Source organism: Paenibacillus kribbensis (genome assembly GCF_002240415.1).
Lineage (GTDB): Bacteria > Bacillota > Bacilli > Paenibacillales > Paenibacillaceae > Paenibacillus > Paenibacillus kribbensis.
In genome coordinates this window covers 620001-677015 of sequence record NZ_CP020028.1, presented here as the reverse complement: position 1 = coordinate 677015, position 57015 = coordinate 620001, and the positions used below count along the sequence as shown (strand labels likewise).

The window sequence follows — 57015 nt, the reverse complement described above, 5'->3', positions numbered from 1 at the left end:
GCCTGCTTGACCAGAGATACCACCGCCATGAGCGATAACGAGTACGTCATAGCTACCAATTGTTTCTGTCAGGTTCAATGGTTGTTTAACGATCAGTTTGAGTGTTTCCAAACCGAAATATTCATTAATATCACGTTTGTTGATGACAATGCGTCCTTCACCCGGTACGAGACGAACACGAGCTACCGAATGTTTACGACGACCTGTCCCATAGTATTGTACTTGTGCCATGAAACTGTCCTCCTTTTAATTATCCGCGAAGTTCGTAAACTTCAGGTTTTTGTGCTGCATGTGGATGCTCAGTGCCTCTGTAAGCTTTCAATCTCAGCTTCATTTTTTCGCCTTGACGAGTTTTAGGAAGCATACCGTGAACAGCCAATTCCAACATACGTTCAGGTTTGTTTTTAACCATGTCTTGTGCAACTGTTACTTTCAAACCACCTGGGTGCATGGAGTGACGGTAGTATTTCTTGTTCTCCATTTTTTTACCAGTCAATACGATCTTCTCTGCATTGATTACAACAACGAAATCACCTGTGTCCACATGTGGTGTAAATTGTGGCTTGTGTTTACCGCGAATCAACGCAGCCGCTTCGCTTGCCAGACGACCGAGCGTTTTACCTTCGGCATCAATGATGTGCCAGTTACGCTCAACTTCATTTGGCTTAGCCATATACGTAGTACGCATGAAAAGTTTCCTCCTTAAGTTCATTAACAGAAATCGTCATTTATCTTCGTTCGTTAACTTGCTACATTATTGATGGATTAGATGTTGCTTTAATGTGATCATCTTAATTGGGGCTGTGGGAAAGCCATTAAGAAAACACAACTTTTATATTACAGGATAAGCAGCAAATTCGCAAGGGAAAAATCAATGTTTTTTGATGTTTTCTTCATACTCCACACTCCAGAGAGTTAAAGCATGTCCTACTGCTGTAGGTCCTGCCTTTGAGCGATTTTTCGCCTCTAAAATAAATGGAATATCGTCGGCAGATTTCTTTCCTTCTCCCACTTCGAGCAGAGTTCCCATAATAATCCGAACCATGTGCTGCAAAAATCCGCTACCTGTAATATAAGTATGAATAATTCCCTGATCATCCGAGCCCGGACGTGAAAAGGAATGGTCTACCGTCATATAGGCTTCATAAATTGTGCGGACATGATTCGTCTTCTGGGAACGTCGGGATGCAAACGAAGTATAGTCAAAGGTCCCTATTAAATGTGCCAGTCCCTGCTCCATTGCTTGTACATCTAATTTTGTTGGGTGATGCGCCTGTGTACGACGGTGAAAGATGTCTGGAAATCGGTTAGCATTAATGCTGTACCGATAAGTCTTCCGCTTCGCCATGCGGCGCGCGTGGAAAGTCAACGGCACCTCTCTCGCATCCGTAACAATAATATCACGGGGCAACCACGCATTTAGGGCAAGGCACCAACGTTCAATAGGAATAGGCGACTCGGTATGAAAATTAAATACTTGCCCATATGCATGTACACCAGCGTCTGTGCGACCGGAACCTGTGATTTTAAGACGTTCACCTGTCAATGAGCATATAGCACTCTCCAGATAATCCTGAATCGTATTGCCATTGGGCTGAGTCTGAAAACCATCATACTCGGTTCCGTCGTAGTTCACTTTCATGCACAAGTTCCGCACATTTCTTCACACCTTTACAGGGTAATCTCTGGGCCTATGAGGATTAACCGAACATAGCAAAGGAGAAGTCCCTCCGGACTTCTCCAAGAGAAAAAAAGGGTTGTTCAGAATCAAACTGATTCTGTCCACCCTTCCCTCATCTTCGCCTGTCTACGCGCGGTCAACCAATTCCAGATATACCATTGGAGCAGCGTCGCCACGACGAGGTCCCAGTTTCAAGATACGAGTGTATCCACCTGGACGCTCATTGTAACGTGTAGCCAATTCGCTAAACAGTTTTTGGATTGCATCCTGCTCACCATCAACAGTTTCACGGCGAACGAACGCAGCCACTTGACGGCGTGCGTGCAGATCCCCTTTTTTCGCTTTGGTGATCAGTTTTTCAGCAATAGAACGAACTTCTTTTGCTTTAGCCTCAGTAGTTTGGATACGCTCGTACAAGAACAGATCGGTTACCAAATCACGAAACAAAGCTTTACGGGCACTAGAGTTACGACCCAATTTTTGGTATGCCATGTAATTTCCCCTCCTTCACAAAAACGTCGCTGTCTATTCTTCCGTACGAAGTCCTAAACCAAGTTCCTCAAGCTTCTCTTGTACTTCTTCCAAAGATTTGCGGCCCAAGTTGCGAACCTTCATCATATCTTCTTCAGATTTAGTCGTGAGTTCTTGTACCGTATTGATACCAGCGCGCTTAAGGCAGTTATAGGAACGGACGGAGAGATCCAGCTCTTCGATCGTCATTTCAAGAACTTTTTCTTTCTTATCTTCTTCTTTTTCGACCATAATTTCCGCATCTTTTGCTTCGTCCGTGAGACCCACGAACAACATTACATGCTCGGTCAAAATTTTGGCTCCAAGGCTCACTGCTTCCTCAGGTCGAATACTTCCGTCAGTCCAAACCTCAAGTGTCAGCTTGTCATAATTCGTAACCTGGCCGACACGCGTATTTTCTACGCCGTAGTTCACGCGTGCAATCGGAGTGTAGATGGAGTCGACGGGAATGACGCCGATCGGCTGGTCATCACGTTTATTCCGATCCTGCTTAACGTAACCGCGACCACGATTGGCAAAAATACGCATGTGAAGTCTCGAACCCGGTCCGAGAGTAGCAATGTGAAGATCCGGATTAAGAATTTCCACATCACTATCCGCACGGATATCTCCTGCCGTTACAACTCCTTCGCCTTCCGCATCGATTTCGAGTACCTTCTCTTCATCCGAGTGGATTTTAAGCGATAAAGCTTTCAAGTTCAGTATGATCTCCGTTACGTCTTCCTTCACACCGGGAACCGTTGCAAACTCGTGCAGAACCCCATCGATCTGAACCGATGTGACTGCTGCCCCCGGTAACGAGGATAACAGAATACGGCGAAGAGAGTTCCCCAGCGTCGTACCGTATCCGCGTTCCAGCGGTTCTACTACGAATTTTCCATAGGTGCCATCATCATTGACGTCAACCGTCTCAATTTTCGGCTTTTCGATTTCTATCACTGCAATATCCCTCCTTCAAAACGTCGCTCCTATATGAAACATTCACCTTATCCATAGTCAATCATGCAGTATACCTAAACATCCATTCTTGGCAATTTGTGCCGGATCTATACTACACGCAGAGGAGAAATCTCATTAGACGCGACGACGTTTTGGAGGACGGCATCCGTTATGAGGTACCGGAGTTACGTCTTTAATCAGGTTAACTTCCAGACCAGCAGCTTGCAAAGAGCGGATTGCTGCTTCGCGGCCAGCACCTGGTCCTTTAACCATAACTTCGACAGTTTTCATGCCGTGTTCCATTGCAGCTTTAGCAGCAGTTTCTGCGGCCATTTGCGCTGCAAATGGAGTAGATTTACGGGAACCGCGGAATCCCATACCGCCTGAGCTTGCCCAAGAGATTGCGTTACCGTGTGGATCTGTGATCGTAACGATCGTGTTGTTGAACGTGGAACGGATGTGTGCCACGCCACTCTCGATATTTTTACGGTCACGGCGTTTTGTACGTACAACTTTTTTCGGTTTAGCCATTGAATGTTATCCTCCCTTCTTATTTCTTTTTGTTCGCTACAGTCCGACGAGGACCTTTACGCGTACGAGCATTGGTTTTAGTACGTTGTCCGCGAACAGGCAATCCCCGACGGTGACGAACACCACGGTAGCAGCCAATCTCAGTCAGACGTTTAATATTCAAGGAAATTTCACGACGCAGATCGCCTTCTACTTTAACTTCTTTGTCGATCGTTTCACGTAATTTGCTCACTTCATCTTCAGTCAAATCACGAACACGCGTGTTTGCACTGATGCCTGTTTCCTTCAAAATTTTCTGAGAAGTCGTTTTACCGATTCCGAAAATGTAAGTCAAGGCGATCTCAACGCGTTTGTCACGTGGTAAATCCACACCAGCTATACGAGCCATTTTACGCTACACCCCCTTCTATTAACCTTGTTTTTGTTTGTGTTTCGGATTTTCGCAAATAACCATTACATTCCCTTTGCGGCGAATGACTTTGCATTTCTCGCAAATAGGTTTTACAGAAGGTCTTACCTTCATGTTGATTACCTCCTCCAAGCTTTACCCTGGTAAAACTCGCTTCGTGAACATTCACATCGTTTTGCCGAGCAAAACAAGTTTTTTTAAATGACGTACGTTTAATAAAAACCTGCATGAATTACTTGCGGTACGTTATACGGCCTTTCGTTAAATCGTAAGGCGATAACTGTACAACCACCTTGTCGCCTGTCAAAATACGGATAAAGTGCATCCGCAGCTTTCCGGAAACATGAGCAAGAATTTGATGACCGTTCTCTAGCTCTACCTTGAACGTAGCGTTCGGCAGGGGCTCGATTACCGTACCTTCAACCTCAATGACATCTTCTTTGGCCAAAGTCAGTCTCCTTTCTCTTCAGCTTGGTATTCGGACGAGTCCAGGAAAGTTTTCACTGCGTGACGCAGCTTTCCGTTCGTCACCCGACCGCTTTCGTTTAAACTGTTTACAATCTCGCTACTAATCTTAGACTGAGGCATCAAATGAAGAACATTTTTCTTCTTCGCTTGATCAAACTTTCGTTTATCCCCATCCGCAATATATACAAACCTGCTGTCCGCTATTGAAACGACAACCGCAATCTGTCCGGCACCTCTGCCTTTCAGAATCTTCACCAGCTGACCGATTTGCAGGCTTCCTTGCTGAATCATTCCAATCACCTACGCACTCAGTTTCGTGAAAATGTCCATGCCGTCCGTTGCGACCGTCTTCGTGTGCCCGTTATGAGCACAAGGAACCAAGCCCACCGTAACGACCATCCAGTTGTCTTCCAGCGTCCCTATATGGCGAGAACCTATTTGAATCAACGATTCAATAGCCAGCTCAATGCCGGTTTTCAGCCTCGGCCCCTGTTCGGGAATACCACGGTTTGGATTCTCAATATATTGCCGAATGGCATGCGACATTGTAAACTGGCGAGTTTTCGCGAGGATATCGCCTTTGTTTAACTTGCGTCTGCCGGGAAATCCGTGCACCAGTTGTTCGTTGACTGAAGCGCAAATGCTAGCAGGAAAACCGTTATAACCTTTAAAAGACGGCACAGCTCCCTGACTGCGAATATACCAATCAGCTAAATGATCAAGTTTACCGATCGTAAAACCGGGCTCGATGTGTCCTGCCAAGCAATGAATCGTTTCCTTCTCCATCCTCTTAGCTTTCCTCATAAAGCTTAATTCCGTTTCCGACTTGCAAATGATCATTACAGCTAACCCCGCAACAAGGACACGATATTTTGGGAAACCACATCAATATCCTGTTCTCCGTCAATATGACGCAGAAGATTCTGGTTCTCATAAAACGTGAGGAGTGGTGCTGTTTTATTACTATATTCGTCTAGTCGTGTTCTTACGCTATCTTCGTTATCGTCAGGGCGCTGATAGAGCTCCCCGCCGTCTTTATCACAGATGCCTTCAACCTTAGGAGGATTAAAGACAACATGATAGCTAGAACCACAACTTTTGCAAACCCGCCGTCCTGTGATTCGTGCCAATAAGTTGTCACGATCCACTTTCAGGTTGACAACATCATCAAGCTTCGTGTTCAAACGACCCAGAATTTGATCCAAGGCTTCAGCCTGAGCTAAAGTTCTTGGAAACCCGTCCAGCAAGAACCCTTTCTTGCAGTCCGACTGTTGCAGCCGTTCTTCAACGATACCGATTGTTACGTCATCTGGAACAAGTTCGCCCTTGTCGATATATTCTTTGGCTTTAATGCCAATAGGTGTTCCCTGTTTCATCGCCAGGCGAAATGCATCACCTGTCGAGATATGAGGAATGCCGAATTCCTTCACAATGACATCTGCTTGTGTACCTTTACCAGCCCCCGGAGGGCCCATGATCAAAATATTCACAACCTGTCACTCCTCAGACGACCCCTACACAAGAAACAGCACAAAAGGTGCCGGTAAGCATGCGAACATCCTAAGCCGGAACCTATTGCCTATTTGTTGATGAAGCCTTTGTAATGGCGTTTAATCAGTTGGCTTTCGATTTGCTTCATTGTATCCAATGCAACACCGATAATAATGAGCAGTGAAGTACCGCCAATTTGCACGGAACGAGGCAAGCCCGAAAGCGAACCAAAGAATACCGGCAATACGGATATGACTGCAAGGAACAAAGCCCCTGTCATTGTCAACCGTGACATTACTCGTGTCAGGTATTTTTCCGTAGCTTTACCCGGGCGAATTCCCGGAATATAACCGCCGTTTTTCTTCATGTTGTCGGCCATTTGCTGCGGATTCATCTGTACAAAGGTATAGAAGAATGTGAAACCGATAATCATTACGACATACAAAACCATGCCTAGTGGCTTGTCATAATACAAGTAAGTGGTAATCCACTTAGCCCACGCATGATCCGCCCAAAAACTCGCAATAATAGTCGGGAATTGCAGCAATGATACCGCAAAAATTACCGGAATAACGCCTGCCGCATTAATCTTCATCGGAATATGCGTATTCTGGCCACCGTACATTTTGTTACCAACTACACGTTTCGCATATTGTACTGGTATTTTCCGAATACCTTGCTGGATGTAGATAACACCAACAATAATCAGAATAACTACCAAGGCAATAATAATTGCTTTCAGAATATTCATGAACAGCTGATCTGCCTGAATAAACTGGGATTCTACAATCGTGCGAATATGTCTTGGAATACCTGCCGCAATCCCTGCAAAGATAACAATGGAGATACCATTGCCGATTCCTTTTTCAGTAATTTGCTCACCAAGCCACATAAGGAACGTAGTTCCTGCTGTAAGCACAATTGCAATTACCAAATAATCAGCAAAAGTCGCTCCAGGAATCATTGCTGCACCATACAGTCGGTTAAAGCCAATCGACGTTCCGAAAGCTTGAATCAAACCCAGTATTACCGTACCATACCGTGTAATTTGAGCCAACTTCTTTTTACCATGTTCTCCTTGTTTAGCCCATTCCGCAAGTTTCGGAATCACGTCCATCGACAGCAACTGTACAATGATAGACGCTGTAATATATGGCATAATCCCGAGGGCGAAGATCGAAAACTGATACAAAGCGCCCCCCGAGAAGGTATTAAGGAGTCCGAATAACTCGCTTCCTGCCTGATCCTGAGATGTAAAGACTTGCTTGTTCACGCCGGGAACCGGCACGAAGGAGCCAATACGGTATACCAAAAGTATAAACAGGGTGAACAGAATACGGGTTCTAAGATCCTCAACTCGCCATATATTTTTCAGGGTCTTGAACATTAGATCACCTCGGTTTTACCGCCGGCAGCTTCAATTTTCTCTACCGCAGATTGAGAGAACTTGTTCGCTTTAACTGTCAATTTCACAGTGATTTCACCGTTACCCAGAATTTTAATTCCGGACTTCGCGTCTTTCACAATGCCATTGTTCAGCAAAAACTCAGGACTTACTTCTGTACCTGCTGCAAAACTGTTTAAATCTTCGATATTCAAAACCGCATACTCTTTACGAGTAGGATTTACGAAACCGCGTTTAGGCAAGCGACGATACAGTGGATTTTGACCACCCTCGAAGCCCGGACGTACACCACCGCCGGAACGAGCGTTTTGACCCTTATGACCACGACCAGAAGTTTTACCCGTACCACTACTAGGACCACGACCCAAACGTTTACGTTCTTTGCGGGAACCTGGAGCTGGGGAAAGCTCATGTAACTTCATCGTTCGTTGCACCTCCTTGATTATTCTTAAAATGCTTTGTTTCTTAAGCCTCGATTTCTTTAACAGAAACCAAATGGCTAACTTTATTAATCATCCCACGAATTGCTGCATTGTCTGGTTGAACTACTTTATGGTTGATTTTACGCAAGCCGAGCGTCTTAACAGTCGTTCTCTGAGTACCAGGACGGCCGATCAACGAACGAACGAGGGTAATTTCTAATTTCGCCATGATATTCCCTCCTTAGCCCAGCAGCTCTTCGATGGATTTGCCACGCAATTTTGCAACTTCTTCAGCGCGTTTCAAGCGGGACAAACCTTCCAAAGTCGCATTGACCATATTCATGGAATTCGAAGAACCCAGAGATTTTGTCAAGATATCACCTACACCAGCAAGCTCCAGTACAGCACGCACTGGACCACCAGCGATAACCCCAGTACCTTCCGATGCCGGTTTCAACAGAACCCGGCCAGCACCGAACTTACCTGTAACAAGGTGAGGAATTGTTGTGCCTACGAGTGGAACGTGAATCAGGTTTTTCTTAGCATCTTCAATACCTTTGCGAATCGCATCAGGTACTTCGCCAGCTTTACCGATTCCAGCGCCTACCCAGCCGTTGCCGTCGCCCACTACTACCAGAGCACTGAAGCTGAAACGGCGTCCGCCTTTGACAACTTTAGCTACACGGTTAATATTTACTACTCTTTCAGTCAGTTCCAAAGTATTCGGATCTACACGCAAGTCGTTAACCTCCTTTTGAGAAATGTCTTAGAATTCAAGGCCTGCTTCGCGAGCTGCATCAGCCAAAGCTTGAATTCGTCCATGATACAAGTATCCACCACGGTCAAATACGATGTTAGCATGACCTTTTTCTTTTGCACGTTTAGCAACGAGTTCGCCAACCTTACGAGCTGCTTCAACACTACCACCGTTTTTGATTTCGCTGCTCAGTTCTTTATCCATAGTGGATGCAGATACCAATGTTACACCAGCTACATCATCAATCAGTTGCGCGTAGATATGCTTGGAAGAGCGGAACACGTTCAGACGAGGGCGTACAGCCGTACCTTCGATTTTTTTACGTACACGCAGATGTCTTCTGACACGTGCTTTATTTTTATCTTGTTTTGTAATCATCTCAAGTTTTCACTCCCTTCAGTTTGCCTTTTAAAGCTTTATACTAAGACGCACTGGGTAAAAAAGAAGTACAAAATCTTTCCTGCAGAAAGACCGCACAAAGTCGGTAAGAAACTTATTTCTTCTTACCGGCTTTACCTTCTTTACGGATGATGCGCTCGCCTTCGTATTTAATCCCTTTACCTTTGTACGGTTCAGGTTCACGAACGGAACGAATTTTAGCAGCGTAGGCACCTACACGCTCTTTATCAATTCCGCGAACGATGATTTTAGTGTTCGAAGGAACTTCGAATTCGATGCCCGCTTCCGGTGTGATTTCAACCGGGTGAGAGTATCCAACGTTCAGAACGATTTTATCTCCGGATTTGCTTGCACGATATCCGACCCCAACCAGCTCCAGAGATTTGGAAAAGCCTTCAGTTACACCACTTACCATGTTGTTAACAACGCTGCGGGTTGTTCCATGCAAAGAACGGTGAAGTTTGTTGTCCGAAGGACGAACTACATTAATTTCATTGTTTTCCACAGTAACGGACATGTCTTTGTGAAGCTCACGAGTCAATGTTCCTTTAGGACCTTTAACTGTGATCACTGTGTTATTCAAAGTTACGTCAACACCACTTGGTACTGTGATTGGTTTACGACCAATACGGGACATATCTGTTGCACCTCCTATCTTTTAAACGTTATCTTACCAAACGTAGCAAACCACTTCTCCGCCGGCTTTGGACTGACGTGCTTCTTTATCAGTCATGATACCTTTGGATGTTGAAATGATTGCGATCCCGAGTCCACCCAGAACGCGTGGAATCTCATTGCTCTTCGTGTAAACGCGAAGACCTGGTTTACTGATTCTTTTCAAGCCTGTAATAACACGCTCGTTGTTCGCACCGTATTTCAAGAAAATACGGATGATCCCTTGTTTGCTATCTTCAACAAATTCCGCATCACGAATGAATCCTTCACGTTTCAGGATGTCGGCGATTTGTTTTTTCATTGTAGATGCAGGCATTTCTACCGTTTCGTGACGAACAGTGTTCGCGTTACGAATACGAGTAAGCATATCTGCAATTGGATCAGACATAGTCATTGTGTATAAACCTCCTTCCCAAACAGGACTTTTTACCAGCTTGCTTTTTTCACGCCAGGAATCTGGCCTTTATAAGCTAATTCACGGAAGCAAATTCTGCAGATTTTAAACTTTTGCAGCACCGAATGTGGACGACCACAACGCTCACAACGAGTGTAAGCACGAACTTTAAACTTTGGTGCGCGTTGTTGTTTGACTTTCATTGAAGTTTTTGCCACTTAGCCTGACACCTCCTAAATAGTTTCGGAGAACAGGGGTCCTTTAAATCAGACGCCCAAAACGTTATGCCAACATTACTTTGCGAAAGGCATGCCCAGCTGAGTCAGAAGCTCACGGGACTCTTCGTCAGTTTTGGCAGTCGTTACGATAACGATGTCCATACCACGAACTTTATCAACTTGATCATACTCGATTTCCGGGAAGATCAACTGTTCTTTCAGACCAAGCGTGTAGTTACCACGTCCGTCAAAAGCTTTTGTTGATACACCATGGAAGTCACGCACGCGAGGAAGCGTAATGTTGAACAATTTGTCCAAGAAATAATACATACGCTCGCCACGAAGTGTTACCTTAACACCGATTGGCATGTTTTCACGCAATTTAAAACCTGCAATAGATTTTTTAGCGCGAGTGATAACTGGTTTTTGACCAGCAATCAGCTGCATGTCATTGAGAGCTGAATCAAGCACTTTGGAGTTTTGAACTGCGTCGCCAACACCCATGTTGATTACAACTTTCTCGATTTTAGGCACTTGCATCACTGTTGTATAGTTGAACTTCTGCATCAAAGCAGGAGTGATTTCTTTCAAGAAACGTTCTTTCATTCTTGTTGTTGCCATGAATCATAGTCCTCCTTTCTTCAAAAAAATAATTAGTCGATCACTTCGCCAGAACGTTTTGCAATACGCACTTTTTTTCCGTTGTCCAATACTTTGTAACCAATACGAGTTACTTTTCCGCTCTTCGGATCAATGTGCATAACGTTGGAAACGTGAATCGGAGCTTCTTTCTCGATGATGCCGCCTTGTGGATTCAGCTGATTAGGCTTCTGGTGTTTTTTAATCATGTTAACACCTTCCACAAGCACACGGTTTTGACGAGGGTAAGCAGCGATAACGCGACCTTTTTTACCTTTATCTTTACCTGTAATCACCAGAACAGTATCGTCCTTTTTGACGTGCAGCTTGTTGTTATGGGATTCCAGAACTTTTTTCACTTTTGGCATTTCGTACACCTCCTACGGGCACATTTTAAGGTGAATTTAGATCACTTCCGGAGCCAAGGAAACGATTTTCATGAAGTCCTTGTCACGAAGTTCGCGAGCAACTGGTCCGAAAATACGAGTACCGCGTGGGCTCTTGTCTTCTTTAACGACCACTGCTGCGTTCTCATCAAATCCGATGTAGGAACCGTCTTTACGGCGGATAGAACGTTTAGTACGAACGACAACCGCTCTTACTACATCACCCTTTTTGACAACGCCGCCTGGTGTTGCTTGTTTTACGGAACAAACGATCAGGTCACCAATTTGAGCTGTACGACGTCCCGTACCACCGAGCACACGGATACACATCAGTTCCTTCGCGCCGGAATTGTCAGCCACAGTCAAACGTGTAAATGGTTGAATCATTTATTTATCCTCCTTTCGGAAAAACTACGCTACATTAGATTATAACAGCTTTTTCAACGATTTCGACCAGTCTCCAGTTTTTGTCTTTGGACAAAGGACGAGTTTCCATGATTTTAACAGTATCACCGATTTGTGCAGTGTTGTTTTCATCATGAGCTTTGAATTTTTTAGTCACTTTAATGCGTTTATGGTAGAGATCATGCTTTTTGTAGGTTTCTACAGCAATCACAATCGTTTTATCCATTTTGTCGCTAACTACTTTACCGACTAATACTTTACGGGCATTACGTTCGCTCATTGTTGGCCTCCTTCCTAATTACAGGCGGATTTCCCACCCGGTCTAATATCTTAGCTAATCCCAAGTTCTCTTTCACGGATCACAGTTTTAGCACGAGCAATTTCCTTACGCACAGCGCCGATCCGAGTCGGGTTATCAAGCTGACCGGTAGCGAGTTGAAAACGAAGGTTAAAAAGTTCTTCTTTAAAACCAGAGATCTTTTGTTCGATTTCAGCAGTGGTTAGGTTGCGGAATTCACTAGCCTTCATTTGCTTCACCACCCAATTCTTCACGTTTCACAAACTTAGTTTTGATTGGCAGTTTGTGAGCGGCAAGACGCATTGCTTCACGAGCAATCTCTTCCGGTACACCAGCAAGTTCAAACATGATCTTACCTGGTTTCACTACTGCAACCCATTTTTCTACGTTACCTTTACCACTACCCATACGAACCTCAAGAGGCTTTTGAGTAATTGGTTTGTCAGGGAAAATTTTAATCCAAACCTTACCACCACGTTTGATGTAACGAGTCATCGCAATACGAGCAGCTTCGATTTGACGGTTAGTGATCCATGCTGGTTCAGTAGCTTGCAAACCGTACTCACCAAAATTCAGTGTAGTACCGCCTTTTGCACGACCCTTCATGTGACCACGTTGTTGTTTACGATGTTTTACGCGTTTAGGTACCAACATGATTAGTTGCCTCCTTCCTGAGGAGCTTGTTTCTTAGCTGGAGGAAGAACTTCTCCACGATAGATCCATACTTTTACGCCAAGACGGCCATAAGTAGTATGAGCCTCTGCTGTACCGTAGTCGATGTCAGCACGAAGCGTGTGCAGTGGAACAGTTCCTTCGCTGTACCCTTCGGAACGAGCGATTTCGGCACCGCCAAGACGTCCGCCTACTTGAGTTTTAATTCCTTTTGCTCCGGAACGCATAGTTCTTTGAATTGCTTGTTTCAATGCACGACGGAAAGAAACACGACGTTCCAATTGTTGTGCAATGCTTTCAGCAACCAGAATTGCATCCAGTTCAGGATTTTTAATTTCAGAGATATTGATGTGTACCTTTTTACCGCCTGCAATTTTAGTGATTTCATTACGCAGGTTTTCAACTTCGGAACCACCCTTACCGATAACCATACCTGGTTTCGCAGTGTGAATCGTTACGTTGACGCGGTTAGCTGCTCTCTCGATTTCAACACGGGATACAGCGGAGTCTTTCAATCTTTTCTTCAGATGCTCACGAATCTTAACGTCTTCCAGCAAAAGATCACCGAAATCTTTGCCTGCATACCATTTGGATTCCCAATCACGGATAATACCGATTCGGAGTCCGACGGGATTTACCTTTTGGCCCACACGTTTTCCCTCCTTATTTTTCAGATACCACCAGAGTAATATGACTGGTGCGTTTATTGATGCGGCTTGCGCGACCCATTGCACGCGGGCGGAACCGTTTCATTGTAGGACCTTGGTTTACGAAAACCTCAGATACTACCAATTTATTTACGTCCATAGAGTAGTTGTGATCTGCATTTGCGATTGCAGAATTCAACAATTTCTCAACGACTGGAGAAGCGGATTTCGGAGTGTGACGAAGAATTGCAATCGCCTCACCAACCTGCTTGCCACGAATCAAATCGATAACAAGTTTCACTTTGCGAGCGGAAATCCGCACGGATTTAGCATGTGCTTTTGCTTCCATTGAGTTACCTCCTCTCAAACACTACGCTGTGTTGATTATCTTCTTGTTTTCTTATCGTCATCCGTATGGCCTTTGTACGTACGCGTTGGAGCGAATTCGCCCAGTTTGTGTCCGACCATATCTTCCGTTACGTATACTGGTACATGTTTACGACCATCGTATACACCAAACGTATGTCCGATAAATTGCGGGAAAATCGTAGAGCGACGGGACCAAGTTTTGATCACGACTTTTTTGTCCGACTCGTTCAAAACCTCTACTTTTTTCAGCAAGTAACCATCAATGAATGGTCCTTTTTTGAGACTGCGACCCATTTATGAATCCTCCCTTCGTTAAAACGTTGTCGTTCCTTAAAATGTTAACGTGCGGCTTAAGCGCACGTTTCATTACTTAGTACGACGACGAACGATGTATTTATCAGATGCTTTACCTTTTTTACGCGTTTTGTAACCAAGGGTTGGTTTGCCCCATGGAGACATTGGAGATTTACGTCCGATTGGAGCGCGACCTTCACCACCACCGTGTGGGTGATCGTTAGGGTTCATAACAACACCACGAACTTCAGGACGTTGTCCCAACCAACGACTACGACCGGCTTTACCGATCTTAACAAGTTCGTGGTCTTCGTTACCAACAGAACCAATTGTAGCGCGGCAAACTTTCAGAATGCGACGAACTTCGCCAGAAGTCAAACGAATTGTTACATACTTCTCTTCTTTACCAAGAAGTTGGGCTTCCGTACCAGCAGCACGAACGAGTTGGCCACCTTTGCCCGGTTTCAATTCGATGTTGTGGATAACCGTACCTACTGGAATGTTTTCCAATGGCAAGGAGTTACCGATTTTGATATCGGAATCCGGACCGGATACCACTTCGTCTCCTACTTTCAAACCTTTAGGAGCGATGATGTAACGTTTTTCACCATCCACATAGTGGATAAGTGCGATGTTGGACGTACGGTTCGGATCATATTCGATCGTAGCAACGCGGCCCGGTATTCCATCTTTGTTACGTTTGAAGTCAATAATACGGTATTTACGTTTGTGTCCGCCGCCTTGATGACGAACTGTAATTTTACCTTGGTTATTGCGTCCAGCTTGCTTGCTCAGAGGTGCCAGCAACGATTTCTCGGGCTGATTTGTTGTGATCTCCTCGAAAGTAGATACAGACATTGCACGTCTGGCCGGGGACGTTGGTTTATACTTTTTAATTGGCACTGAGTTTCCCTCCTTACTTTACAGTTTCAATTATACCGTTTCAAAAAACTCAAGCGGCTTACTGTCTTTGCTCAGCGTTACGAACGCTTTTTTCCACTCGCTCGTATAGCCGGAATGACGTCCGTAGCGTTTTGGTTTCGCAGGAACGCGAAGCGTATTTACGTTACTTACTTTCACGTTAAAGATCGCTTCGATTGCTTTTTTAATTTCGACTTTGTTAGAACGAATGTCAACCTCGAAAACGTATTTCAAGTCATTCATCATACCAGCCGTACGTTCGGTGATAACCGGACGTTTGATAATATCACGAGGATCCTTCATTACGCGAGCACCTCCTCTACCTTCTGAACTGCTTCCTTCGTAATGATCAGTTTGTCGTGTCCAAGCACGTCAAGAACATTAATGCCGTCTGCGGCTACAAACTTCACACCAGGAATATTACGAGCGGAAAGTGCAACATTATCATCATAGCTAGGAGCTACGATCAATGCTTTACGATCAGCTTTAAGGTTATTCAAAATGGCTGCGAATTCTTTCGTTTTAGGTCCGTTCAGTGTAAGAGCGTCCAATACGATAATTTCATTCTCAATCACTTTGGATGACAATGCCGATTTGATCGCCAGACGACGAACTTTTTTAGGCAATTTGTAAGCGTAGCTGCGTGGAGTCGGACCGAATACAGTACCGCCACCAACCCATTGCGGTGCACGGATCGAACCTTGACGAGCACGGCCAGTACCTTTTTGTTTCCAAGGCTTACGTCCGCCGCCACGTACTTCAGAACGTCCTTTTACTTTGTGAGTACCTTGACGCAGGGAAGCCAATTGCATAACAACAGCGTCATGAAGAACGTGTTTGTTCGGTTCGATACCGAATACTGCATCGTTCAATTCAATCTCGCCTACTTGGCTACCACTAATATTTAAAAGTGCTACTTTTGGCATTTCGTGTTCCTCCTTTCTTCAGTCGTTTATTTTTTTACCGTTTCTAATACTTTAACGAAGCTGTTTTTAGCTCCAGGAATGGAACCTTTCACGAGCAATACATTACGTTCTGTATCAACTTTAACAACTTCAAGACGTTGAATCGTTACCGTTTCATGCCCCATGTGTCCTGGCAGGTGTTTACCTTTAGGAACGCGGTTAGCTTGAATGGAGCCCATGGAACCTGGACCTCTGTGGTAACGCGAGCCGTGCGCCATTGGTCCGCGGCTTTGTCCCCAACGTTTGATAACGCCAGCAAACCCTTTACCTTTAGAAATACCTGTTACGTCAACGAATTCGCCTTCTGTGAAGACATCAGCCTTCAGTTCTTGGCCAACCTCGTACGCAGCAAGGTCGATGCCACGAAGTTCACGAACGTAGCGCTTAGGTGCAGTATTTGCTTTTTTCGCATGTCCTGCTTCAGGTTTATTGGATCTTTTTTCTTTTTTATCAGAGAAACCGAGTTGAATCGCTTCGTATCCATCGTTTTCCTGATCTTTCTTTTGCAGAACAACACAAGGACCCGCTTCGATAACCGTAACAGCAAGCACGTTGCCTTCAGGGGTAAACACTTGAGTCATTCCGAGTTTTCTTCCTAAGATACCTTTCATGTTGACACCTCTTTTCTTTTCCTAATCACATATTACAGTTTAATTTCGATATCTACACCGGACGGCAGGTCCAAGCGCATCAAGGCATCCACAGTTTGTGGAGTCGGATTAACAATGTCGATCAGACGCTTGTGCGTGCGCATTTCGAATTGTTCCCGGGAATCCTTGTACTTGTGTACCGCACGGAGAATAGTAATAACTTGTTTTTCAGTTGGCAGCGGAATTGGTCCGGATACACCAGCGCCCGAACGTTTAGCTGTTTCAACAATTTTCTCAGCGGATTGATCAAGAATTCTGTGATCGTAAGCTTTCAAACGAATACGAATTTTTTGCTTTGCCATTTTAGTCCCTCCTTCTATCGCCCAATTTGGTATCGGACATACTCCGTGAAAATTTTCAGACAACCCTCCCATGGCAAAGGGGCCGGGTGTGTCAGTAACCTCTCACATCATCGCACAGTCACAAACAACATTAGTTATTATATCTAATAGTTCTGCCTATTGCAAGCAAAAACGAAAAAACAATGCATCTTATTTTCAAAAAGATACACTTGCACTCGCAGCTTGCCATTCATTCAAGAGAAAAGCCCCCGCACCAGGGCAGGGGCTCGTTGTAGCTTCGTTCCAGTACAATGTTACTCGTTCCAGTACAATGTTGCTATGTTCAAGGCTTGCAGCCTTATTATTTAGAGATTGTTGCTACGGCACCGGCACCAACTGTACGACCGCCTTCACGAATGGAGAACTTAGTTCCTTCTTCAATCGCGATTGGGCTGATCAGTTGAACAGTAACCGTAATGTTGTCGCCAGGCATTACCATTTCGGAACCTTCTGGCAAAGTGATGATACCAGTAACGTCAGTTGTACGGAAGTAGAACTGTGGACGGTATCCGGTGAAGAAAGGTTTGTGACGTCCACCCTCTTCTTTAGTCAAAACATAGATTTGAGCAGAGAATTCTGTATGTGGATTAACAGAACCCGGTTTAGCCAATACTTGGCCACGCTCGATTTGTGCGCGATCTACACCGCGAAGCAGTGCGCCGATGTTGTCACCAGCTTGAGCAGAGTCAAGCAATTTGCGGAACATTTCAACGCCTGTTACAACGGATTTACGGGATTCTTCTTGAATACCGATAATTTCGATTTCGTCGCCGACTTTAACAGTACCACGCTCTACACGGCCTGTAGCAACTGTACCACGACCAGTGATGGAGAATACGTCCTCGACAGGCATAAGGAAAGGCTTGTCAGTGTCGCGTTCTGGAGTTGGGATGTAAGTGTCGATTGTTTCGAACATTTCAACGATTTTCTTAGCCCAGTCGCCTTCTGGGTTTTGCAGTGCTTCACGAGCGGAACCACGAGTGATTGGAGTGTCGTCGCCTGGGAATTCGTACTCGCTCAGCAAGTCGCGAACTTCCATTTCAACCAGTTCCAACAATTCTTCGTCTTCAACCATGTCGCATTTGTTCAGGAATACAACGATGTAAGGAACGCCTACTTGACGGGACAACAGGATGTGTTCGCGAGTTTGTGGCATTGGGCCGTCAGCTGCGGATACAACCAGAATCGCTCCGTCCATTTGTGCAGCGCCAGTGATCATGTTTTTAACATAGTCGGCGTGACCTGGGCAGTCAACGTGTGCATAGTGACGATTAGGTGTTTCGTATTCCACGTGTGCTGTGGAGATTGTGATACCGCGTTCGCGCTCTTCTGGAGCTTTATCGATTTGGTCGAACGCTACAGCAGCACCACCGTAAGTTTTGGAAAGTACAGTTGTGATTGCAGCAGTCAAAGTTGTTTTACCATGGTCGACGTGACCAATAGTACCGATATTAACGTGCGGTTTGTTACGTTCAAACTTAGCCTTTGCCATTTGAACAATTCCTCCTCAATAACTTGTTTTATTTTTAGGCTGCCGGATACTTTTTGGAAAAGCCTTGAGTATACCGATCAGCTAATACACTGTATTACTCGCCGCCTTTGGTTTTGGCAACGATCTCTTCAGCAATGCTCTTCGGAACTTCTTCATAATGATGAAGCTCCATGGAGAACACACCGCGTCCTTGCGTACCGGAACGAAGTGTAGTCGAATATCCAAACATTTCGGACAATGGAACCATTGCACGAATGATTTGGGCACCGCCACGGGAATCCATACCTTCAATCCGACCACGACGGGAGTTCAACATACCCATTACGTCACCCATGTATTCCTCTGGAACCGTTACTTCAACTTTCATAATTGGCTCAAGCAATACTGGTTTACATTTGTCTTTCGCTGCTTTCAGCGCCATTGAGCCGGCAATTTTAAATGCCATTTCATTGGAATCGACATCATGGTATGATCCATCCACAATTGTAGCTTTAACGTCCACAAGCGGGAAGCCCGCCAGGACACCGTTTTTCATTTGCTCTTCAATACCAGCAAGTGCAGGACCGATGTATTCTCTTGGAACAGAACCACCGACAACCTTGCTTTCAAACTGGCTACCAGTACCTGCTTCGAGTGGTTCGAACTCAACCCATACGTGACCGTACTGACCACGACCACCGGATTGGCGAACAAACTTACCTTCAACACGCGCTGGAGCGCGGAATGTTTCACGGTATGCTACCTGTGGTTTACCAACATTGGTTTCCACTTTGAACTCACGACGCATACGGTCAATGATAATGTCCAAGTGAAGCTCACCCATACCTGCCAAGATGGTTTGGCCAGTTTCTTCGTTAGTAGAAGCGCGAAGAGTTGGATCTTCTTCGGTCAACTTGCCGAGGGCAACTGCCATTTTGTCTTGGTCAGCTTTGGTTTTAGGCTCAACCGCGATTTCGATAACCGGATCAGGGAAGTTCATGGACTCAAGAATAACAGGATTCTTCTCATCACACAGTGTATCACCTGTACCTGTATCTTTCAAACCTACGGCTGCCGCAATATCACCGGAGTAAACTTCAGTGATTTCTTGACGGCTGTTCGCATGCATTTGAAGAATACGTCCGATACGTTCGCGTTTGCCCTTTGTTGCATTCAATACGTATGAACCGGATTGAAGCACACCGGAATATACGCGGAAGAATGTCAATTTACCCACGTAAGGATCCGTCATAATTTTGAAGGCCAATGCGGAGAAAGGCTCTTCATCAGAAGAATGACGTTCAACTTCCGTTCCATCTTCCAGATGACCTTGAATACTTGGTACATCAATAGGAGCTGGCAGGTAGTCAACAACAGCATCCAGCATCAACTGAACACCTTTGTTACGGTAAGAAGATCCACAGATAACAGGGAAGATCTTAACCTCTACAACACCTTTACGGAGAGCGGCTTTAATTTCTTCAACGGAAATCTCTTCGCCTTCCAGGTATTTCATAGTCAAATCTTCGTCCAGTTCTGCAACCTTCTCAATCAATTCGTTGCGAAGTTCTTCAACTTGATCTTTGAATTCCGCAGGAATTTCGGTTTCTTCGATATCTTGACCAAGGTCATCTTTGTACATATAAGCCTTTTGTCCAACGATATCAATGATACCTAAAAAGTCATTCTCAGCGCCGATTGGCAATTGAATCGCAACTGCGTTCGCTTGAAGGCGATCACGCATGTCAGAGACAACATTCAGGAAGTCAGCACCAATGATATCCATTTTGTTTACATATGCGATCCGAGGAACGCCATAGCGATCAGCCTGTCTCCATACGGTTTCGGACTGAGGCTCAACGCCTTCTTTCGCACTGAAAACACCAACTGCTCCGTCCAATACACGAAGGGAACGTTCAACTTCAACAGTGAAGTCAACGTGCCCCGGGGTGTCGATGATATTGACGCGGTGACCTTTCCAGGCAGCGGTCGTCGCAGCGGAAGTAATCGTGATTCCGCGCTCTTGTTCTTGTTCCATCCAGTCCATTGTCGCAGCGCCTTCGTGAACTTCACCGATTTTGTGCGTACGGCCTGTGTAGAACAAGATCCGCTCTGTTGTTGTGGTTTTACCCGCGTCAATATGAGCCATGATCCCGATATTACGTGTATTTTTCAAGGAGAACTCTCTTGCCATGAAATGGGTCTCCCTTCAAAATTGAAGTTATTTTTTTGAGCTGAATCCTACCAACGATAGTGAGCAAACGCTTTGTTCGCTTCAGCCATTTTGTGTGTGTCTTCACGTTTTTTCACGGAAGCGCCTGTGTTGTTGGAAGCATCGATAATCTCAGCCGCCAAACGCTCTTCCATAGTCTTCTCGCCGCGGTTGCGGGAGTAGTTTACGAGCCAACGTAATCCCAGGGACGTACGTCTTTCTGGTTTTACCTCGATTGGTACTTGGTAGTTGGCACCGCCGACACGGCGTGCTTTAACTTCCAGGACTGGCATGATATTCTTGATAGCTGCTTCAAAAACTTCCATCGGGTCATTCCCCGTACGTTCTTGGATAAGCTTGAACGCATTGTACAGAATGCTTTGAGCAACGCCTCGTTTTCCGTCGAGCATGATGCGGTTGATCAAGCGGGTAACCAACTTGCTGTTGTATACCGGATCTGGCAACACGTCTCTTTTGGTAACTGGACCTTTGCGTGGCATGGATATCCCCCTTTCTTACATGTTAAACCTGCATACGCGGTTTATATTCATTAGGATTTTTTAGCTTTAGGGCGTTTTGCGCCGTATTTGGAACGAGCTTGCATGCGGTTGTTTACGCCTGCAGTATCCAAAGCACCGCGAACGATATGGTAACGCACACCCGGAAGGTCTTTTACACGACCGCCACGAATCAGCACTACGCTGTGTTCTTGAAGGTTATGTCCAATACCTGGAATGTAAGCAGTCACCTCTACACGGTTCGTCAAACGAACACGAGCATATTTACGAAGTGCGGAGTTTGGTTTTTTCGGAGTCATAGTACCTACACGAGTGCACACTCCGCGTTTTTGCGGGGCACTGATGTCGGTAGCTTCACGTTTCAAGGCATTAAAACCTTTTTGCAAAGCCGGTGATTTCGATTTCTCGATTTTGGCTTGACGTCCTTTACGAACCAGTTGGTTAATAGTTGGCATGTTGGTTGCCACCCCCTTCCTCAATTTTTGCTGTTACTTTATAAACCTTTTTCTAAGCCCACAGACCCAGGCGGTTCATAAAAGAACAAATGAAAAGTCTTTGCCGCCAAGAATACAATTCCCTAGACAAAAACGTTCCTTACCCTATTGTTTTACGATAGCAGCCATTGCGGCCCCCACTTCAATCCCACATGCAGCTCCGAGATTTTTCATTGTGTCTACGAGAGTCACTTTGACTCCCTGCTTGTTGCACAAAGCAATGATGTTGGAAGTGAGACGCTGATCTGCGTCTTCTGCCACATATACTTCAGAGGCGAAGCCCAATTCTACCATACGAATGGTTTGTTTGGTACCGATTTTGACATGAGCATCTTGCAGTCCCTGTTCTTTAGACATATCTCATTCCTCCGAAAAGACCAATAGCATATAGGCTGCTCACGCACCTTTGCTATATTAGCATTGACTATTAACAATGTCAAGACAATTATCAACTATAATTTACTTAACCAAAGCTAACATGTTCATTTTCAGAAAAAACACCGGAACACTACCTGCTGAAGCCTTTACGCAAGACTCCAGCAAGGATAAGATGCTCCGGGCATTAATGCTTTTTATTATTCAGCGGAAATCGGCTCAAGTTCCTCAGATGAGGATTGCTCCTCTTCCGGCTGGGCAAATTTCACACTACGGTAGCGGTTCATGCCTGTTCCAGCAGGAATCAGCTTACCGATAATTACATTTTCTTTCAGACCAAGCAACTGATCGACTTTGCCCTTAATGGCAGCATCGGTCAGGACACGAGTAGTTTCCTGGAAGGAAGCTGCTGACAAGAAGGAATCAGTTTCCAGAGACGCCTTGGTAATACCGAGCAGAACCGGTTTAGCTACCGCTGGCTCCTGTCCGCTGAGAATCGCTATCTTATTCGCATTTTCATACTCATGCACATCAACAAAGGAGCCTGGAAGCAGCGTCGTGTCACCCGCATCAATGATACGGATTTTACGCAGCATTTGACGAATCATAACTTCCACGTGCTTATCGTTGATTTCTACGCCCTGATTTCGGTATACACGTTGAACTTCCTGAAGGATATAGTTTTGTACCCCGCGAATACCTTTAATACGCAGCATTTCTTTAGGGTCAATTGAACCATCCGTCAGTTCGTCCCCGGCTTCAACAGTCATGCCTTCGCTTACACGCAGACGTGAACCATAAGTTACCGAGTAAGTTTTCGTTTCAGCTTCACCCTGAATGTCGATTTCACGACGGTCTTTACCTTCACGTACTTCTTTAACTATACCGTCAATTTCACTGATGGTTGCCTGACCTTTAGGATTACGCGCTTCGAAAAGCTCCTGGATACGAGGCAAACCTTGTGTAATATCGTCTCCTGCTACGCCGCCTGTGTGGAACGTACGCATGGTGAGCTGTGTTCCCGGTTCACCGATGGATTGCGCCGCGATAATACCAACCGCTTCACCAATCTCAACATGCTTACCAGTAGCCAGATTACGACCGTAGCACTTTTTGCAGACGCCATGTTTGGCGCGGCAGCTTAGTACGGAACGAATTTGGACCTTCTCTACACCAGCTTTAACAATCGCTTCAGCTTTGTTGGAGTCAATCAGTTCGTTGCGTCTAGCCAAGATCTCTCCGGTCTCCGGATGACGTACTGTTTCGAAGCAATAACGGCCTTCCAGACGATCGTACAGGTCCTCAATTACTTCTTTGCCGTCCTGGATACGACTTACCGTAAAGCCTTTATCCGTTCCGCAGTCATCTTCGCGCACGATAACATCCTGTGCCACATCAACGAGACGACGAGTCAGGTAACCAGAGTCAGCCGTACGCAGGGCTGTATCCGCCAAACCTTTACGCGCTCCGTGTGTGGAGATGAAGTACTCGAGTACTGTCAGACCTTCACGGAAATTCGATTTGATTGGGAGCTCGATAATACGACCGGATGGATTCGCCATCAGTCCACGCATACCGCCGAGCTGGGTAATCTGTGATTTGTTACCACGCGCTTTGGAGTCAACCATCATCATGATGGAGTTGTAGCGATCCATGGATTTCATCAAAATGTCTGTAATATCGTCTTTAGCCTTGGACCAAATATCAATAATCCGGTCATAGCGTTCCTCATTCGTAATCAGACCACGACGGTACTGATTTGTTACGACTTGTGCTTTATCGTCAGACGCTTTAAGAATATCCTGTTTCTCTTGAGGCACAACTACGTCTGCCACAGCAACCGTCACACCTGCACGAGTAGAATACGTAAAGCCAAGCTGCTTGATCTTATCCAGAATTACAGCGGTTTCTGTCGTATGGTAAATCTCAAAGCAACGAGCGATAATATTACCAAGGTAATCCTTGCCCACCCCACCAGCTTGTGGAGCATTTTGGATGGCTTCAGTAAGATCTGCACCCTTCTCGTAAACAAAGAACTCCTCCGCAGTACCATAAAGCAGGTTGGCACGAGTAGCGTCATTGATGTACGGGAAGCTTGCCGGGAAGATCTCATTAAAGATAATTTTACCCACTGTTGTAATCAACATTGCTTCCTGTTGCTTCTCTGTAAAGCTCGTTTTATTCAAAGCTTTAACTGGAATAGCTACACGAGCATGAAGACCCGCTGTACCGCGCTGGTAAGCCGAGATCGCCTCATTCGGGTTACGGAGAATCATGTTGCTTCCTTTTTCTTCCTTGTTATCCATAGTCAAATAGAAAGAACCAAGGACCATATCTTGGGAAGGAGTAACAACAGGCTTGCCGTCTTTTGGATTCAAAATGTTGCCGGATGCCAGCATGAGCAGACGAGCTTCTGCTTGAGCTTCCGCAGACAACGGAACGTGAACCGCCATTTGGTCACCGTCAAAGTCGGCATTGTATGCCGTACATACGAGTGGGTGCAAACGAATCGCACGACCTTCAACCAAAATCGGTTCAAACGCTTGAATACCCAGTCTATGCAGCGTAGGGGCACGGTTTAGAAGAACCGGATGCTCCTTGATTACTTCTTCGAGCACATCCCATACTTCTGCGCTCACACGCTCTACTTTACGCTTCGCGCTCTTGATGTTGTGTGCCAGACCTTTATTGACAAGTTCTTTCATAACAAAAGGCTTAAACAGTTCCAGCGCCATTTCTTTCGGCAAACCGCATTGGTACATCTTCAAGTACGGACCTACTACGATAACGGAACGACCGGAGTAGTCAACACGTTTTCCGAGCAAGTTTTGACGGAAACGTCCTTGTTTACCTTTCAGCATATGGCTGAGGGATTTCAAAGGACGGTTACCCGGACCTGTAACAGGACGACCACGACGACCATTATCAATCAGAGCGTCAACAGCTTCCTGCAGCATCCGTTTTTCATTTTGCACGATAATGTCTGGTGCACCCAGATCTAACAAGCGTTTCAGACGGTTATTACGGTTAATAACACGGCGATACAGATCATTCAGGTCGGAAGTAGCAAAACGTCCACCATCCAGCTGTACCATAGGACGAAGCTCAGGAGGAATAACAGGCAGTACGTCCATAATCATCCAATCCGGCTGGTTGCCAGAGTTACGGAACGCCTCGATAACTTCAAGACGCTTGATGGCACGGTTACGACGTTGTCCTTGAGCTGTACGCAGCTCTTCTTTCAGGAATTCCAGTTCTTTATCGATGTCCAAATCTTGAAGAAGCTTTTTAACTGCTTCGGCACCCATACCTGCCTGGAATCCGTAGCCGTATTTTTCACGGTAGCTGCGGTATTCTTTTTCGGACAGAAGCTGTTTTTTCTCCAGCGGCGTATCTCCTGGATCAGTTACAACATAAGATGCGAAGTAAATGATCTCTTCGAGAGATCTTGGAGACATATCAAGAGCAAGACCCATACGGCTTGGAATGCCTTTGAAGTACCAAATGTGCGATACAGGGGCAGCCAACTCGATGTGTCCCATGCGTTCACGACGAACTTTAGCGCGGGTAACTTCTACACCACAACGGTCACAGACAACACCTTTATAGCGTACACGTTTGTACTTACCGCAATGACATTCCCAATCTTTCGTAGGTCCAAAAATTTTCTCGCAAAATAGTCCTTCTTTTTCCGGTTTAAGCGTACGATAGTTAATCGTCTCCGGTTTTTTGACTTCTCCGCGGGACCAAGAACGAATTTTTTCGGGGGAAGCAAGCCCGATTTTCATATATTCGAAATTGTTAACGTCCAACAAGGAGCAACCCTCCTTAACCAAATCCTGAGTTTTTAGGTTTGATACCGCCCGGCATAACCGGGCGGTATCAAGAAGCCCATTCCATCCTAAAATGGATCAAGGCATATACAAAGTTGATATGATTCAGTCGACGACAGACTACTCTACGCCAACCTCAGAGCCTTCCAGATTCAAACTCAGCTTATCGCCAGTTGTGTCATCTTCATCATCAAGCTCTCTCATTTCGATCTCTTGTTCGTCTTCGGACAGAATCTTCACGTCCATCCCCAAGCTTTGCAGCTCTTTGATCAAGACCTTGAATGATTCAGGAACACCCGGTTCAGGGACATTTTCACCTTTGACGATGGATTCGTAGGTTTTAACACGTCCAACCACATCATCGGATTTCACAGTCAAAATTTCCTGAAGCGTGTACGCCGCGCCGTAGGCTTCCAGCGCCCATACTTCCATCTCCCCGAAGCGCTGACCACCGAATTGAGCTTTACCACCCAATGGTTGTTGCGTAACGAGAGAGTAAGGGCCCGTAGAGCGGGCATGGATTTTATCGTCAACCATGTGCGCAAGTTTAATCATGTGCATGACACCAACAGTAACTTCACGTTCAAAACGATCACCTGTACGGCCGTCATACAACACAGTCTTACCGTTACGCTGCATGCCTGCTTCTTCCATGGTATCGAACACGTCATACTCCTTGGCACCATCAAATACTGGCGTAGCCACATGAATACCAAGACGCATTGCAGCCATACCCAGATGGACTTCGAGCACCTGTCCGATGTTCATCCGCGAAGGTACGCCCAGTGGGTTGAGAACGACCTGTACCGGTGTACCATCCGGCAGGAATGGCATATCTTCCTCAGGCAAGATACGGGCAACGACACCCTTGTTACCGTGACGTCCAGCCATTTTATCGCCTTCGGAGATTTTACGTTTTTGAGCAATGTATACGCGTACCAGCTGGTTCACACCCGGTGGCAGCTCATCGCCATTTTCACGTGTAAACACTTTAACGTCTACAACGATTCCGTCTGTTCCGTGAGGAACTCTCAAGGAAGTATCGCGAACCTCGCGTGCCTTCTCACCGAAGATTGCATGCAAGAGACGTTCTTCGGCTGTCAGCTCAGTCACACCCTTAGGTGTTACTTTACCAACGAGAATGTCGCCTGCGGCGATTTCAGCACCAATGCGAATGATGCCGCGCTCATCCAGATTACGAAGCGCTTCTTCACCAACATTCGGGATATCACGAGTAATTTCTTCAGGTCCAAGCTTCGTATCGCGGGCCTCGGATTCGTATTCCTCGATATGGATCGAGGTGTATACATCCTCCTTAACCAGCTTCTCGCTCAGCAGGATCGCATCCTCATAGTTGTAACCTTCCCAAGTCATGAAGGCGACGACAACGTTACGTCCCAATGCCAACTCGCCCATCTCTGTGGAAGGACCATCTGCAAGAATATCGCCAACTTTGACAATATCGCCTCTGTTAACAATTGGCCGCTGATTGATGCATGTTCCTTGGTTAGAACGCATAAATTTGTGTAATTTATACTTAACAATGTCGCCTTTTACTTCAGCGCCATCTACAGTTTCAATACGGCGCAGCCAAATTTCATTAGCCGAAGAACGTTCGATTACCCCGTTGTACTTGGACACAACGCAAACACCGGAATCTTTTGCAGACTTATGCTCCATTCCTGTTCCAACCAAAGGAGCCTTTGGAATCAGGAGCGGGACAGCCTGCCGCTGCATGTTGGAACCCATCAATGCGCGGTTAGAGTCATCGTTCTCCAGGAACGGAATCAGTGCAGTTGCGACCGATACGACCTGTTTAGGTGATACGTCCATGTAATCAACGCGGCTACTCGCCATTGGAATAATGTTATCAGACTGTTTGTTATAGCGGACAATGACGATTTCATCCTTAAAGGTGTTTTCCTCAGTCAATTCCGCATTTGCCTGGGCTACGATGTAGTTATCTTCTTCATCAGCAGTCAGGTAATCAATCTGATCTGTAACTTTTCCGGTTTTCGGATCTACCCAACGATAAGGAGCTTCGATAAATCCGTACTCGTTGATACGCGCGAAGGTAGACAAGGAGTTAATCAAACCAATGTTCGGTCCCTCCGGCGTCTCGATAGGACACATACGGCCGTAGTGACTCGGATGGACGTCACGTACTTCCATGCCTGCGCGCTCACGTGTCAAACCACCAGGTCCGAGTGCGGACAAACGACGTTTGTGTGTCAATTCAGCAAGCGGGTTCGTCTGATCCATAAACTGAGACAGCTGGGAGCTACCAAAGAACTCTTTAATCGAGGCGATTACCGGACGTATGTTAATCAGCGCCTGTGGCGTAATTACATTGGCATCCTGGATCGACATTCTTTCGCGAACCACGCGTTCCATACGGGACAAACCGATACGGAACTGATTCTGGAGCAACTCACCTACAGAACGCAAACGACGGTTACCCAAGTGGTCAATATCGTCTGTGCTTCCGATTCCGTGAAGCAAGTTAATAAAATAACTGATGGAGGAAATAATATCGGCAGGCGTAATATTTTTAACCGATTTATCAATATTTCCGTTAGCAATCAGTTTTACAACTTTACCATCCTCAATTGGTGAGAATACGTCAATCGTTTGAAGCGGAATATCATTGCTTTCCAGTACGCCACTAGCAACATGATACGTACGGTGTCCAACCGATTCTTCCAGCTGGGCCAAAATCTCGTCCAACAGACGGCGGTCAACCATTTGTCCTGCTTCAGCGATGATTTCACCAGTTGTCGTATCAATCAGGGTCTCAGCAAGACGTTGATTGAACAGGCGGTTTTTGATGTGAAGCTTTTTATTGATTTTGTAGCGGCCTACGTTGGCCAGATCATAACGTTTTGGATCAAAGAAGCGTGCAACGAGCAAGCTCTTTGCATTATCCAGTGTAGGCGGCTCACCCGGACGAAGACGCTCATAAATTTCAATCAGCGCTTTCTCCGTAGAGTCGGTATTGTCTTTATCAAGCGTGTTACGGATATATTCGTCATTGCCGAGCAAATCCAAAATCTCAGCATCAGTGCCAAAGCCTAGCGCACGCAGCAACACCGTAACCGGAATTTTACGGGTACGGTCAATCCGGACATAGATAATATCCTTCGCATCCATCTCCAGCTCGAGCCAAGCCCCCCGGTTAGGAATTACCGTTGCGGTGTATGTTGTTTTCGCATTCTTGTCGACTTTTGTGCTGAAATAGACGCTGGGAGAGCGAACCAACTGGCTGACAATAACCCGTTCCGCACCGTTAATAATAAACGTACCCGTTTCAGTCATCAGCGGGAAGTCTCCCATGAATACTTCCTGCTCTTTCACTTCCCCGGTTTCTTTATTAATAAGCCGGACTTTTACCCGAAGCGGTGCTGCATACGTCACGTCGCGTTCCTTTGCGTCGTCAACGGTATATTTAGGTTCTCCGAGAGAGTAATCGATAAATTCCAGAATCAGGTTTCCTGTGAAATCCTGAATTGGTGAAATATCCCGAAACATCTCCCGTAATCCTTCCTCCAAAAACCAATCATAGGATTTTTGTTGGATTTCAATCAGGTTCGGAACCTCGAGTACCTCATTAATACGTGCATAACTGCGCCGAGTGCGTCGACCATATTGAACAAGATGTCCTGCCAACTTAAACTCACCCCTCATGTCTACTCACTTTAAAAATACATTGCGAACCTCTGTTTGTGACCTTATAATAAGACACATACAGAAGATTCAATCTTACAAATACAGAAAAGCCCTTACTCGAATGCATTCGAAAAAAGAGCGACGTATCTGCAGAATCCTCTTGCCGGAAGATCTTCATCACTTGTAGATTTGCCCAAAATGATTATATTATACGTAATAGGGAGACATACTATACCCTTTTACGCATAACCCTATTGACATTTCAACAAACTAAAGCCATGGAGGGCATCCTAATACTGACATTTTACAATGATATCACAGACCAGGATTCAAGTCAATGGTCCTATTGCTTTTTTCCAAAACTTTTTTCAGCTTTTAAAATTCGATAACCTTTATCCTTCGTAACTTCCTCCACACTGCCAAAAAGACTCTCGATTTTAGCACTCGCCGAAGGAGCCCCCTGCTTTTTCTGGATGACCACCCACAAAGCTCCACCTTCGTTTAAATGCTCATACGCCAACTCGAAAATAGCATGTACCGTTTCTTTCCCTGCACGTATAGGCGGATTCGTCAAAATTACGTCAAAATGCTGATGCTTCACTTCCGCGAACAAATCACTCTGCTTAATAGTGACATTTTTAATCCCATTTCGTTCCGCATTTTCTTTTGCCAGTTGAACGGCTCGCTCATTAATATCAATCATTGTAACGTGGCCCTCTGGCACAAGCGTTGCTGCCGTCAATCCAATCGGTCCATACCCACATCCGACATCCAACACGGAGGCTTGTGCGGGAAGCTGCATCGCTTCAATCAGCACACGGCTGCCGTAATCAATCTCTTGCTTTGAAAAAACACCTGAATCACTAGCAAAACGGTATGTCCGTCCCCTTAGCACTGTCTCCAGACTTCGTCGTTCATGCGCCGCCTCTGGCCGTTTAGAGTAATAATGATCAGCCATTCATGACCACCTCTTTCGGTTGTAATACCATCATAGCCTTTGCCATCATGTTTCAGACATGCTGATACTACCGTTTTACAGCAACAAACCCCTTGAAGATCACCTCAAGGGGTTTGTTTTAATTCATTGTCTGCTAGATAGCAGTCAATTATTTTACTTCTACAGAAGCGCCTGCTTCTTCCAATTTTGCTTTAATGGATTCAGCTTCTTCTTTAGCAATTTTTTCTTTCAGTGGTTTTGGAGCGTTGTCAACCAGTTCTTTTGCTTCTTTCAGGCCAAGACCTGTGATTTCGCGAACTGCTTTGATAACGTTGATTTTGGAAGCGCCAGCGCTTGCCAGGATTACGTCAAACTCGGATTGCTCAGCTTCTGCTGCGCCACCTGCTGCGCCGCCAGCTACAGCTACTGGAGCTGCTGCAGTTACGCCGAATTCTTCTTCGATTGCTTTAACGAGATCGTTCAGTTCCAATACGGACATACCTTTAATTGCTTCCAAGATTTGCTCTTTACTCATGGTTGAACCTCCATTTAAATTCGTATTTTTTGTTTTTAACTGCTATACAGCAGGTTTAATCCTTAACTTATGCGCTTTGCTCTTCTTTTTCCGCAACAGCTTTAACTGCAAGCGCGAAGTTGCGCATAGGAGCTTGAAGCACGCTGAGGAGCATTGAAAGGAGACCTTCGCGGGATGGCAGTTCTGCCAGCGCTTTGACTTCCTCAACACCGATAACGCGACCTTCTACAACTCCGCCTTTCAGTTCGAGCGCATTGTTTTTCTTAGCGAAATCATTCAAGATTTTAGCTGCAGACACAGCATCATCTTTGCCGAACGCGATTGCAGTAGGACCTGTCAATACTGCGTCCAGTTCAGTCAATTCTGCTGCCGCAGTTGCGCGACGAAGCAGCGTGTTTTTCAGCACTTGAAATTCGACTCCGGCTTCGCGAAGCTGCTTACGCAGCTCAGTTACTTGGGCAACATTCAGACCGCGATAGTCCGCAACCACAGTCGTTACGCTCTCGCGCAATTTTGCAGCTACAACTTCCACAGCTTCTTGTTTTGCTTGAATCACCTTTGCATTTGCCAAACTGTACACCTCCTGATCAATTTATCCGCTCTGTTCGAAACACCTGATCCGGCAATCTCCCAAAGCTGCTTTCTTGAGCATGAAAAAAGCCTCCGTAGAGTACGAAGGCTTGATAAATCCACATGGACGGGACAAGCCCGCCACATGAAATGTTCTATCATAACACCTCGGTAGGAAATTAAGCCTGAAAGCACCTACTGTCTACGGTAAGCATATTCAACTTTAACGGTCAGTCACAAGGACTCACAACTTTTACAGAATAACAAATTCGATTGAACGTGTCAATCAAAATATTATCTGTAAACAGATGCGTTCACACGTGCACTTGGTCCCATAGTCGAAGAAATAGCGATGTTTTTCAGGTATACACCTTTAGCAGCCGCTGGCTTCGCACGGTTCAAGGCTTCAATCAAGGCTTTAAGGTTCTCGTTCAGTTGTTCAGCACTGAAAGAAGCTTTGCCGATTGGTGCGTGAATTTGACCTGCTTTGTCGAGACGGTATTCGATTTTACCGGCTTTAATTTCTTGAACAGCCTTGGCAACATCGAAAGTAACTGTGCCTGCTTTAGGGTTAGGCATCAAACCTTTACCACCGAGCAAACGACCCAGTTTACCAACCTCACTCATCATATCAGGTGTCGCAACGCAGACGTCGAATTCGAACCAGCCTTGTTGGATTTTGTTGATCATATCTTGATCGCCAACAAAATCAGCGCCAGCCGCTTCCGCTTCTTTCACTTTGTCACCTTTTGCAAATACCAGAACGCGTTGTGTTTTACCTGTACCATGCGGCAGGACAACAACACCACGAACAGCCTGGTCTTGTTTACGGGAATCTACGCCCAGACGAACTGCTGCTTCAACGGTTTCGTCGAATTTAGCAGTTGCAGCCTTTTTCACCAGTTCAACGGCTTCCAAAGGCTCATAAGTTGCTTCGCTGTCAATCAGCTTAGCAGCTTCCAGGTACTTCTTACCATGTTTAGCCATTATGTTTTCCTCCTTATGTGGTATTAGCGGATATTCCTCCCACACTTGCCGGACAGTCAGACTGCCGACACACGTAGATTAATAAAATTAATCTACGATGGTGATACCCATGCTGCGAGCAGTACCTTCAACCATACGCATTGCCGATTCTACGGAAGCTGCGTTAAGGTCAGGCATTTTTTGCTCTGCAATTTGACGAACAGCAGCGCGATTTACAGTTGCAACTTTCGTTTTATTCGGTTCACCGGAACCTTTTTCGATTTTAGCAGCAACTTTCAACAGAACAGCAGCCGGTGGAGTTTTGGTGATGAACGTAAAAGAACGATCTTCAAATACCGAAATTTCAACCGGGATAATCAGGCCTGCTTGATCAGCAGTACGAGCATTGAACTCTTTACAGAATGCCATGATGTTGACACCTGCTTGACCCAAAGCTGGACCTACTGGAGGCGCTGGATTAGCTTTCCCTGCAGGAATCTGCAGTTTTACCATTTTAATTACCTTTTTTGCCATGGATGACACCTCCTTGACTCAATAGTGGTAGACGGACCTATTGATCCTCCCACAAGAAACCTGTAAGAAAAATCTATATTTTCTCCACTTGAGTATAATCCAACTCAAGCGGGGTTTCCCGTCCAAACATGTTGACGTGAACCTTAAGCTTGCTTTTCTCAACCAAAATTTCTTCCACGGAGCCCACAAAATTCGCAAAAGGACCAACTTTAATCCGCACGGATTCCTTAACATCGAATTCAATCTTCGGTTTCGGCTCTACCATGCCCATATGCTTCAGAATCTGTTCAACTTCTTCCGGAAGCAATGGCGTCGGTTTGGAACCCGAGCCTGTCGACCCTACAAATCCCGTAACACCTGGTGTATTGCGAACAACATACCAAGAGTCGTCGGTTTGGACCATTTCGACTAAGACATAACCAGGGTATACTTTACGCATAACGGTTTTTTTCTTACCGTCCTTGGTTACCAGTTCTTCTTCCATTGGAACAAGAACACGGAATATCTTGTCTTCCATGCCCATGGACTCAACGCGTTTTTCCAAATTGGCTTTGACTTTGTTCTCATACCCTGAATAGGTATGAACGACATACCATCTTTTTTCCATACCAAGCCACCTGGAACCCTTCCTAGATAATCGCTTCGATCACAGCGGAAATGCCGATATCGAGAACCCAAAAATAAACCGTGACAAACGCAATTGTCCCAATGACAATCAGCGTATAGTTGGTCAGTTCTTTACGATTGGGCCAGCGAACCTTCTTGAGTTCAGCCCAGCTTTCAGAGAAAAAGGAAAACAGAGACTTGAAACTGCTTTTCACGCCGACTACACCTCCACAAACTATCTGGTTTCCCGATGAGAAGTCTGTTCGTTACAGAACTTACAGAATTTCTTCATCTCCATGCGGTCGGGGTGATTACGCTTGTTTTTCGTCGTTGTGTAATTTCTTTGTTTGCAAGTTGTACAAGCCAAAGTAATAATTACCCGCATGATGTGCACCTCCCGAAGACATCCAACACCGGAAGTCTCTTAATTGATCCTAAAAAAACCGCGAATTTAGGCCTACCTAAAACACTTTATCACACGGGGTTTTCCATGTCAACGAATGTTTGCATACATTTCGCAGTCTCAACTGTGGTGCATTTTAACATCTGTTCATCCTTCGAAAATATTCCCTGAAAAACCGCTGCAAGATCCAAGCGACATCTATTATTCATATTTTTTAGTATAAATCATTTTGGGCACATATAAACCTGCGGATCCTGCCCTTAACGAATAAAAAAAGACTCGGACTCGAGCCTTTCCTTGTCAGCCTCTACTTTCAACTATCCCTTACTTCCAGATACTTTTCAAGTTTACGCTTGACCCGTTGCAGTGCATTATCAATCGATTTTACATGACGGTCAAGATCCTCTGCAATCTCCTGATACGAGCGTCCGTCCAGATACAGCATAAGCACCTTTCGTTCCAGCTCGCTCAGAATTTCCGACATCTTGTCCTCGAGCCCTACGAACTCTTCCTGATTGATAATTAGTTCCTCAGGGTCGCTTACTTGTGTTCCGCAAATCACATCGAGCAACGTCCGATCTGACTCTTCATCATAGATGGGCTTGTCCAGAGATACGTAAGAATTCAGAGGAATGTGCTTTTGGCGTGTAGCCGTCTTGATTGCCGTAATAATCTGTCGCGTAATGCATAACTCGGCAAAGGCCTTGAACGAAGAAAGCTTGTCTCCCTTAAAATCACGAATGGATTTGTAGAGACCAATCATGCCCTCCTGAATAATATCCTCGCGATCGGCGCCGATCAGGAAGTAGGATCTGGCCTTGGCCCGCACAAAGTTCCGGTACTTATTAATCAGGAACTCCAGCGCCTCCCCATCACCTTCATGGACTGCTCCGACAATGTCTTCATCATTTTTGTAATCAAACTTTGACAACATGATATCCTTGAGGTCCACACTCACTAACAATCCCTCCGGCTGCAACGCAAGGTACCCGTTACTCTCTCAAATATACGACAAGTATACGCGATGCAACCTGATACCGTCAACCACAACAGCCTAAAAAAGAAGAGCGCTAACAAAATTGTCAATGGTTTCAAAATGGAGGGGCGACCAATTACTGGATTATTCTCTTCTCCATCGTTCAAACAGCTTTCGAAGCTCCGGGCTCAGCTTGGCATCCAGCGAGTTACGGGACAATTTGGCGCTATCCTGCTGAATTCGCTTCTGTACTTCCCTTTCGGATTCCTCAATCTCGATGAGCAGTTCCCGCGCCGATACCCTGAGTGCTCCCTGGCCAAAGGCGACATGCTGCTCTACCTGATCACTTGTCGCTACGTAAATGCTTCTCCTCTTGCTGCTTAGTTCCCGAACCAATCGCTCGATGCACTCGTCTGCTGTCTCTTTTTCTCTCGTAAAATAAATCTGGACTTTACTCTGGGCAAAAGTTTTACCCAATCCTGGCACCCTGTAAGCATCAAATACGACGATGACTCTTCTGCCGGAATACGCCTGATGATCTGCGAGTCGTTCGAGAAGTCTGTCCCTCGCTTCCTGCATACCAGACTGTACCAGTGCGGAAAGTTCGGGCCAGGCTCCAATCATGTTGTAACCGTCCACAAGCAGAACATCCCGCGTGTCAGCCATATCGTTAGCCCCGTGCCTGTCGTCCGCGCAATACTTCGTACATCACGACACCTGCAGCTACAGAAGCATTCAGGGAATTGATTTGCCCCGCCATCGGCAGCTTGACGAGCACGTCGCATTTTTCACGAATCAAACGACCCATTCCTTTATTTTCGTTGCCGATGACAATGGCCACCGGCCCCGTGAATACTCCATTCCCAAAAACAGGGTCGGTCGCTGCCACATCCGTGCCAACTACCCATACACCTTCTTCTTTAAGACGGTCAATGGTTTGCCCCAAATTATTCACACGCGCCACCGGGACATACTCAACAGCACCTGCCGATGTTTTGGACACCGTTACAGTTACGGCTGCCGAACGCCTTTTAGGCACAATAACACCATGCGCTCCTGTACAATCCGCCGTACGAAGGATGGAGCCCAGATTATGCGGGTCTTCAATTTCATCCAACAAAATCAAAAACGGCTCTTCCCCTTTATCACGGGCATTGGCGAGCAATTCTTCCACTTCAGCATAGGCAAAAGGCGCAGCCTGTGCAACTACCCCCTGATGCTGAATCCCCGGTACCATTTGATCCAGCTTACGCTTGTCCACCTGCTGAACAATGATTCCTGCTTTTTGGGCCTCAGCTGTAATCGGTAGTGTCAAATGCTTTTGCGCATTGTCTGCAATCCATATTTTATTGATCGTTCTGCCTGAACGTAATGCCTCCGTTACCGAATGCTTACCGGCAATCCATTCTTCTTCCATATCTAGCTTCCTCCCGGGAAACGTCAGATACAAAATCCATCTGATCCGTTCCCAATTATGATTTTTCTGTATTTTCCATTTGTGCAATACCGTACGTGATCAATTCTCTCAATCTGTCCAAGCGCCCATCGCTATAGAGAAAGCCGATCAGTGCCTCCAGCGCAGTCGCGTGACGGTACTCAAGTACATCCGCATTTTTGGGCAGGCTGCCTGACTTGGCATTTCTTCCTTGCCGGACAATGTCGCACTCTTCCTCCGTCAGCACCTTTTCCAGCAGTCCCAACATACGGCTCTGCGCCTTCGCGGAGACTAGCCCTGTGGCTCGGCGATGCAAATGATTGGGGCGCAGGTTGGGCTGTGCCAACAAATATTGACGGACGGCGACCTCATACACGGCATCGCCAATGTAAGCTAACGCAATGGGAGGCATCAGACGGGCCGGTTTGGACGCAGGATACGGGAACCAGTTTCCCGCGTCCTCCAAAGCCCCCGTATTCAGTGGCTTATCATTCATTTTCGCCGCCACCGCATACCCTGCGCCGTATCCTCAAGCACAATGCCTTTAGCAGCCAGCAGATCGCGAATTTCATCAGCTCTGCCCCAGTTTTTGGTTTTACGAGCTTCGACACGTTCTGCGATTAATTGCTCAATTTCATCATCCAACAGCTCTTCTTTGGGTTCCGAATATATACGAAGTACTTTATTCATCGAATCAAAGGTATGCAGCACGGCCTGCAATTCTGCCTGATTGACAACATCACGCTGCAACAGATGGTTGGCTTCGCTGACCCATTCGAATACCGCAGTAATCGCATCAGGTGTATTGAAATCATCATCCATTTTTTCGCCAAACTGCTGCAAAATCCCGTCAAGCTTCGTTTGCAGCCCAGCCGATACTTCTTCATTACCTTTCAAAGCATTGGCTAAACGATGCTTTACGTTGGCGACTGCATTGGCAATCCGTTCGACACTGTTCTCCGCCTGACTCATCGTCTCTTGGTTGTAGTTCAACGGATTGCGGTAATGTGTCGACAGCATAAAATAGCGTAAAGCCTCGGGCTTGTGACGAGCACGCAGATCTTTAACCAAAATACCGTTACCGAGCGATTTCGACATTTTTTCATTATCAATGCGAATATATCCGTTATGCATCCAGTAGCGGGCCAATGGCTTGCCCGTAATCGCTTCGGATTGCGCGCATTCACATTCATGATGCGGAAATTGCAAATCCTGTCCGCCTCCATGGATGTCCAGCGTATCCCCCAAATAATGGCGAGCCATAGCCGAGCATTCGATATGCCAACCCGGTCGTCCATCTCCCCAAGGGCTCGACCAATAAATTTCTCCCGGCTTTGCTGCCTTCCAGAGTACAAAATCTTCGGCATTTTCCTTACGCTCATCCACATGGATGCGAATTCCGAACTGAAGCTCCTCCAGATTTTGACCTGACAGTTGTCCGTAATCTTTGAACTTTTTGGTCCGATAGAACACATCGCCATCATTCTCATAGGCATAGCCTTTGTCTACCAGTTCCTTAATAAAATCAACAATCAGCTCCATGCTCTCTGTTACGCGCGGATTTATGCTGGCGGCAGGAACATTCAATCCAGTCAGATCCTCATGATAGGCTGCAATAAATTTCTCGGCAACTGCCGGAACCTCCATATCAAGTTCCCGAGCTTTGCGGATCAGCTTATCATCGACATCTGTAAAATTCACTACATAGTTCACATCATAGCCCAAATACTCCAGGTAGCTGCGTACCACGTCAAACACAATTACAGGTCGTGCATTACCAATATGAATATAATCATACACGGTAGGTCCGCATACATACATTTTAACCTTTCCAGGCTCCAGTGGCACAAAAGGCTCCCGACTCCTCGTCATTGTATTATAAATTTGAAGCGGCATCGTTATGTTCCTCCCTCATGAAAATTATCCTTGTCATTTATTCTCTTGGGTCACCTGATGTTTCCGAGCAGATTGCTCATCCTTCAAATCAGACAATTCTGCACGTAAACGTTCTATTTCCAATTGAAGAGCACGTATAGAATCGACGACCGGATCAGGCAGCTGATGACTAAGTCGGTCTGGACGTCTGCCATCCTGTCTGACCACTCGCCCCGGTATCCCCACTACCGTACTGTTAGGCGGAACCTCTTTAAGTACAACCGAGTTGGAGCCAATGTTGGACTGCGCCCCAATTGTAAAAGATCCCAATATCTTGGCGCCAGAGCCTATAACTACATTATTCCCAATAGTGGGATGGCGCTTCCCCTTCTCTTTTCCGGTCCCTCCAAGAGTGACCCCCTGATACAATACGACATCGTCGCCAATCTCACAGGTTTCACCGATGACCACTCCCATACCATGGTCAATGAACAGCCGATCTCCGATACGAGCGCCAGGATGAATTTCAATGCCTGTCATAAACCGCGATACCTGAGATATAACACGAGCTAGAGTACACCACTTTCGTAAGTAAAACCAATGTGCGATTCGGTGTGCCCAAAGGGCATGAACGCCGGAATACGTAAAAATGACCTCCAGCTTACTCCGGGCGGCCGGATCATTATCCAAAACAGTCTGAATGTCGGATTTGATATGTCTGAACATGTCGCCCTCCTACTCCCTCTATATCCTTGCCGCATCTTCACAAACTTCACGTTTCGCCAATTTTCGCATCCATCAGCATTCTTCGACATTTTTCAATCTATGTCGAGTCTGAATCTGATAAAAATGAAAAAGCGCCTCCGCAGCCTAAGCTGCAGAGACGCATGAACGTGGTTCCACTCTGCTTCGGACATATCTGCTACCTAAAAAGCAGAGAAGTCCGTCTTTGGCGTCCGGTAACGGGAACGACTCGGCACGCCCTTGCCACAACCAGCGGTTGGTGCTAATTAGGGTTCGGGCGCACGGCTCCCAGGTGCATTTCCTCCGCAGGTCATCTGGACGGCTTCCAGCCCGGGGTTTCCCTCGGCCGTCCTCTCTGGCAGATGCCCATATGCAGTGTACTTCTCCTGTTCGCAGCCTTTACACGTAAATATCAATCCGTATCAATGGAGTCATTATAGCGAAAAGACAACAAATTGACAAGAAATATCAGCCTTTAATTTGTGCCTTAAGTCGGTCCAACACCTTGTCACGTCCAAGCAAATAGATGGTTTCGTTCAGATCCCGACCATGAGTTTGACCTGTAAGAGCCACACGAATCGGCATGAACAGCTGTTTACCCTTAAAGCCAGTTTCCTTTTGAACTTCCTTGATCAGCTTGGCCATTTGTGGAGCAGTAAACTCCTCGCTTGCTTCAACCTTGCCGGCAAAGGCTCTAAGCACCTCAGGAACCTGCTCTTCGGCCAGCACAGCCGCCGCTTCGGCATCCATCTCCAGATGTGAACGGAAAAACAGCTCAGACAACGCTACAATATCGGACGCAGAAGTCATCTGCTCTTGATATAAGCGAACGAGGGCCTTAGCCCAATCCTGCTGTTCTGCCGACAATTCAGTCGGCAACAGCCCCGCTGCCTGCAAATGCGGAATCGCCATGCTGGCAATCCGCTCAGGATCAGCCTTTTTAATATAGTGATTGTTCAGGTAAGCAAGCTTGTTCGTGTCAAATACGGCCGGGCTTTTGGACAAACGATTGGGATCGAAAATTGAAATCAGTTGCTCCCGATCATAGATCTCTTCTTCGCCTTCCGGGGACCAGCCCAGCAGCGCAATAAAGTTGAATATAGCTTCCGGCAGATAGCCCAGCTTGTCATACTGCTCCATGAACTGAATAATGGACTCGTTACGTTTGCTGAGCTTTTTGTGATCCTCGCCTACGATCAGCGTCATATGACCAAAACGTGGAGGCTCCCAGCCGAGAGCTTCAAAAATCATCAACTGCCGCGGTGTATTGGAAACATGATCCTCACCCCGTAGTACATGTGATATTTTCATCAAATAATCGTCAACTGCTACAGCGAAGTTGTATGTCGGAATACCGTCTTTTTTGACGATAACAAAATCGCCGCTCTCCTTGGAATTGAACGTAATTTGACCTTTAACGATATCGTCAAACGTATACTCGCGGTTCTCCGGTACACGAAAACGAATGCTTGGCACACGGCCCTCTGCCTCAAATGCCTGACACTGTTCTTCTGTTAAGTCACGGTGCTTTCCAGAATAGCGTGGTGTTTCCCCACGTGCCGTCTGCTCTTCACGCTCGCGTTCCAGTTCCTCCTCCGTGCAATAGCAGCGGTAGGCCAAACCACGATCCAGCAAATCCTGCCAGTATGTTTTGTATATGTCCAAGCGTTCGGTCTGGCGATAAGGTCCAAACTCGCCTCCCACGTCTACACTCTCATCCCAATCCATGCCCAACCATTTCAAATATTTAAGCTGACTTTCCTCTCCACCCTCAATATTGCGCTTTACATCTGTGTCTTCGATGCGAATAATAAATTTCCCGCCTTGATTGCGGGCAAACAAATAATTAAATAATGCCGTTCTGGCATTTCCAATATGCAAATGTCCTGTAGGGCTTGGTGCATAGCGTACACGAACTTCCGTGCTCATATGATCTCCTCCAAATTGAATTACTCAAGATGATAGCATTTATTTGATAAGACAGACAACCGATTGAGCCGCGATCCCTTCGCCCCGCCCGGTAAAGCCAAGCTGCTCTGTCGTAGTCGCCTTGACGTTGACCTGGGATGGCTCCTCTGCTTCCAGCGCGCGGGCGATGACTTCATTCATCTGCGGGATGTACGATGCCATCTTGGGCTTTTGCGCAATAATCGTAGAATCAATATTCCCCAAGCGATACCCCCGCTCTTTAGCCAGGCCCCAGACATGCTCCAGCAGCTTCAGGCTGTCGGCATCCTTAAATTCCGGGTCGTTATCCGGAAAATGCTTTCCGATGTCTCCCAAGCCAAGCGCGCCAAGGATGGCATCGCTAATGGCATGCAGCAGCACATCTGCATCGGAATGACCCAGCAAACCTTTTTCATACGGAATATTCACGCCTCCGATGATGCATGGCCTTCCTTCTACCAGCTGGTGAACGTCAAATCCTTGTCCTACTCTGATCACTTGATATCCTCTCCCTCTGTCTTTACCCATAACGCCGCCATGTCCAAATCCTCAGGCGTAGTAATTTTGATGTTCTTGTAGCTGCCTTGAACGACCGTAACCGGAATGCCTAGCCGCTCCACCAACATAGAGTCATCTGTCCCCAAAAATCCCGTCTGCTCCGCTTCCTCATAGGCACGAAGCAAATCGGAAAGACGAAAAGTCTGTGGCGTTTGAATACTCCACAGACTTCGGCGATCCGGCGTTGCTGTAATGATACCATCCCCGTTCACTTGCTTGACCGTATCCTTTACAGGTACTGCCGCTACAGAAGCACCGGTACGCTGGGCCGCCTCCAGACATGAACGTACAAGCTCGGGCTGGATCAATGGACGCACACCATCATGCACCATCACCCAATCCGCATGCAAGTGGCGCAGGCCGCGATACACCGAGTGCTGGCGTTCACTGCCACCAGCTACTACCTGCACCTCTTTACCGATCTGGTATTGACGAATCCATTCCCGACAGCGCTCCACATCTTCAGCTCCCGTCACCATCACCATTTCATCCACTTCGGGCATAGCTGCAAATATTTCAAGTGTATGTATGAAGATGGGCTTGTCCCGCAAAAGCAGAAATTGCTTACTCTCCTGCGTCCCCATACGGGAGCCGCGCCCGGCCGCCACAATAACGACCCCTACCCGATTGTTCATTGAAATAACTCCTGCCCTGATCGCACTTGTACGATCCGTATGATAACACATCTACTTCATCATACCGCGTTTATTGAGCTTTTTCCAATAATTTCGGTTTAGCAAAGATCATACGACCTGCAGAGGTCTGAAGTACACTTGTAACCAGCACCTCCATCAGGGAACCGATATAGTCACGTCCGCCCTCCACAACAATCATCGTACCATCATCCAGATAGGCTACACCCTGTCCATGCTCCTTGCCGTCTTTAATAATCTGTACCATAATTTCCTCACCGGGCAATACGACAGGCTTGACTGCATTCGCCAAATCGTTAATGTTCAGCACCGATACACCTTGAAGCTCGCATACCTTATTCAGGTTAAAATCATTGGTTACAACTTTACCCTCCAGCACCTTTGCCAGCTTGACCAGCTTACTGTCGACCTCTGAAATTTCTTCAAAATCCCCTTCATAAATAAGCACATTCACATCCAGCTCTTTTTGGATTTTATTCAAAATATCCAGACCCCGACGTCCACGATTACGCTTAAGCAAATCAGATGAATCTGCAATATGCTGAAGCTCCTCCAACACAAATTCAGGAATCACAATCGTTCCCTCAATAAAGCCTGTCTTGCAAATATCCGCAATACGCCCATCTATAATGACGCTGGTGTCCAAAATTTTATGTTCCTCCAGCTTCCGTTCTTCTACGCCCGCTCCCCGGCCAAAAAAGCCAGAACTCCAAAAGGATGACAGCTCGTCCCGTTTTTCCAGACCGACCATCAATCCTACATATCCACATACAATGGTAACGGCTGTCTGAATCAGTTGACCGGGTGCTCCCAACCATGATAAGAGCGGGTATACTGCCAAGGAAAGTATCAATCCCACCGCTAGTCCAATTACCCCTGCCAGCAACTCATTCATAGGTATCCGTACCAGGCCTTCAATACCCTGCTGCAGCCGATTCGCCACCGATGCCCCTGCGAATGAGCAACCGGCCATAAACAGCACTGCTCCCGCAATCATCCAAACGGCCATTCCCGGTAAAGAACCATCATTCAACCACTGCGGCATCCATGATACGATACCTCCTACCCGATAATACAACGTATAGCCAAACCATGCTCCGCACAATCCTGTAAAAGTTAAAATAGCCTTTCTCCACATCGAGTCTCTATACCTCCTTTATTTGTTTTCATACATCCTGCTATTTATTGGATATACACCTTTTTCCTTACCAGTATGATCCAATTCTCGCGCAGCTAACCCTGTGTTTTCATTTTTTATGCACAAAAAAAACATTTATCTCCCTGAGATGATTCAAGGAAATAAATGCTCATTTATTTTTTGCCTGATACTAACGTTGCGAATGACGATATTGATCGTCCTGTTCTTCCTGATTGGAACGCTCCCGATCACGTCCACGTCTGCGTGAAAGCTTACGGATGTTCAGTTTCATTCCATACAATGCATACAATACCAGTGGAACAAAAATCAGTTTCGATAGCTGATCGGGAAATTTAACAGCCAGCACTACCGCTGCAATCACGACCCAAGGAGCGATCCAGATCGTTTTTTTCGGCAGGCCGACCTTTTTAAAATTCGGATATCTCATGGAGCTGACCATCAAATAAGAGACCAGCAGCATGGCAATCGACATGTATAACAATGAAATATCGTTATGAAATAAGGACAAAGTGGCTAATACGCCACCTGCTGCCGGAATTGGCAAACCGGTGAAATAACCTGGTACACCGGGGCGTACGTTAAATCGAGCCAAACGCAAAGCTCCGCACATCGGAAAAATGGCCGTAACCGTCCAAGCCAAAGCCGAATTGGCATCATGAAAAGCAACCATGTACATAATAACTGCAGGAGCTACACCAAAAGATATCATATCTGATAAGGAGTCCAGTTCTTTACCGAATTCGCTCTGGGCATTCAGCGCCCGGGCCATTCTTCCGTCCAGTCCATCCAACAACATGGCGACAATGACCATAATAGCGGCAAGACTGTATTTTCCGTCTACGGCCAATAAAATGGCGATCATTCCGAGAAACAAGTTACCCAAGGTAAACATGTTCGGAATTGATTTGGTAATCATCTCTTCACCTCGATGTATGAATTGTTCCATTATAATCCTTTCACTGTATTACATTTACATTTGCCTGTCAATGAAAACTTGCTCCTGCAACCGTTTGAGACCTTCTTTAATTGTACGCGCACGAACCTCTCCAATGCCATCCACTTCATCCAGCTCTTCAATCGTGGCTGTCATCACATGCGTAAAACGTCCAAACCGCTCCACCAGATTATGAATAATCACATTCGGCAGACGCGGTATCTTGTTCAGCACCCGATACCCGCGTGCAGCAATGTACTCCTCTGACGTTGCAGCCGAAGACGGATAACCAAGTAAACGTACAATATGGTTCACATCCAGCAACTCGTCGTCCGTAGATCGCTTGAGTCCGAGTATGATTTCACGAATTTTCTCGTCGCTGTCGTCTTTAGCATAATCCTTGTACAGCAGCCAGGCTTCTTCCTCTATATTGCTGACAAGCTCCTCCATCTGCATGCTAATGAGCCGGCCTTCGTTTCCAAGCTCGTTAATAAAGCGTTTGATTTCCATTTTAATACGCAATACCATTTCAATCCGTTGGATGACATTAACGACCTCCGGCATGGTAACCAGCTCTTCGAATTCAGATGCTGTCAAATTCGTCGAGGCTTGCCCCAACACGGATCTATATTTTTCCAGCGTCTGAATCGCCTGATTGGCTTTCGTTAAGATAACTCCGATTTCCTTGAGCGCATAGCGTAGCGTTCCCTGATACAACGTGATAATATTACGCCGCTGGGAAATGGACACAACTAGCTTGCCCGTCTGCTTTGCAACTCGCTCTGCTGTCCGATGCCGAATTCCTGTTTCAATCGACGAAATAGAAGAGTCAGGAATCAATTGCGTATTTGCGTATAAAATCCGCTTTAAATCTTCGCTCAATATGATTGCGCCGTCCATTTTAGCTAATTCATACAAATAATTCGGCGAAAAATCACAGTTAATAGAGAAACCACCATCCACGACTTCCATTACTTCCGGGCTATAGCCAACGACCAGAAGAGCGCCCGTTTTAGCACGTAAAACGTTTTCCAATCCGTCGCGAAAGGGAGTTCCCGGTGCCACAAGCCGCAGCAAATCATTCATTTTATCCAGTTGGCTCGCTTCTTTCATTCTCATTGCCCCCTAATCTAATGCGGCTGCCAATGCATCTGCCACCGTTGCTACTCCTATAATTTGTATCCCTTTCGGATGTGTCCAGCCCTTCAAGCTTTTCTCCGGCATGATCACCCGTTTGAAACCCAGCTTTTCCGCTTCCCGCACTCGCTGCTCTGCTCGGGATACAGCTCGCACCTCGCCTGTCAGCCCTACTTCGCCAAAAATCACATCGTACGGCTTGGTAGGGGCATCCCGAAAGCTGGAAGCGATGCTCACCGCTATAGCCAAATCCACCGCAGGCTCATCCAGCTTTACACCTCCGGCTACATTGAGATAAGCATCCTGATTTTGCAAAAACATACCCATTCGCTTTTCCAGCACAGCGATGATTAATCCCATCCGATGATGGTCGATTCCTGTACCCATTCGGCGTGGAGAAGGAAAATGCGTGGCTGCAATCAGTGCCTGCAGCTCAACCAGCACAGGTCGGGTTCCTTCCACACTGGCTACGACAGTGGAACCAGCCACCCCCAGTGGTCGTTCGGACAGGAAAAGCTCAGAAGGATTCGCCACCTCACGCAAACCGCTTTCAGCCATTTCAAAAATACCAATCTCATTCGTAGAACCGAAACGGTTCTTAACTGCACGCAGCAGCCGGTACGTGTGATGACGCTCTCCTTCAAAATAAAGCACGCAATCGACCATATGCTCCAACAGACGCGGGCCTGCAATTGCCCCTTCTTTGGTCACATGTCCTACCAACACCGTAGCAATACCTAGTCCCTTGGCAATTCGCATAAAGCGTGAAGTACACTCCCGCACCTGAGCCACACTCCCCGGCGCACTTGTCACCTCAGGCAAATATACGGTCTGAATAGAGTCGATCACCAAAAACTCGGGCTTCAAGCTGTCCACTGCTTCTTCAATCGTCTCCAAATTTGTTTCGCATAATACGTATAAATTGGGAGATAAGGCACCCAGACGGTCTGCACGCAGCTTCGTTTGACGAACCGACTCCTCACCAGACACGTACAGCACCTTTAAACCGGTTAAAGCGAGCTCATTAGATGTTTGTAGCATAAGCGTAGACTTGCCAATTCCCGGATCACCGCCCACCAGAACGAGGGACCCTGGCACTACGCCTCCGCCTAGCACACGATTCAATTCGCCAATTCCCGTCAAAATTCGTGCTTCTTTGCCACTCTCTACCTCGATAATAGGGAGCGGCTTATCTTTTGTGCTATGAGTAAGAAGGGAAGAACCCATTCCTTGAGTTTTTACAATGCTTTCCGTTTCTTCCACCATGGAATTCCATGCCTGGCATCCAGGACATTTTCCGTACCATTTGGGCGATTCATACCCGCATTCGGTACAGGAAAATTTAGTTTTCACTTTAGCCATACTTTGATCCCTGGCTCCTTATTGACGACAAATGATGTCAAATTTATCTTTTACAGCCCGGAATGAGCTGCAACAATAAAAGTTTACCATTGAAGCTTGGCGGACGTAAAGCAATATCACAAACTTTTCCAAAGCATTTATCCAACACTTTCCCAGTGTTCAATATACAAAAAGAGTGCCTTCGCAATGGCTTTTCAGCCTGCGAGACACTCTTTTGCACAGCTTTATTTAGTAAAACGTTTTAGGACTTCGCGGATACGTTATCCTTTTTCGTTACTGTCAATGCACCATTCTCCTCATCAATGAGCAGAGAATCACCTTTAGCAATATTTCCAGTCAACAGCTCCTCGGACAGACGATCCTCGATATGCTTCTGGATTGCACGACGCAATGGACGCGCACCGTAAGCCGGATCAAAGCCTTCCTTCGCAAGGAATGTCTTGGCCTTGTCTGTCAGATCAAAGTCTACCTCATACTCATTCAGACGCTTACGCAGTTCCTCAGACATGAGCGACACGATTTCAGCGATATGTTTTTCTTCAAGAGAATGGAAAACGATAATTTCATCAATCCGGTTCAAGAACTCAGGACGGAAGCTTTTCTTCAGTTCATCCATCACTTTGCCCTTCATGTTATCGTAATCCGCTCCAGCGTCCACAACGGCTGTAAAGCCAAGCGTGGAGTTGCGTTTGATCGCCTGTGCACCCACATTGGAGGTCAGGATGATGAGGGTGTTGCGGAAATCAACGACACGGCCTTTGGAATCGGTCAGACGTCCATCTTCCAGCACTTGCAGCAGAATATTGAATACTTCCGGGTGTGCTTTTTCGATTTCATCCAGCAACACAACAGAGTATGGCTTACGACGTACCTTCTCGGTCAGTTGGCCGCCTTCTTCATATCCAACATACCCTGGAGGCGCTCCTACCAGACGGGACGTGGAGTGCTTCTCCATATATTCAGACATATCAATACGGATAACCGCATTTTCATCTCCGAACATGGATTCAGCCAATGCACGTGCCAATTCGGTTTTACCAACTCCAGTTGGACCGAGGAAAATAAAGGAGCCGATCGGACGCTTCGGATCTTTCAGACCCGCACGTGCCCGGCGAATGGCCCGGCTTACTGCCTTAACAGCTTCCTCCTGCCCAATCACCCGCTCATGCAGCAGCTGTTCCATATTCAGCAAACGATGTGTTTCTTCCTCTTTCAGCTTGCTGACTGGGACACCTGTCCAGATTGCAACGACCTGAGCGATATCCTCCGGCGTAACTTCGGAATCTGTACGACCCTGTTGTTCTTTCCATTGGTTTTTCGTAACATCCAGCTCTTCACGAATTTTTTGTTCTGTATCACGCAACGCTGCTGCCTTTTCGAACTCCTGGCTTTGTACCGCTGAATCCTTTTCCTTACGGATATCTTCCAGACGGTTTTCCAGCTGTTTCAGGTTTGGCGGTACGGTGTAGGAATTCAGCCTTACCTTGGAGCCTGCTTCGTCAATAAGGTCAATGGCTTTATCCGGCAGGAATCGGTCAGTGATATAACGATCAGACAATTTTACTGCCGCTTCAATAGCCTCATCCGTGATTTTCACACGGTGATGCGCTTCGTAACGGTCACGCAGACCATACAAAATCTGAATTGCTTCTTCCGGAGAAGGTTGGTCCACTGTAATCGGTTGGAAACGACGCTCCAAAGCAGCATCCTTCTCAATATATTTACGGTATTCATCCAGCGTTGTCGCACCGATGCATTGCAGTTCTCCACGCGCCAATGCAGGCTTCAGGATGTTGGAGGCATCAATTGCACCTTCCGCTCCACCAGCACCGATCAACGTATGCAGCTCATCAATAAACAATACGATGTTACCGGCTTGACGAATCTCGTCCATAATTTTTTTCAAACGATCCTCAAATTCACCACGATACTTGGTGCCTGCTACCACAGAGCCCATATCGAGTGTCATTACGCGTTTGTCGCGCAGCGTTTCAGGAATCTCATTTGCTATAATTTTTTGTGCCAATCCTTCGGCAATCGCCGTTTTACCTACCCCGGGCTCACCGATCAGAACCGGATTGTTCTTAGTACGGCGGCTGAGCACCTGAATGACGCGCTCGATTTCCTTGCTACGCCCAATAACAGGGTCCAGGTTGTTTTCTTTCGCAGATGCCGTCAGATCGCGTGCTAGACTATCCAGGGTTGGTGTGCTGACATTAGCCGGAGCACCGTGATGACTGGAAACCGCCTCGCTGCTGCCGAGCAATTGAAGCACTTGCTGACGCGCTTTATTCAGACTGATGCCCAGATTGTTCAGTACACGGGCCGCCACGCCTTCGCCTTCACGAATGAGACCAAGCAAAATATGCTCTGTGCCTACATAGGTATGACCCAGTTTGCGCGCTTCATCCATAGACAACTCGATGACCTTTTTGGCGCGTGGAGTATAGGCAATGTTCGTCGGTTGCTCTTGACCGCGTCCAATAAGCGTCTCCACTTCATCCTGGATTTTTTCCAGTCCCAGCCCCAAACCGATCAAGGCTTTGGCTGCTATTCCCTCGCCTTCACGAATGAGGCCGAGCAAAATGTGCTCTGTGCCAATATTGTTATGTCCCAATCGAACAGCTTCTTCCTGGGCCAAGGCAAGCACTTTTTGTGCACGTTCCGTAAATCTTCCAAACATCATATATCCTGCACCTCCACAGTGTGTATTTCAGATAAAAATATATATTAAAGGGTTGAGCCTAATTTTTGCCGGATCAGCTTCGCCCGGTACATATCGCGCTCACCGGTGTTCATTTTATCGCCAAAGCTTTTTTGCAGGAATCCGGGTTGGGTCATCACATTCAGCTCATTCATCGCTGCGATGGATGGACGCTCCAAAATCCCCAAATCTACGCCAAGACGTACATCGGACAGCCGCTGCGCAGCCTCCTTCGAATCCAGCACCGCTGCATATGACAAAATACCGAATGAACGCATCACTCGATCTGTAATTCGCAGCATGGACTCATTCATCAGCCGTTCTCTTGCAGAACGCTCGTGCTCTATAATTTGCAGCACCACGCCATGTAGATTTTCAATAATCTCCGCTTCGGTTTGTCCTAATGTAATCTGATTGGATATCTGAAACAAATTACCGACCGCTTCGCTGCCTTCACCATAAATACCGCGAACCGTAAGACCTACCTGTGAAACAGCAGACAATATACGATTGATTTGGTGAGTCATGACTAATGCGGGCAGATGCATCATCACCGAAGCTCTCATACCTGTGCCGACATTCGTCGGACAACTGGTCAGAAAACCTCTCCGATCATCAAATGCATAATCAACATGTGCTTCAAATGCATCATCAATGACCATAGCTCGTTCCCAAGCTTCTCTAACCTGACATCCCGGATACAAGCACTGAATACGCAGGTGATCCTCTTCGTTTATCATAACACTAACCGATTCATCATCACTAATCAACACAGCACCGTTACGAGATTCGTTCGCCAAATTAGGACTAATCAAATGCTTCTCAACCAGTACCTGCTTGTCGATCTCATCCAACTCGGATATTTTCAAGGTATGAAAAGTACCAAAACGACCCAAATCATCATACTGAAGGATATCCGTCAAGCGTTGAAGCACTTCTTCCGACTGCTGATTGGTAGCAAGCATGGGAAAAGGCAGATGTTGCAAGTTACGCGCAATTCTTACCCGACTGCTAATGACAATCTCCGAATCCTCAGCATCACCACGCATCCAATCACTTAGCGGCTTTTCCGTAAATCGGATATTGGGCATCACGCATTCCCTCCTACTCTTCACAAACTTTACTCTTCAGTCATTTCTTTTTCAAGCTTTCTGATTTGATCCCTAAGCTCGGCAGCTGCCTCGAATTCTTCCTGTACAATATGCTGTTGCATCTCTTTTTTCAAATCGTCAATTTGCCGTTTGACCTTCAATCGGCCTCCAGTCCGGACCGGAACTTTACCCACATGACCTGTGCTGCCATGCACACGCTTGAACAGAGGGTCCAGACGACTGTCAAAATATTGATAGCACGACGGGCACCCAAAACGCCCCAGTTTACTAAACTGTGTATAGGTCATGCCACAATCCTTGCATTGCAGATTTTGTGGACCAGTGTGACCTGAAGAGTGGCTCTTGGTACTGGAGTCAAAATCCAGCATCCCCGACAACAAGCTATGAATCGAAAAGCCGTTAGGTGTTCCAGGGAGCATTTCCCCTTTTTCCTTCGCACATGTCTCACAAATATGAAACTCTGTCTTTTCGCCATTCACAATTTTGGTGAAATGCAAAGTTGCCGGCCGCATATTACATTCTTGGCACAGCATAAAAGCACCTCCTTCAACGTCTGGATTTTCACAAATCCCTACATCTGAATCGCAAATCTCTATTCACTGGTTAATGGCTACTGGCTATTTGGTCGCCAGCAACGAGATCAGCATAGCTTTAAGCAACCTTGCTCGCAGTTGGTCGCGATAGGGAAGCTTCAGCAATAATGTATCCCTCGATAAAGCGGCCTTCATTAAACACGCTTCCCTTTTGCTTAAAAAATGAGCTTCCTCCAACTGATAAATCAGTCCCTCTGCCGCCGATTGGCTAATTTCCTCCCCGATGCTCTGATGAAGGTGTGTGTGGATCGCATGCTGTGCAGGCAACTGAATTCGCTGAATGCGAATGTAGCCCCCGCCACCACGCTTACTTTCCACCACATAGCCTTTTTCTAGCGTAAAACGGGTACTAATTACATAATTGATCTGCGACGGCACGCAAGAAAAGCGGTCAGCCAAATCATTGCGCTGAATCTCCACTAAACCCTGGGGACTTTCCAGCAATATGTTCTTCAAATATTGTTCAATAATATCAGAAACATTGCGCATTTCATCATCCTCCACTAACGGAAACGCAAGTATTCAAGTACATTTCACGCTCCTCAGAGTCCGCCGTATATTGAACTTAACCAAACGGTAAAGTCACGAATCTAAGCTGTATCAGGACCTTCCACCCTGCTGCATCTCTTGAAAACGTGCCGTTTAGTCTCTAGTGTGACCTATATTTGCGATAAATCATACACTTCTCTTATGTTGACAAGAGGCAGCTTCTAACTATCCACAAATGATTTCGATCTTCATTAGCTTCTTGCTGTTAAAATACTCTATACGGCCAATCAGCATAATTACCTTCAAATGGATCGCACTAGATTTACTTGACTTTGACTTTCTTTGACTATATTCACATTATAGCACACTTTTCATTTTTGCCAAGGGGTCAATACCATTTTTCGCAATCTAATTATGTTTTATACAATATAAGAAAAAAACTCTCTCCATTCTGGAAAGAGTCCTAAAAAAACTGCCCGCTATGTCACTCTCGTACTACTACACAAATGGATCGTGCTTCCCGTCGCCAATACTACCAGTTTCTCGAATGAAATCTGGGCCGGGATTAGAAAAAATCCAACAAAAGCGTCTGTTTTACTGGTATTACACGTTTCAGTGCAGACACAGACTCACCACGTCCATCAATACGCCCCCACTTATATAGATCATCGGCCAGCTGATACCCAAGCATTAGAGTCGTCAGCGATTGGATGCCAAGACTCAAGTCAGTTGCTATGACGTTTTCGGAAGAATTGCTTGTATCTACGCTCTCTAAATATCCTCGTCCTTCTGCGTTTATCGTCAATGTCCATACTCCTTCATTCCATGGGGCATAACGATCTGACAGATTCAAGGTCAAGCGTGTTTCCTCTCCAATTGCCTCAAAAGGGTATTTCTCTACAAAAGCAGCTGCATCCACAATCCGACCCATAAAATAAGGCACCGTTTCCTGTTGAACTCGCGGATCATCGAGTAAAAATGGCAGATTGTCATCTGCCGGAACGTAAATAAATTTACCTTGGGTTATCATGGAGTCATGATTTGCAAAATAAGTCCATAAAGCCCGACGTGCTGTTTCATTCTCATATACCATTTCATCGCAATTCAGCTGCTTATCTTCAATTTTGTATAGTGCATATCCCTGCGGGGTGCCTGCTTCAGAGTAATAAACTACGGTTCGATAGTTCTCATTTAGAATCCGCTCCTGCCACCATTCCTTATCCCGTACCAGCGTGCCATTATAACACGAAGCATAAGCTTGATACACTTGGTTCAGTTCAGAAATATCTTTAATATCCCGCTTGACTATACCTTCTGTTTTAAGCTTAGCAGGAAATTTGTCAATCGGGATAACATACTTTTTGTACTCAGTATACGTTTCCCATCCAAATTTACGATAGAAGGCAAAGGAGAATGGATGCAGAAATGAAAGGCTTTGTCCCGCAGACTTCATCTCTTTAAGCGCATGCGTCAACAAACGTGAAACCATGCCCCCGCGACGCTTTTCCGGCCATGTTGCCACACCTGCGATACCACCCATCTTAAAAACCTGACCATGTATGTATACCTGCAAAGGCAGCAAGGTCAGCTTAGCATTCAAGTCAAGCCCGTCGAAAATGCCCCATGCTTGTTCTGGCTTAAACCTTTTCTTGGATTTCTCCAGATCCTCCGGAGACATTGTAAACTGAAAAGCATATTGGGATAATCCAATAGCAGCTTCAAATTCCTCACTTCGTAATTGTCTGATCTCCATAACCTCGCCACCTCGCTCGTATACTTAGGTCTCCATAAAAAGATTGTGCACTTAGAGTGTCGCAAAGCCTTTTCTTTCTGTCAACCTTGGAAATGATAGTCATCGTTAAAATATATGTATATGCAAAAAGAGAACCATAATCTCAATGAGATCATGGCTCTCTTCGTTTGTTGCTTGGCAACGTCCTACTCTCCCAGGACCCTGCGGTCCAAGTACCATCGGCGCTGGAGGGCTTAACGGTCGTGTTCGGGATGGGTACGTGTGGAACCCCTCCGCTATCGCCACCAAACATGAATTTGCCTCGCAAATTCTTCCGTATTGAAACTCGGTTCATCACAGCCGTGTGAATGAATTTCAATGCGTATTTCGTATGTATTCCTACATACCTTCAAGGTGTTACACCCTGAAAACTGGATCCGAAACTCCATTGCGTCCTATCTTTAGGATAAGCCCTCGACCGATTAGTATTGGTCAGCTCCATGCATTGCTGCACTTCCACCCCCAACCTATCTACCTCGTCGTCTTCAAGGGGTCTTACGTATTGGGAAATCTCATCTTGAGGGGGGCTTCACGCTTAGATGCTTTCAGCGCTTATCCCTTCCGTACATAGCTACCCAGCTGTGCTTCTGGCGAAACAACTGGTACACCAGCGGTACGTCCATCCCGGTCCTCTCGTACTAAGGACAGCTCCTCTCAAATTTCCTACGCCCACGACAGATAGGGACCGAACTGTCTCACGACGTTCTGAACCCAGCTCGCGTACCGCTTTAATGGGCGAACAGCCCAACCCTTGGGACCTACTTCAGCCCCAGGATGCGATGAGCCGACATCGAGGTGCCAAACCTCCCCGTCGATGTGGACTCTTGGGGGAGATAAGCCTGTTATCCCCAGGGTAGCTTTTATCCGTTGAGCGATGGCCCTTCCATGCGGTACCACCGGATCACTAAGCCCGACTTTCGTCCCTGCTCGACTTGTAGGTCTCGCAGTCAAGCTCCCTTCTGCCTTTGCACTCTTCGAATGATTTCCAACCATTCTGAGGGAACCTTGGGGCGCCTCCGTTACTCTTTAGGAGGCGACCGCCCCAGTCAAACTGCCCACCTGACACTGTCCTCGTACCGGCTTACGGTACCAAGTTAGAACCTAGATACGATCAGGGTGGTATCCCAAGGATGCCTCCCCTCAAGCTGGCGCTCAAGGCTCGACGGCTCCCACCTATCCTGTACAGATCGTACCCAAATTCAATATCAAGCTGCAGTAAAGCTCCATGGGGTCTTTCCGTCTTGTCGCGGGTAACCTGCATCTTCACAGGTATTAAAATTTCACCGGATCTCTCGTTGAGACAGCGCCCAAGTCGTTACGCCATTCGTGCGGGTCAGAATTTACCTGACAAGGAATTTCGCTACCTTAGGACCGTTATAGTTACGGCCGCCGTTTACTGGGGCTTCGGTTCATAGCTTCGCTCTTGCGAGCTTACCACTCCCCTTAACCTTCCAGCACCGGGCAGGCGTCAGCCCGTATACTTCGCCTTGCGGCTTCGCACAGACCTGTGTTTTTGCTAAACAGTCGCTTGGGCCTTTTCACTGCGGCCCCCTCGGGCTATTCACCCTACCGAGGCACCCCTTCTCCCGAAGTTACGGGGTCATTTTGCCGAGTTCCTTAACGAGAGTTCTTCCGCGCGCCTTAGAATTCTCTTCTCGCCTACCTGTGTCGGTTTGCGGTACGGGCACCTTCTCCTGGCTAGAGGCTTTTCTTGGCAGTCTGAGATCATGACCTTCGCTACTGCAATTTTCGCTCCCCATCACAGCCCAGCCTTACGATGTGCGGATTTGCCTACACACCAGCCTCACTGCTTGGACGGACATCCATCAGTCCGCGTCACTACCCTACTGCGTCACCCCATCGCTCATAGCGGATTACGGTGGTACAGGAATTTCCACCTGTTGTCCTTCGACTACGCCTATCGGCCTCGCCTTAGGTCCCGACTTACCCTGAGCGGACGAACCTTCCTCAGGAACCCTTAGGCTTTCGGCGGATCTGATTCTCACAGATCTTTTCGTTACTCATACCGGCATTCTCACTTGAATGCAGTCCAGCGCTCCTTTCGGTACACCTTCAACCCGCATTCAACGCTCCCCTACCCCTGATGCAAAGCATCAAGCCATAGCTTCGGTGGTGTGTTTAGCCCCGTTACATTTTCGGCGCAGAGTCACTCGACCAGTGAGCTATTACGCACTCTTTCAATGGTGGCTGCTTCTAAGCCAACATCCTGGTTGTCTGTGCAACTCCACATCCTTTCCCACTTAACACACACTTGGGGACCTTAGCTGATGGTCTGGGCTGTTTCCCTTTTGACAATGGATCTTAGCACTCACTGTCTGACTCCCGGAAGTAAGTCTATGGCATTCGGAGTTTGACTGAGCTTGGTAACCCTTGCGGGCCCCGCACCCAATCAGTGCTCTACCTCCACGACTCTATTTTCCGAGGCTAGCCCTAAAGCTATTTCGGGGAGAACCAGCTATCTCCGGGTTCGATTGGAATTTCTCCGCTACCCCCACCTCATCCCCGCATTTTTCAACATGCGTGGGTTCGGGCCTCCAGTGCGTGTTACCGCACCTTCACCCTGGACAGGGGTAGATCACCCGGTTTCGGGTCTACGTCCACGTACTCATTCGCCCTATTCAGACTCGCTTTCGCTGCGGCTTCAGCTCTTCACCTTAACCTTGCACGGGAACGTAACTCGCCGGTTCATTCTACAAAAGGCACGCCATCACCCCTAAATTGGGCTTTGACTTCTTGTAAGCACACGGTTTCAGGATCTATTTCACTCCCCTTCCGGGGTGCTTTTCACCTTTCCCTCACGGTACTGCTTCACTATCGGTCGCCAGGGAGTATTTAGCCTTGGCAGATGGTCCTGCCGGATTCATACGGGGTTTCACGTGCCCCGCACTACTCGGGATCCGTCTCGGAGGGAACAGGTTTTGAACTACAGGGCTTTTACCTTCTCTGGCGGGCCTTTCCAGACCTCTTCATCTAACCGATTCCTTTGTAACTCCATGTGAGACGTCCCACAACCCCAGGGAGCAAGCTCCCTGGTTTGGGCTAATCCGCGTTCGCTCGCCGCTACTGACGGAATCACTATTGTTTTCTCTTCCTCAGGGTACTTAGATGTTTCAGTTCCCCTGGTCTGCCTCTCACTCACCTATGAATTCAGTGAGTAGTGACTGTCGATGAAGACAGCCGGGTTTCCCCATTCGGACATCCCCGGATCAATGCTTGCTTACAGCTCCCCGAGGCCTTATCGTTGTTCGCCACGTCCTTCGTCGGCTCCTGGCGCCTAGGCATCCTCCGTGTGCTCTTTGTAGCTTAACCTAGTATCTACATCGTAAATACGATTTGCTACCTTTATTTCTCTTGTTTACACAAGATCAGCTTAAAGGAATATTCTAAAACGCAATTTTGTTTCGGTATCCAGTTTTCAAGGTGCAAAGCTGTGTGATTATCAGTTAATCTCCGTAGAGTTAATGATACTCATACAATTTTTGATGAAATTGTATTGG

General features: G+C 46.6%; 67 protein-coding genes, 1 tRNA gene, 2 rRNA genes and 1 other annotated feature (2 of these 71 running past the window's edge). All 70 genes read right to left on the bottom strand.

All coding sequences use genetic code 11. From position 1 onward, the window contains the following. A protein-coding gene (rpsI, locus tag B4V02_RS03025) for a 30S ribosomal protein S9 (RefSeq protein ID WP_007432554.1) crosses the window boundary here: on the bottom strand, positions 1 to 231 show its 5' portion. It extends 162 nt beyond the left edge of the window; only the first 231 of its 393 coding nucleotides appear in the window; its start codon is at positions 229 to 231; its stop codon lies beyond the left edge, outside the window. A 19-nt stretch (positions 232 to 250) separates the two neighbouring features. Continuing rightward, positions 251 to 688 (bottom strand): 50S ribosomal protein L13, encoded by a 438-nt coding sequence (gene rplM, locus B4V02_RS03020; RefSeq protein ID WP_007432555.1) that lies wholly within the window; start codon positions 686 to 688, stop codon positions 251 to 253. A 183-nt stretch (positions 689 to 871) separates the two neighbouring features. Next, a complete protein-coding gene (truA, locus tag B4V02_RS03015) occupies positions 872 to 1657 on the bottom strand; it encodes a tRNA pseudouridine(38-40) synthase TruA (RefSeq protein ID WP_094153693.1) in 786 nt (261 codons plus the stop codon). A 150-nt stretch (positions 1658 to 1807) separates the two neighbouring features. Continuing rightward, entirely contained in the window at positions 1808 to 2173 is a 366-nt protein-coding gene (gene rplQ, locus B4V02_RS03010) for a 50S ribosomal protein L17 (protein WP_007432557.1), read from the bottom strand. Between the two features lie 33 nt (positions 2174 to 2206). After that, on the bottom strand, positions 2207 to 3151 hold the full coding sequence (locus tag B4V02_RS03005) for a DNA-directed RNA polymerase subunit alpha (protein ID WP_007432558.1): 945 nt from the start codon (positions 3149 to 3151) through the stop codon (positions 2207 to 2209). A gap of 135 nt (positions 3152 to 3286) precedes the next feature. After that, positions 3287 to 3682, bottom strand: coding sequence for a 30S ribosomal protein S11 (rpsK, locus tag B4V02_RS03000; RefSeq protein WP_007432559.1), 396 nt, complete (start codon positions 3680 to 3682; stop codon positions 3287 to 3289). A 19-nt stretch (positions 3683 to 3701) separates the two neighbouring features. Beyond that, complete coding sequence (gene rpsM / locus B4V02_RS02995) at positions 3702 to 4070, bottom strand: 30S ribosomal protein S13 (RefSeq protein ID WP_007432560.1); 369 nt, start codon at positions 4068 to 4070, stop codon at positions 3702 to 3704. Positions 4071 to 4091: 21 nt separating this feature from the next. After that, positions 4092 to 4205, bottom strand: a complete 114-nt coding sequence (rpmJ, locus tag B4V02_RS02990) for a 50S ribosomal protein L36 (RefSeq protein ID WP_003333770.1) — start codon at positions 4203 to 4205, stop codon at positions 4092 to 4094. A 118-nt stretch (positions 4206 to 4323) separates the two neighbouring features. Next, positions 4324 to 4539, bottom strand: a complete 216-nt coding sequence (gene infA, locus B4V02_RS02985) for a translation initiation factor IF-1 (RefSeq protein ID WP_006212898.1) — start codon at positions 4537 to 4539, stop codon at positions 4324 to 4326. Between the two features lie 2 nt (positions 4540 to 4541). Beyond that, on the bottom strand, positions 4542 to 4850 hold the full coding sequence (locus B4V02_RS02980; protein ID WP_007432561.1) for a KOW domain-containing RNA-binding protein: 309 nt from the start codon (positions 4848 to 4850) through the stop codon (positions 4542 to 4544). Between the two features lie 9 nt (positions 4851 to 4859). Beyond that, positions 4860 to 5399 (bottom strand): M24 family metallopeptidase, encoded by a 540-nt coding sequence (locus B4V02_RS02975; RefSeq protein WP_094153692.1) that lies wholly within the window; start codon positions 5397 to 5399, stop codon positions 4860 to 4862. A gap of 5 nt (positions 5400 to 5404) precedes the next feature. Beyond that, positions 5405 to 6049 carry an adenylate kinase gene (locus tag B4V02_RS02970; protein ID WP_007432563.1) on the bottom strand — a complete coding sequence of 215 codons (645 nt, stop codon included), beginning with the start codon at positions 6047 to 6049 and terminating at the stop codon, positions 5405 to 5407. Positions 6050 to 6138: 89 nt separating this feature from the next. After that, positions 6139 to 7437: a preprotein translocase subunit SecY gene (gene secY, locus B4V02_RS02965; RefSeq protein WP_007432564.1), complete on the bottom strand. Its 1299-nt coding sequence runs from the start codon at positions 7435 to 7437 to the stop codon at positions 6139 to 6141. Continuing rightward, positions 7437 to 7877, bottom strand: coding sequence for a 50S ribosomal protein L15 (gene rplO, locus B4V02_RS02960; RefSeq protein ID WP_007432565.1), 441 nt, complete (start codon positions 7875 to 7877; stop codon positions 7437 to 7439). The genes secY and rplO overlap by 1 nt, the downstream gene beginning before the upstream one ends. A 43-nt stretch (positions 7878 to 7920) precedes the next feature. Further along, positions 7921 to 8106: a 50S ribosomal protein L30 gene (gene rpmD, locus B4V02_RS02955; protein WP_007432566.1), complete on the bottom strand. Its 186-nt coding sequence runs from the start codon at positions 8104 to 8106 to the stop codon at positions 7921 to 7923. A gap of 12 nt (positions 8107 to 8118) precedes the next feature. Continuing rightward, positions 8119 to 8616, bottom strand: coding sequence for a 30S ribosomal protein S5 (gene rpsE, locus B4V02_RS02950; RefSeq protein WP_007432567.1), 498 nt, complete (start codon positions 8614 to 8616; stop codon positions 8119 to 8121). Between the two features lie 27 nt (positions 8617 to 8643). Next, positions 8644 to 9012: a 50S ribosomal protein L18 gene (gene rplR, locus B4V02_RS02945; RefSeq protein ID WP_007432568.1), complete on the bottom strand. Its 369-nt coding sequence runs from the start codon at positions 9010 to 9012 to the stop codon at positions 8644 to 8646. Positions 9013 to 9127: 115 nt separating this feature from the next. Beyond that, positions 9128 to 9670 carry a 50S ribosomal protein L6 gene (gene rplF / locus B4V02_RS02940; protein ID WP_016818652.1) on the bottom strand — a complete coding sequence of 181 codons (543 nt, stop codon included), beginning with the start codon at positions 9668 to 9670 and terminating at the stop codon, positions 9128 to 9130. Between the two features lie 33 nt (positions 9671 to 9703). Further along, positions 9704 to 10102 carry a 30S ribosomal protein S8 gene (gene rpsH, locus B4V02_RS02935; RefSeq protein WP_007432570.1) on the bottom strand — a complete coding sequence of 133 codons (399 nt, stop codon included), beginning with the start codon at positions 10100 to 10102 and terminating at the stop codon, positions 9704 to 9706. 32 nt (positions 10103 to 10134) lie between these two features. Continuing rightward, positions 10135 to 10320, bottom strand: coding sequence for a type Z 30S ribosomal protein S14 (locus B4V02_RS02930; RefSeq protein ID WP_010348808.1), 186 nt, complete (start codon positions 10318 to 10320; stop codon positions 10135 to 10137). A 75-nt stretch (positions 10321 to 10395) separates the two neighbouring features. Beyond that, entirely contained in the window at positions 10396 to 10941 is a 546-nt protein-coding gene (gene rplE, locus B4V02_RS02925; protein ID WP_007432571.1) for a 50S ribosomal protein L5, read from the bottom strand. A gap of 32 nt (positions 10942 to 10973) precedes the next feature. Beyond that, positions 10974 to 11327, bottom strand: a complete 354-nt coding sequence (gene rplX, locus B4V02_RS02920) for a 50S ribosomal protein L24 (RefSeq protein WP_007432572.1) — start codon at positions 11325 to 11327, stop codon at positions 10974 to 10976. 36 nt (positions 11328 to 11363) lie between these two features. Continuing rightward, positions 11364 to 11732, bottom strand: a complete 369-nt coding sequence (gene rplN, locus B4V02_RS02915) for a 50S ribosomal protein L14 (protein WP_007432573.1) — start codon at positions 11730 to 11732, stop codon at positions 11364 to 11366. Between the two features lie 34 nt (positions 11733 to 11766). Beyond that, entirely contained in the window at positions 11767 to 12030 is a 264-nt protein-coding gene (gene rpsQ, locus B4V02_RS02910; RefSeq protein ID WP_007432574.1) for a 30S ribosomal protein S17, read from the bottom strand. Between the two features lie 50 nt (positions 12031 to 12080). Further along, the gene (rpmC, locus tag B4V02_RS02905; protein WP_007432575.1) at positions 12081 to 12278 is read right to left on the bottom strand and encodes a 50S ribosomal protein L29; all 198 of its coding nucleotides are present in this window, start codon (positions 12276 to 12278) and stop codon (positions 12081 to 12083) included. Beyond that, complete coding sequence (gene rplP, locus B4V02_RS02900) at positions 12268 to 12702, bottom strand: 50S ribosomal protein L16 (protein ID WP_007432576.1); 435 nt, start codon at positions 12700 to 12702, stop codon at positions 12268 to 12270. Before rplP ends, rpmC begins: the two co-directional genes overlap by 11 nt. Positions 12703 to 12704: 2 nt before the next feature. Next, positions 12705 to 13370: a 30S ribosomal protein S3 gene (gene rpsC, locus B4V02_RS02895; protein WP_007432577.1), complete on the bottom strand. Its 666-nt coding sequence runs from the start codon at positions 13368 to 13370 to the stop codon at positions 12705 to 12707. Positions 13371 to 13383: 13 nt separating this feature from the next. Then, positions 13384 to 13716, bottom strand: coding sequence for a 50S ribosomal protein L22 (gene rplV, locus B4V02_RS02890; protein WP_007432578.1), 333 nt, complete (start codon positions 13714 to 13716; stop codon positions 13384 to 13386). Positions 13717 to 13751: 35 nt separating this feature from the next. Continuing rightward, positions 13752 to 14030, bottom strand: a complete 279-nt coding sequence (gene rpsS, locus B4V02_RS02885) for a 30S ribosomal protein S19 (RefSeq protein ID WP_007432579.1) — start codon at positions 14028 to 14030, stop codon at positions 13752 to 13754. 72 nt (positions 14031 to 14102) lie between these two features. Continuing rightward, entirely contained in the window at positions 14103 to 14933 is an 831-nt protein-coding gene (rplB, locus tag B4V02_RS02880; protein ID WP_010348809.1) for a 50S ribosomal protein L2, read from the bottom strand. A gap of 30 nt (positions 14934 to 14963) precedes the next feature. Then, the gene (gene rplW, locus B4V02_RS02875; protein ID WP_007432581.1) at positions 14964 to 15254 is read right to left on the bottom strand and encodes a 50S ribosomal protein L23; all 291 of its coding nucleotides are present in this window, start codon (positions 15252 to 15254) and stop codon (positions 14964 to 14966) included. Then, on the bottom strand, positions 15254 to 15877 hold the full coding sequence (gene rplD / locus B4V02_RS02870) for a 50S ribosomal protein L4 (RefSeq protein ID WP_007432582.1): 624 nt from the start codon (positions 15875 to 15877) through the stop codon (positions 15254 to 15256). The genes rplW and rplD overlap by 1 nt, the downstream gene beginning before the upstream one ends. A 26-nt stretch (positions 15878 to 15903) precedes the next feature. After that, positions 15904 to 16527, bottom strand: coding sequence for a 50S ribosomal protein L3 (gene rplC, locus B4V02_RS02865; RefSeq protein ID WP_043891340.1), 624 nt, complete (start codon positions 16525 to 16527; stop codon positions 15904 to 15906). 32 nt (positions 16528 to 16559) lie between these two features. Next, on the bottom strand, positions 16560 to 16868 hold the full coding sequence (gene rpsJ / locus B4V02_RS02860) for a 30S ribosomal protein S10 (RefSeq protein WP_006676490.1): 309 nt from the start codon (positions 16866 to 16868) through the stop codon (positions 16560 to 16562). Between the two features lie 340 nt (positions 16869 to 17208). Then, the gene (gene tuf, locus B4V02_RS02855) at positions 17209 to 18399 is read right to left on the bottom strand and encodes an elongation factor Tu (RefSeq protein ID WP_007432584.1); all 1191 of its coding nucleotides are present in this window, start codon (positions 18397 to 18399) and stop codon (positions 17209 to 17211) included. A gap of 94 nt (positions 18400 to 18493) precedes the next feature. Beyond that, a complete protein-coding gene (gene fusA / locus B4V02_RS02850) occupies positions 18494 to 20572 on the bottom strand; it encodes an elongation factor G (protein WP_007432585.1) in 2079 nt (692 codons plus the stop codon). Between the two features lie 47 nt (positions 20573 to 20619). Next, positions 20620 to 21090: a 30S ribosomal protein S7 gene (gene rpsG, locus B4V02_RS02845; RefSeq protein ID WP_007432586.1), complete on the bottom strand. Its 471-nt coding sequence runs from the start codon at positions 21088 to 21090 to the stop codon at positions 20620 to 20622. Between the two features lie 50 nt (positions 21091 to 21140). After that, a complete protein-coding gene (rpsL, locus tag B4V02_RS02840; protein ID WP_007432587.1) occupies positions 21141 to 21563 on the bottom strand; it encodes a 30S ribosomal protein S12 in 423 nt (140 codons plus the stop codon). Between the two features lie 144 nt (positions 21564 to 21707). Continuing rightward, positions 21708 to 21959: a ribosomal L7Ae/L30e/S12e/Gadd45 family protein gene (locus B4V02_RS02835; RefSeq protein WP_007432588.1), complete on the bottom strand. Its 252-nt coding sequence runs from the start codon at positions 21957 to 21959 to the stop codon at positions 21708 to 21710. 218 nt (positions 21960 to 22177) lie between these two features. After that, a complete protein-coding gene (gene rpoC, locus B4V02_RS02830) occupies positions 22178 to 25792 on the bottom strand; it encodes a DNA-directed RNA polymerase subunit beta' (protein WP_094153691.1) in 3615 nt (1204 codons plus the stop codon). Between the two features lie 138 nt (positions 25793 to 25930). Continuing rightward, entirely contained in the window at positions 25931 to 29476 is a 3546-nt protein-coding gene (gene rpoB / locus B4V02_RS02825) for a DNA-directed RNA polymerase subunit beta (RefSeq protein WP_063211168.1), read from the bottom strand. Between the two features lie 343 nt (positions 29477 to 29819). Next, positions 29820 to 30434 (bottom strand): class I SAM-dependent methyltransferase, encoded by a 615-nt coding sequence (locus tag B4V02_RS02820; RefSeq protein ID WP_094153690.1) that lies wholly within the window; start codon positions 30432 to 30434, stop codon positions 29820 to 29822. A gap of 148 nt (positions 30435 to 30582) precedes the next feature. Next, positions 30583 to 30948: a 50S ribosomal protein L7/L12 gene (gene rplL, locus B4V02_RS02815; protein WP_094153689.1), complete on the bottom strand. Its 366-nt coding sequence runs from the start codon at positions 30946 to 30948 to the stop codon at positions 30583 to 30585. A 67-nt stretch (positions 30949 to 31015) separates the two neighbouring features. Beyond that, positions 31016 to 31519 carry a 50S ribosomal protein L10 gene (gene rplJ / locus B4V02_RS02810; RefSeq protein ID WP_007432593.1) on the bottom strand — a complete coding sequence of 168 codons (504 nt, stop codon included), beginning with the start codon at positions 31517 to 31519 and terminating at the stop codon, positions 31016 to 31018. A 73-nt stretch (positions 31520 to 31592) separates the two neighbouring features. Next, positions 31593 to 31744, bottom strand: a sequence feature (ribosomal protein L10 leader region). A gap of 68 nt (positions 31745 to 31812) precedes the next feature. Further along, positions 31813 to 32505: a 50S ribosomal protein L1 gene (gene rplA, locus B4V02_RS02805; RefSeq protein ID WP_007432594.1), complete on the bottom strand. Its 693-nt coding sequence runs from the start codon at positions 32503 to 32505 to the stop codon at positions 31813 to 31815. 87 nt (positions 32506 to 32592) lie between these two features. Beyond that, positions 32593 to 33018, bottom strand: coding sequence for a 50S ribosomal protein L11 (gene rplK / locus B4V02_RS02800; RefSeq protein WP_007432595.1), 426 nt, complete (start codon positions 33016 to 33018; stop codon positions 32593 to 32595). A 73-nt stretch (positions 33019 to 33091) separates the two neighbouring features. Continuing rightward, positions 33092 to 33625: a transcription termination/antitermination protein NusG gene (gene nusG / locus B4V02_RS02795; protein ID WP_007432596.1), complete on the bottom strand. Its 534-nt coding sequence runs from the start codon at positions 33623 to 33625 to the stop codon at positions 33092 to 33094. Positions 33626 to 33647: 22 nt separating this feature from the next. Then, the gene (secE, locus tag B4V02_RS02790) at positions 33648 to 33839 is read right to left on the bottom strand and encodes a preprotein translocase subunit SecE (protein ID WP_007432597.1); all 192 of its coding nucleotides are present in this window, start codon (positions 33837 to 33839) and stop codon (positions 33648 to 33650) included. A 20-nt stretch (positions 33840 to 33859) separates the two neighbouring features. Continuing rightward, positions 33860 to 34009, bottom strand: coding sequence for a 50S ribosomal protein L33 (rpmG, locus tag B4V02_RS02785; RefSeq protein WP_081752062.1), 150 nt, complete (start codon positions 34007 to 34009; stop codon positions 33860 to 33862). A gap of 331 nt (positions 34010 to 34340) precedes the next feature. Beyond that, on the bottom strand, positions 34341 to 34985 hold the full coding sequence (gene sigH / locus B4V02_RS02780) for an RNA polymerase sporulation sigma factor SigH (protein ID WP_007432598.1): 645 nt from the start codon (positions 34983 to 34985) through the stop codon (positions 34341 to 34343). Positions 34986 to 35147: 162 nt separating this feature from the next. After that, on the bottom strand, positions 35148 to 35669 hold the full coding sequence (locus tag B4V02_RS02775; RefSeq protein WP_007432599.1) for an NYN domain-containing protein: 522 nt from the start codon (positions 35667 to 35669) through the stop codon (positions 35148 to 35150). 4 nt (positions 35670 to 35673) lie between these two features. Next, positions 35674 to 36420, bottom strand: coding sequence for a 23S rRNA (guanosine(2251)-2'-O)-methyltransferase RlmB (rlmB, locus tag B4V02_RS02770; protein WP_094153688.1), 747 nt, complete (start codon positions 36418 to 36420; stop codon positions 35674 to 35676). Positions 36421 to 36475: 55 nt separating this feature from the next. Further along, positions 36476 to 36934 carry a Mini-ribonuclease 3 gene (locus B4V02_RS02765; protein WP_094153687.1) on the bottom strand — a complete coding sequence of 153 codons (459 nt, stop codon included), beginning with the start codon at positions 36932 to 36934 and terminating at the stop codon, positions 36476 to 36478. Further along, entirely contained in the window at positions 36931 to 38334 is a 1404-nt protein-coding gene (gene cysS / locus B4V02_RS02760; protein WP_094153686.1) for a cysteine--tRNA ligase, read from the bottom strand. The genes B4V02_RS02765 and cysS overlap by 4 nt, the downstream gene beginning before the upstream one ends. Before the next feature lie 33 nt (positions 38335 to 38367). Beyond that, positions 38368 to 39039 carry a serine O-acetyltransferase gene (cysE, locus tag B4V02_RS02755; protein WP_007432603.1) on the bottom strand — a complete coding sequence of 224 codons (672 nt, stop codon included), beginning with the start codon at positions 39037 to 39039 and terminating at the stop codon, positions 38368 to 38370. A gap of 486 nt (positions 39040 to 39525) precedes the next feature. Next, positions 39526 to 40986 carry a glutamate--tRNA ligase gene (gene gltX / locus B4V02_RS02750; protein WP_007432604.1) on the bottom strand — a complete coding sequence of 487 codons (1461 nt, stop codon included), beginning with the start codon at positions 40984 to 40986 and terminating at the stop codon, positions 39526 to 39528. Positions 40987 to 41025: 39 nt separating this feature from the next. Further along, on the bottom strand, positions 41026 to 41502 hold the full coding sequence (gene ispF / locus B4V02_RS02745; protein WP_025715695.1) for a 2-C-methyl-D-erythritol 2,4-cyclodiphosphate synthase: 477 nt from the start codon (positions 41500 to 41502) through the stop codon (positions 41026 to 41028). Then, complete coding sequence (gene ispD / locus B4V02_RS02740) at positions 41499 to 42197, bottom strand: 2-C-methyl-D-erythritol 4-phosphate cytidylyltransferase (RefSeq protein ID WP_094153685.1); 699 nt, start codon at positions 42195 to 42197, stop codon at positions 41499 to 41501. Before ispD ends, ispF begins: the two co-directional genes overlap by 4 nt. A 70-nt stretch (positions 42198 to 42267) precedes the next feature. After that, complete coding sequence (locus tag B4V02_RS02735) at positions 42268 to 43353, bottom strand: PIN/TRAM domain-containing protein (RefSeq protein ID WP_094153684.1); 1086 nt, start codon at positions 43351 to 43353, stop codon at positions 42268 to 42270. Positions 43354 to 43543: 190 nt separating this feature from the next. Then, on the bottom strand, positions 43544 to 44290 hold the full coding sequence (gene pssA / locus B4V02_RS02730) for a CDP-diacylglycerol--serine O-phosphatidyltransferase (protein WP_007432608.1): 747 nt from the start codon (positions 44288 to 44290) through the stop codon (positions 43544 to 43546). Positions 44291 to 44344: 54 nt separating this feature from the next. Continuing rightward, the gene (gene disA / locus B4V02_RS02725; RefSeq protein ID WP_007432609.1) at positions 44345 to 45421 is read right to left on the bottom strand and encodes a DNA integrity scanning diadenylate cyclase DisA; all 1077 of its coding nucleotides are present in this window, start codon (positions 45419 to 45421) and stop codon (positions 44345 to 44347) included. A 12-nt stretch (positions 45422 to 45433) separates the two neighbouring features. Beyond that, on the bottom strand, positions 45434 to 46807 hold the full coding sequence (radA, locus tag B4V02_RS02720) for a DNA repair protein RadA (protein WP_007432610.1): 1374 nt from the start codon (positions 46805 to 46807) through the stop codon (positions 45434 to 45436). 241 nt (positions 46808 to 47048) lie between these two features. Then, the gene (clpC, locus tag B4V02_RS02715) at positions 47049 to 49493 is read right to left on the bottom strand and encodes an ATP-dependent protease ATP-binding subunit ClpC (RefSeq protein WP_007432611.1); all 2445 of its coding nucleotides are present in this window, start codon (positions 49491 to 49493) and stop codon (positions 47049 to 47051) included. A gap of 44 nt (positions 49494 to 49537) precedes the next feature. Further along, positions 49538 to 50602, bottom strand: coding sequence for a protein-arginine kinase McsB (mcsB, locus tag B4V02_RS02710; RefSeq protein WP_094153683.1), 1065 nt, complete (start codon positions 50600 to 50602; stop codon positions 49538 to 49540). A 29-nt stretch (positions 50603 to 50631) separates the two neighbouring features. Continuing rightward, positions 50632 to 51156, bottom strand: coding sequence for a protein-arginine kinase activator protein McsA (gene mcsA / locus B4V02_RS02705; RefSeq protein ID WP_007432613.1), 525 nt, complete (start codon positions 51154 to 51156; stop codon positions 50632 to 50634). An 84-nt stretch (positions 51157 to 51240) separates the two neighbouring features. Next, complete coding sequence (locus B4V02_RS02700) at positions 51241 to 51705, bottom strand: CtsR family transcriptional regulator (protein WP_007432614.1); 465 nt, start codon at positions 51703 to 51705, stop codon at positions 51241 to 51243. Positions 51706 to 52270: 565 nt separating this feature from the next. Beyond that, a complete protein-coding gene (locus tag B4V02_RS02695) occupies positions 52271 to 53458 on the bottom strand; it encodes a GNAT family N-acetyltransferase (protein ID WP_094153682.1) in 1188 nt (395 codons plus the stop codon). 172 nt (positions 53459 to 53630) lie between these two features. After that, positions 53631 to 53747, bottom strand: a 5S ribosomal RNA gene (gene rrf / locus B4V02_RS02690). Positions 53748 to 53899: 152 nt separating this feature from the next. Beyond that, positions 53900 to 56827, bottom strand: a 23S ribosomal RNA gene (locus tag B4V02_RS02685). Positions 56828 to 57012: 185 nt separating this feature from the next. Continuing rightward, positions 57013 to 57015, bottom strand: a tRNA-Ala gene (locus tag B4V02_RS02680) (it continues 73 nt past the right edge of the window).

Excerpts from the sequence above, each read along its gene's own strand:
- rplM (WP_007432555.1), bottom strand. The coding sequence starts at position 688 with ATGCGTACTACGTATATGGCTAAGCCAAATGAAGTTGAGCGTAACTGG.
- rplQ (WP_007432557.1), bottom strand. The coding sequence starts at position 2,173 with ATGGCATACCAAAAATTGGGTCGTAACTCTAGTGCCCGTAAAGCTTTG.
- rpsK (WP_007432559.1), bottom strand. The coding sequence starts at position 3,682 with ATGGCTAAACCGAAAAAAGTTGTACGTACAAAACGCCGTGACCGTAAA.
- rpsM (WP_007432560.1), bottom strand. The coding sequence starts at position 4,070 with ATGGCTCGTATAGCTGGTGTGGATTTACCACGTGACAAACGCGTTGAG.
- rpmJ (WP_003333770.1), bottom strand. The coding sequence starts at position 4,205 with ATGAAGGTAAGACCTTCTGTAAAACCTATTTGCGAGAAATGCAAAGTC.
- B4V02_RS02980 (WP_007432561.1), bottom strand. The coding sequence starts at position 4,850 with ATGATTCAGCAAGGAAGCCTGCAAATCGGTCAGCTGGTGAAGATTCTG.
- B4V02_RS02975 (WP_094153692.1), bottom strand. The coding sequence starts at position 5,399 with ATGATCATTTGCAAGTCGGAAACGGAATTAAGCTTTATGAGGAAAGCT.
- secY (WP_007432564.1), bottom strand. The coding sequence starts at position 7,437 with ATGTTCAAGACCCTGAAAAATATATGGCGAGTTGAGGATCTTAGAACC.
- rplO (WP_007432565.1), bottom strand. The coding sequence starts at position 7,877 with ATGAAGTTACATGAGCTTTCCCCAGCTCCAGGTTCCCGCAAAGAACGT.
- rpmD (WP_007432566.1), bottom strand. The coding sequence starts at position 8,106 with ATGGCGAAATTAGAAATTACCCTCGTTCGTTCGTTGATCGGCCGTCCT.
- rplR (WP_007432568.1), bottom strand. The coding sequence starts at position 9,012 with ATGATTACAAAACAAGATAAAAATAAAGCACGTGTCAGAAGACATCTG.
- rplF (WP_016818652.1), bottom strand. The coding sequence starts at position 9,670 with ATGTCCCGTATTGGTCGTAAACCAATCACAGTACCAAGTGGTGTTGAC.
- rpsH (WP_007432570.1), bottom strand. The coding sequence starts at position 10,102 with ATGACTATGTCTGATCCAATTGCAGATATGCTTACTCGTATTCGTAAC.
- rplE (WP_007432571.1), bottom strand. The coding sequence starts at position 10,941 with ATGGCAACAACAAGAATGAAAGAACGTTTCTTGAAAGAAATCACTCCT.
- rplX (WP_007432572.1), bottom strand. The coding sequence starts at position 11,327 with ATGCCAAAAGTGAAAAAAGTTCTGGAATCCCATAACAACAAGCTGCAC.
- rplN (WP_007432573.1), bottom strand. The coding sequence starts at position 11,732 with ATGATTCAACCATTTACACGTTTGACTGTGGCTGACAATTCCGGCGCG.
- rpsQ (WP_007432574.1), bottom strand. The coding sequence starts at position 12,030 with ATGAGCGAACGTAATGCCCGTAAAGTATTAGTCGGTAAAGTAGTTAGC.
- rpmC (WP_007432575.1), bottom strand. The coding sequence starts at position 12,278 with ATGAAGGCTAGTGAATTCCGCAACCTAACCACTGCTGAAATCGAACAA.
- rplP (WP_007432576.1), bottom strand. The coding sequence starts at position 12,702 with ATGTTGGTACCTAAACGCGTAAAACATCGTAAACAACAACGTGGTCAC.
- rplV (WP_007432578.1), bottom strand. The coding sequence starts at position 13,716 with ATGGAAGCAAAAGCACATGCTAAATCCGTGCGGATTTCCGCTCGCAAA.
- rpsS (WP_007432579.1), bottom strand. The coding sequence starts at position 14,030 with ATGGGTCGCAGTCTCAAAAAAGGACCATTCATTGATGGTTACTTGCTG.
- rplW (WP_007432581.1), bottom strand. The coding sequence starts at position 15,254 with ATGAAGGATCCTCGTGATATTATCAAACGTCCGGTTATCACCGAACGT.
- rplD (WP_007432582.1), bottom strand. The coding sequence starts at position 15,877 with ATGCCAAAAGTAGCACTTTTAAATATTAGTGGTAGCCAAGTAGGCGAG.
- rplC (WP_043891340.1), bottom strand. The coding sequence starts at position 16,527 with ATGAAAGGTATCTTAGGAAGAAAACTCGGAATGACTCAAGTGTTTACC.
- rpsJ (WP_006676490.1), bottom strand. The coding sequence starts at position 16,868 with ATGGCAAAGCAAAAAATTCGTATTCGTTTGAAAGCTTACGATCACAGA.
- tuf (WP_007432584.1), bottom strand. The coding sequence starts at position 18,399 with ATGGCAAAGGCTAAGTTTGAACGTAACAAACCGCACGTTAATATCGGT.
- fusA (WP_007432585.1), bottom strand. The coding sequence starts at position 20,572 with ATGGCAAGAGAGTTCTCCTTGAAAAATACACGTAATATCGGGATCATG.
- rpsG (WP_007432586.1), bottom strand. The coding sequence starts at position 21,090 with ATGCCACGCAAAGGTCCAGTTACCAAAAGAGACGTGTTGCCAGATCCG.
- rpsL (WP_007432587.1), bottom strand. The coding sequence starts at position 21,563 with ATGCCAACTATTAACCAACTGGTTCGTAAAGGACGTCAAGCCAAAATC.
- B4V02_RS02835 (WP_007432588.1), bottom strand. The coding sequence starts at position 21,959 with ATGTCTAAAGAACAGGGACTGCAAGATGCTCATGTCAAAATCGGTACC.
- B4V02_RS02820 (WP_094153690.1), bottom strand. The coding sequence starts at position 30,434 with ATGGCTGATCATTATTACTCTAAACGGCCAGAGGCGGCGCATGAACGA.
- rplL (WP_094153689.1), bottom strand. The coding sequence starts at position 30,948 with ATGAGTAAAGAGCAAATCTTGGAAGCAATTAAAGGTATGTCCGTATTG.
- rplA (WP_007432594.1), bottom strand. The coding sequence starts at position 32,505 with ATGGCTAAACATGGTAAGAAGTACCTGGAAGCTGCTAAGCTGATTGAC.
- rplK (WP_007432595.1), bottom strand. The coding sequence starts at position 33,018 with ATGGCAAAAAAGGTAATTAAAATGGTAAAACTGCAGATTCCTGCAGGG.
- nusG (WP_007432596.1), bottom strand. The coding sequence starts at position 33,625 with ATGGAAAAAAGATGGTATGTCGTTCATACCTATTCAGGGTATGAGAAC.
- rpmG (WP_081752062.1), bottom strand. The coding sequence starts at position 34,009 with ATGCGGGTAATTATTACTTTGGCTTGTACAACTTGCAAACAAAGAAAT.
- B4V02_RS02775 (WP_007432599.1), bottom strand. The coding sequence starts at position 35,669 with ATGGCTGACACGCGGGATGTTCTGCTTGTGGACGGTTACAACATGATT.
- rlmB (WP_094153688.1), bottom strand. The coding sequence starts at position 36,420 with ATGGAAGAAGAATGGATTGCCGGTAAGCATTCGGTAACGGAGGCATTA.
- B4V02_RS02765 (WP_094153687.1), bottom strand. The coding sequence starts at position 36,934 with ATGAATGATAAGCCACTGAATACGGGGGCTTTGGAGGACGCGGGAAAC.
- cysS (WP_094153686.1), bottom strand. The coding sequence starts at position 38,334 with ATGCCGCTTCAAATTTATAATACAATGACGAGGAGTCGGGAGCCTTTT.
- cysE (WP_007432603.1), bottom strand. The coding sequence starts at position 39,039 with ATGTTCAGACATATCAAATCCGACATTCAGACTGTTTTGGATAATGAT.
- gltX (WP_007432604.1), bottom strand. The coding sequence starts at position 40,986 with ATGAGCACGGAAGTTCGTGTACGCTATGCACCAAGCCCTACAGGACAT.
- ispD (WP_094153685.1), bottom strand. The coding sequence starts at position 42,197 with ATGAACAATCGGGTAGGGGTCGTTATTGTGGCGGCCGGGCGCGGCTCC.
- B4V02_RS02735 (WP_094153684.1), bottom strand. The coding sequence starts at position 43,353 with ATGTGGAGAAAGGCTATTTTAACTTTTACAGGATTGTGCGGAGCATGG.
- pssA (WP_007432608.1), bottom strand. The coding sequence starts at position 44,290 with ATGATTACCAAATCAATTCCGAACATGTTTACCTTGGGTAACTTGTTT.
- disA (WP_007432609.1), bottom strand. The coding sequence starts at position 45,421 with ATGAAAGAAGCGAGCCAACTGGATAAAATGAATGATTTGCTGCGGCTT.
- radA (WP_007432610.1), bottom strand. The coding sequence starts at position 46,807 with ATGGCTAAAGTGAAAACTAAATTTTCCTGTACCGAATGCGGGTATGAA.
- clpC (WP_007432611.1), bottom strand. The coding sequence starts at position 49,493 with ATGATGTTTGGAAGATTTACGGAACGTGCACAAAAAGTGCTTGCCTTG.
- mcsB (WP_094153683.1), bottom strand. The coding sequence starts at position 50,602 with ATGCCCAATATCCGATTTACGGAAAAGCCGCTAAGTGATTGGATGCGT.
- mcsA (WP_007432613.1), bottom strand. The coding sequence starts at position 51,156 with ATGCTGTGCCAAGAATGTAATATGCGGCCGGCAACTTTGCATTTCACC.
- B4V02_RS02700 (WP_007432614.1), bottom strand. The coding sequence starts at position 51,705 with ATGCGCAATGTTTCTGATATTATTGAACAATATTTGAAGAACATATTG.
- B4V02_RS02695 (WP_094153682.1), bottom strand. The coding sequence starts at position 53,458 with ATGGAGATCAGACAATTACGAAGTGAGGAATTTGAAGCTGCTATTGGA.